49 protein-coding genes and 2 pseudogenes (1 of these 51 running past the window's edge) are annotated in these 57,671 nt (G+C 70.6%); 37 read left to right on the forward strand and 14 right to left on the reverse strand.

All coding sequences use genetic code 11. The annotated features are described in order from the left end of the window. Window positions 1-414: 414 nt before the first annotated feature. The gene (locus tag ACZ4V1_RS16585; protein WP_468335732.1) at window positions 415-1,203 is read left to right on the forward strand and encodes a ferritin-like domain-containing protein; all 789 of its coding nucleotides are present in this window, start codon (window positions 415-417) and stop codon (window positions 1,201-1,203) included. 50 nt (window positions 1,204-1,253) lie between these two features. Here the strand turns inward: ACZ4V1_RS16585 and corA are convergent, their stop codons facing one another. Further along, window positions 1,254-2,249: a magnesium/cobalt transporter CorA gene (gene corA, locus ACZ4V1_RS16590; RefSeq protein WP_468335734.1), complete on the reverse strand. Its 996-nt coding sequence runs from the start codon at window positions 2,247-2,249 to the stop codon at window positions 1,254-1,256. Window positions 2,250-2,310: 61 nt separating this feature from the next. Here corA and ACZ4V1_RS16595 point away from each other — a divergent pair, with 61 nt between their 5' ends. The 4 genes from ACZ4V1_RS16595 (at window position 2,311) to mshC (ending at window position 5,814) form a co-directional block, all read left to right on the forward strand. Next, window positions 2,311-2,997: a histidine phosphatase family protein gene (locus tag ACZ4V1_RS16595; protein WP_468335737.1), complete on the forward strand. Its 687-nt coding sequence runs from the start codon at window positions 2,311-2,313 to the stop codon at window positions 2,995-2,997. A gap of 88 nt (window positions 2,998-3,085) precedes the next feature. Next, entirely contained in the window at window positions 3,086-3,676 is a 591-nt protein-coding gene (locus ACZ4V1_RS16600) for a DUF3090 domain-containing protein (RefSeq protein ID WP_121746046.1), read from the forward strand. Next, on the forward strand, window positions 3,640-4,470 hold the full coding sequence (locus ACZ4V1_RS16605) for an SCO1664 family protein (protein WP_468335741.1): 831 nt from the start codon (window positions 3,640-3,642) through the stop codon (window positions 4,468-4,470). The genes ACZ4V1_RS16600 and ACZ4V1_RS16605 overlap by 37 nt, the downstream gene beginning before the upstream one ends. A 114-nt stretch (window positions 4,471-4,584) precedes the next feature. Next, window positions 4,585-5,814, forward strand: a complete 1,230-nt coding sequence (mshC, locus tag ACZ4V1_RS16610; RefSeq protein WP_468335744.1) for a cysteine--1-D-myo-inosityl 2-amino-2-deoxy-alpha-D-glucopyranoside ligase — start codon at window positions 4,585-4,587, stop codon at window positions 5,812-5,814. Window positions 5,815-5,883: 69 nt separating this feature from the next. Here mshC and ACZ4V1_RS16615 read toward each other — a convergent pair whose 3' ends face one another. The 6 genes from ACZ4V1_RS16615 to ACZ4V1_RS16640 form a co-directional block, all read right to left on the reverse strand. Beyond that, window positions 5,884-6,876 (reverse strand): PAC2 family protein, encoded by a 993-nt coding sequence (locus tag ACZ4V1_RS16615; protein ID WP_468335747.1) that lies wholly within the window; start codon window positions 6,874-6,876, stop codon window positions 5,884-5,886. A 154-nt stretch (window positions 6,877-7,030) separates the two neighbouring features. Then, window positions 7,031-7,702 carry a FadR/GntR family transcriptional regulator gene (locus ACZ4V1_RS16620; RefSeq protein WP_468335750.1) on the reverse strand — a complete coding sequence of 224 codons (672 nt, stop codon included), beginning with the start codon at window positions 7,700-7,702 and terminating at the stop codon, window positions 7,031-7,033. Between the two features lie 147 nt (window positions 7,703-7,849). Further along, complete coding sequence (locus ACZ4V1_RS16625; protein ID WP_468335753.1) at window positions 7,850-9,466, reverse strand: glycerol-3-phosphate dehydrogenase/oxidase; 1,617 nt, start codon at window positions 9,464-9,466, stop codon at window positions 7,850-7,852. Window positions 9,467-9,474: 8 nt separating this feature from the next. Then, the gene (gene glpK, locus ACZ4V1_RS16630) at window positions 9,475-11,013 is read right to left on the reverse strand and encodes a glycerol kinase GlpK (protein WP_468335756.1); all 1,539 of its coding nucleotides are present in this window, start codon (window positions 11,011-11,013) and stop codon (window positions 9,475-9,477) included. A gap of 85 nt (window positions 11,014-11,098) precedes the next feature. After that, window positions 11,099-11,893 carry an MIP/aquaporin family protein gene (locus ACZ4V1_RS16635; protein WP_468335759.1) on the reverse strand — a complete coding sequence of 265 codons (795 nt, stop codon included), beginning with the start codon at window positions 11,891-11,893 and terminating at the stop codon, window positions 11,099-11,101. Between the two features lie 341 nt (window positions 11,894-12,234). Continuing rightward, window positions 12,235-12,999, reverse strand: coding sequence for an IclR family transcriptional regulator (locus ACZ4V1_RS16640; protein WP_468335762.1), 765 nt, complete (start codon window positions 12,997-12,999; stop codon window positions 12,235-12,237). A 495-nt stretch (window positions 13,000-13,494) separates the two neighbouring features. Between ACZ4V1_RS16640 and metH the strand changes: the two genes are divergently transcribed. The 3 genes from metH (at window position 13,495) to ACZ4V1_RS16655 (ending at window position 19,885) form a co-directional block, all read left to right on the forward strand. Continuing rightward, on the forward strand, window positions 13,495-17,007 hold the full coding sequence (gene metH / locus ACZ4V1_RS16645; protein WP_468335765.1) for a methionine synthase: 3,513 nt from the start codon (window positions 13,495-13,497) through the stop codon (window positions 17,005-17,007). Between the two features lie 128 nt (window positions 17,008-17,135). Continuing rightward, window positions 17,136-17,837 carry an HAD family hydrolase gene (locus tag ACZ4V1_RS16650; RefSeq protein WP_468335768.1) on the forward strand — a complete coding sequence of 234 codons (702 nt, stop codon included), beginning with the start codon at window positions 17,136-17,138 and terminating at the stop codon, window positions 17,835-17,837. Between the two features lie 443 nt (window positions 17,838-18,280). Continuing rightward, the gene (locus tag ACZ4V1_RS16655) at window positions 18,281-19,885 is read left to right on the forward strand and encodes an ABC transporter substrate-binding protein (RefSeq protein ID WP_468335771.1); all 1,605 of its coding nucleotides are present in this window, start codon (window positions 18,281-18,283) and stop codon (window positions 19,883-19,885) included. 172 nt (window positions 19,886-20,057) lie between these two features. On the opposite strand, the gene ACZ4V1_RS16660 is transcribed toward ACZ4V1_RS16655, so the two are convergent. Continuing rightward, window positions 20,058-20,729: a response regulator gene (locus tag ACZ4V1_RS16660; protein ID WP_468335774.1), complete on the reverse strand. Its 672-nt coding sequence runs from the start codon at window positions 20,727-20,729 to the stop codon at window positions 20,058-20,060. 14 nt (window positions 20,730-20,743) lie between these two features. Next, window positions 20,744-21,730, reverse strand: coding sequence for a RecB family exonuclease (locus tag ACZ4V1_RS16665; protein ID WP_468335777.1), 987 nt, complete (start codon window positions 21,728-21,730; stop codon window positions 20,744-20,746). Window positions 21,731-21,905: 175 nt separating this feature from the next. Between ACZ4V1_RS16665 and ACZ4V1_RS16670 the strand changes: the two genes are divergently transcribed. From ACZ4V1_RS16670 to ACZ4V1_RS16680, 3 genes are all read left to right on the forward strand, one after another. Next, on the forward strand, window positions 21,906-23,636 hold the full coding sequence (locus tag ACZ4V1_RS16670) for a site-2 protease family protein (RefSeq protein WP_468335780.1): 1,731 nt from the start codon (window positions 21,906-21,908) through the stop codon (window positions 23,634-23,636). Window positions 23,637-23,683: 47 nt separating this feature from the next. After that, entirely contained in the window at window positions 23,684-24,586 is a 903-nt protein-coding gene (locus ACZ4V1_RS16675; RefSeq protein WP_318217852.1) for a tRNA (adenine-N1)-methyltransferase, read from the forward strand. Between the two features lie 252 nt (window positions 24,587-24,838). Next, the gene (locus ACZ4V1_RS16680; RefSeq protein WP_468335783.1) at window positions 24,839-25,417 is read left to right on the forward strand and encodes a hypothetical protein; all 579 of its coding nucleotides are present in this window, start codon (window positions 24,839-24,841) and stop codon (window positions 25,415-25,417) included. 74 nt (window positions 25,418-25,491) lie between these two features. Here the strand turns inward: ACZ4V1_RS16680 and ACZ4V1_RS16685 are convergent, their stop codons facing one another. Next, complete coding sequence (locus tag ACZ4V1_RS16685; RefSeq protein ID WP_121746031.1) at window positions 25,492-25,797, reverse strand: ferredoxin; 306 nt, start codon at window positions 25,795-25,797, stop codon at window positions 25,492-25,494. Window positions 25,798-26,042: 245 nt separating this feature from the next. Between ACZ4V1_RS16685 and arc the strand changes: the two genes are divergently transcribed. The 6 genes and pseudogenes from arc to prcA all read left to right on the forward strand — a co-directional run bounded on the left by arc (window position 26,043) and on the right by prcA (window position 31,841). Next, a complete protein-coding gene (gene arc, locus ACZ4V1_RS16690) occupies window positions 26,043-27,809 on the forward strand; it encodes a proteasome ATPase (RefSeq protein WP_468335787.1) in 1,767 nt (588 codons plus the stop codon). 232 nt (window positions 27,810-28,041) lie between these two features. Further along, complete coding sequence (gene dop, locus ACZ4V1_RS16695) at window positions 28,042-29,553, forward strand: depupylase/deamidase Dop (RefSeq protein ID WP_375915031.1); 1,512 nt, start codon at window positions 28,042-28,044, stop codon at window positions 29,551-29,553. 179 nt (window positions 29,554-29,732) lie between these two features. After that, entirely contained in the window at window positions 29,733-29,951 is a 219-nt protein-coding gene (locus ACZ4V1_RS16700) for a ubiquitin-like protein Pup (protein WP_468335791.1), read from the forward strand. Window positions 29,952-30,100: 149 nt separating this feature from the next. Continuing rightward, window positions 30,101-30,226, forward strand: a pseudogene (locus tag ACZ4V1_RS16705) (endonuclease VII domain-containing protein); the annotation flags it as partial. After that, the gene (gene prcB / locus ACZ4V1_RS16710) at window positions 30,178-31,023 is read left to right on the forward strand and encodes a proteasome subunit beta (RefSeq protein WP_468335794.1); all 846 of its coding nucleotides are present in this window, start codon (window positions 30,178-30,180) and stop codon (window positions 31,021-31,023) included. The pseudogene ACZ4V1_RS16705 and the gene prcB, both read left to right, overlap by 49 nt. 59 nt (window positions 31,024-31,082) lie before the next feature. Then, entirely contained in the window at window positions 31,083-31,841 is a 759-nt protein-coding gene (prcA, locus tag ACZ4V1_RS16715) for a proteasome subunit alpha (RefSeq protein WP_468335797.1), read from the forward strand. Window positions 31,842-31,953: 112 nt separating this feature from the next. Here prcA and ACZ4V1_RS16720 read toward each other — a convergent pair whose 3' ends face one another. Further along, a complete protein-coding gene (locus ACZ4V1_RS16720; RefSeq protein ID WP_468335799.1) occupies window positions 31,954-32,964 on the reverse strand; it encodes a LacI family DNA-binding transcriptional regulator in 1,011 nt (336 codons plus the stop codon). Window positions 32,965-33,071: 107 nt separating this feature from the next. Between ACZ4V1_RS16720 and ACZ4V1_RS16725 the strand changes: the two genes are divergently transcribed. From ACZ4V1_RS16725 to ACZ4V1_RS16800, 16 genes are all read left to right on the forward strand, one after another. Next, window positions 33,072-34,331, forward strand: coding sequence for an MFS transporter (locus ACZ4V1_RS16725; RefSeq protein WP_468335802.1), 1,260 nt, complete (start codon window positions 33,072-33,074; stop codon window positions 34,329-34,331). Window positions 34,332-34,340: 9 nt separating this feature from the next. Further along, window positions 34,341-35,702, forward strand: coding sequence for a Pup--protein ligase (gene pafA, locus ACZ4V1_RS16730; RefSeq protein ID WP_468335804.1), 1,362 nt, complete (start codon window positions 34,341-34,343; stop codon window positions 35,700-35,702). A gap of 145 nt (window positions 35,703-35,847) precedes the next feature. Beyond that, window positions 35,848-36,852, forward strand: a complete 1,005-nt coding sequence (locus ACZ4V1_RS16735; protein WP_468335807.1) for an FKBP-type peptidyl-prolyl cis-trans isomerase — start codon at window positions 35,848-35,850, stop codon at window positions 36,850-36,852. 60 nt (window positions 36,853-36,912) lie between these two features. Beyond that, window positions 36,913-37,284, forward strand: a complete 372-nt coding sequence (locus tag ACZ4V1_RS16740) for an FKBP-type peptidyl-prolyl cis-trans isomerase (protein ID WP_468335810.1) — start codon at window positions 36,913-36,915, stop codon at window positions 37,282-37,284. A gap of 126 nt (window positions 37,285-37,410) precedes the next feature. Beyond that, window positions 37,411-38,364, forward strand: coding sequence for a helix-turn-helix transcriptional regulator (locus tag ACZ4V1_RS16745; RefSeq protein ID WP_468335812.1), 954 nt, complete (start codon window positions 37,411-37,413; stop codon window positions 38,362-38,364). Between the two features lie 18 nt (window positions 38,365-38,382). Further along, window positions 38,383-39,435, forward strand: coding sequence for a helix-turn-helix transcriptional regulator (locus ACZ4V1_RS16750; protein WP_468335815.1), 1,053 nt, complete (start codon window positions 38,383-38,385; stop codon window positions 39,433-39,435). A 56-nt stretch (window positions 39,436-39,491) separates the two neighbouring features. After that, window positions 39,492-39,725: a hypothetical protein gene (locus tag ACZ4V1_RS16755; RefSeq protein WP_373433715.1), complete on the forward strand. Its 234-nt coding sequence runs from the start codon at window positions 39,492-39,494 to the stop codon at window positions 39,723-39,725. A gap of 10 nt (window positions 39,726-39,735) precedes the next feature. Next, window positions 39,736-39,930 carry a hypothetical protein gene (locus ACZ4V1_RS16760; RefSeq protein WP_468335818.1) on the forward strand — a complete coding sequence of 65 codons (195 nt, stop codon included), beginning with the start codon at window positions 39,736-39,738 and terminating at the stop codon, window positions 39,928-39,930. 254 nt (window positions 39,931-40,184) lie between these two features. Further along, window positions 40,185-40,472 carry a Sec-independent protein translocase subunit TatA gene (gene tatA, locus ACZ4V1_RS16765; protein ID WP_055416059.1) on the forward strand — a complete coding sequence of 96 codons (288 nt, stop codon included), beginning with the start codon at window positions 40,185-40,187 and terminating at the stop codon, window positions 40,470-40,472. A gap of 47 nt (window positions 40,473-40,519) precedes the next feature. Further along, window positions 40,520-41,467 (forward strand): twin-arginine translocase subunit TatC, encoded by a 948-nt coding sequence (tatC, locus tag ACZ4V1_RS16770; RefSeq protein WP_468335820.1) that lies wholly within the window; start codon window positions 40,520-40,522, stop codon window positions 41,465-41,467. Between the two features lie 81 nt (window positions 41,468-41,548). After that, the gene (locus ACZ4V1_RS16775; RefSeq protein WP_468335823.1) at window positions 41,549-44,401 is read left to right on the forward strand and encodes a DEAD/DEAH box helicase; all 2,853 of its coding nucleotides are present in this window, start codon (window positions 41,549-41,551) and stop codon (window positions 44,399-44,401) included. A 365-nt stretch (window positions 44,402-44,766) separates the two neighbouring features. Beyond that, a complete protein-coding gene (locus ACZ4V1_RS16780; RefSeq protein WP_468335826.1) occupies window positions 44,767-46,389 on the forward strand; it encodes a sensor histidine kinase in 1,623 nt (540 codons plus the stop codon). 26 nt (window positions 46,390-46,415) lie between these two features. Then, a complete protein-coding gene (locus ACZ4V1_RS16785) occupies window positions 46,416-46,793 on the forward strand; it encodes a roadblock/LC7 domain-containing protein (protein WP_167308645.1) in 378 nt (125 codons plus the stop codon). Next, window positions 46,790-47,206 carry a DUF742 domain-containing protein gene (locus ACZ4V1_RS16790; RefSeq protein WP_468335828.1) on the forward strand — a complete coding sequence of 139 codons (417 nt, stop codon included), beginning with the start codon at window positions 46,790-46,792 and terminating at the stop codon, window positions 47,204-47,206. The genes ACZ4V1_RS16785 and ACZ4V1_RS16790 overlap by 4 nt, the downstream gene beginning before the upstream one ends. Beyond that, complete coding sequence (locus tag ACZ4V1_RS16795) at window positions 47,187-47,807, forward strand: GTP-binding protein (protein WP_468335830.1); 621 nt, start codon at window positions 47,187-47,189, stop codon at window positions 47,805-47,807. Before ACZ4V1_RS16790 ends, ACZ4V1_RS16795 begins: the two co-directional genes overlap by 20 nt. A 67-nt stretch (window positions 47,808-47,874) precedes the next feature. Beyond that, on the forward strand, window positions 47,875-49,365 hold the full coding sequence (locus ACZ4V1_RS16800) for a cytochrome P450 (protein WP_468335833.1): 1,491 nt from the start codon (window positions 47,875-47,877) through the stop codon (window positions 49,363-49,365). Here the strand turns inward: ACZ4V1_RS16800 and ACZ4V1_RS16805 are convergent. Further along, window positions 49,359-50,327, reverse strand: coding sequence for an RluA family pseudouridine synthase (locus ACZ4V1_RS16805; protein ID WP_468335837.1), 969 nt, complete (start codon window positions 50,325-50,327; stop codon window positions 49,359-49,361). The two genes, ACZ4V1_RS16800 and ACZ4V1_RS16805, sit on opposite strands and share 7 nt — an antisense overlap. Before the next feature lie 79 nt (window positions 50,328-50,406). Here ACZ4V1_RS16805 and ACZ4V1_RS16810 point away from each other — a divergent pair. Next, window positions 50,407-50,989: pseudogene (locus ACZ4V1_RS16810) on the forward strand (GNAT family N-acetyltransferase). A gap of 138 nt (window positions 50,990-51,127) precedes the next feature. Here ACZ4V1_RS16810 and ACZ4V1_RS16815 read toward each other — a convergent pair. Beyond that, window positions 51,128-51,973: a siderophore-interacting protein gene (locus tag ACZ4V1_RS16815; RefSeq protein ID WP_468335840.1), complete on the reverse strand. Its 846-nt coding sequence runs from the start codon at window positions 51,971-51,973 to the stop codon at window positions 51,128-51,130. A 184-nt stretch (window positions 51,974-52,157) separates the two neighbouring features. Then, on the reverse strand, window positions 52,158-53,063 hold the full coding sequence (locus tag ACZ4V1_RS16820) for a 5'-3' exonuclease (protein ID WP_468336456.1): 906 nt from the start codon (window positions 53,061-53,063) through the stop codon (window positions 52,158-52,160). Window positions 53,064-53,287: 224 nt separating this feature from the next. Between ACZ4V1_RS16820 and ACZ4V1_RS16825 the strand changes: the two genes are divergently transcribed. From ACZ4V1_RS16825 to ACZ4V1_RS16835, 3 genes are all read left to right on the forward strand, one after another. Further along, the gene (locus tag ACZ4V1_RS16825; protein ID WP_468335843.1) at window positions 53,288-54,379 is read left to right on the forward strand and encodes a quaternary amine ABC transporter ATP-binding protein; all 1,092 of its coding nucleotides are present in this window, start codon (window positions 53,288-53,290) and stop codon (window positions 54,377-54,379) included. Beyond that, window positions 54,372-56,990 carry an ABC transporter permease/substrate binding protein gene (locus ACZ4V1_RS16830; protein WP_468335845.1) on the forward strand — a complete coding sequence of 873 codons (2,619 nt, stop codon included), beginning with the start codon at window positions 54,372-54,374 and terminating at the stop codon, window positions 56,988-56,990. Before ACZ4V1_RS16825 ends, ACZ4V1_RS16830 begins: the two co-directional genes overlap by 8 nt. Before the next feature lie 424 nt (window positions 56,991-57,414). Then, on the forward strand, window positions 57,415-57,671 hold the start of the coding sequence (locus ACZ4V1_RS16835) for a helix-turn-helix domain-containing protein (RefSeq protein ID WP_468335847.1). 313 nt of this gene lie beyond the right edge of the window; only the first 257 of its 570 coding nucleotides appear in the window; the start codon lies at window positions 57,415-57,417; its stop codon lies beyond the right edge, outside the window.

The following is a 57,671-nucleotide window of genomic DNA, read 5'->3' on the forward strand; positions in this document are numbered from 1 at the left end:
ACAACACAGCCCACTCAGCATCCGAAAGCTCATGACGACGCACCACGACAAGCATGATCCCTCATCACTTGAGCACCTTTGAAGACGACTCCTAGGGGCCTGCCTGGCGACTGCCGTCGTCGCCCGCGAGGCAGGCGGGAATCGTCAGGCAGAGCCTGAGCTCAGACAGAGCCTGAGCCGTGAGCGGGTTTCCGCGGCCGTGGTGGGGGCTCGGGGGGTCTTCCCCGCCACGGCCGTCACGGGGAACAACGCGCCCGCGCGCATGTGGTTACGCCTCCGCGTGTCCCCGGCCGTCCCTCTTTCGGCTGAGTTGCCCGCCGCACCTGTTGCCGCACCTCGGTTCCCGCACTTGACTCGGTCTTTGCGGAGTCTGCGGAACCTGCGTGATCTTGCAGAGGCAGAGAGGTGCCACCGATGCTTTCGGCCAAGAGTCTGTTCCAGGAGATCCTCGACAACGACGAGTCGTTCCGTCTCTTCTGCTCCATCGCGGCCAGCGGCGAAGCACAGGGCGGCTGGGAGAACGCCCGCATCGCGGCGCTGGTCCCGGAGAGCGAGCGCGCCCTCGCCCCGAAGATCACCCGGCACGGCGCGGACGAGGACAAGCACGGACGCATCTTCAACGCCCTGCTGAAGAAGCGCGGCCTCGAACCCGTCGGAGTGCCCCCCGAGACCGACTACACCATGCTCTTGGAGCGGCACGGCATCGGCCTCGCCCACGAGAAGCTCAAGGCCGACCAGCCCCTCACGGAGCGGGACGTCATCACCTACCTCGCGCACAGCAGGGTCACCGAGCAGCGCGCGGCCGAGCAGATGGCCATGCTCCTCAAACACTTCGCGGACCACCCGGACCTGGGCCGGGCCGTCCGGATGATCTCGGCCGACGAGGACAACCACCTCGCCTACTCCCACGAGGAACTGCTGCGCTTCGCCGCCGCCGGACACGGCCGGTACATCCAGCGGACGCTGCGCGCGTGCGCGCTCGCCGAGGTCCGCGTCCACCGGGACGTCAGCCTCGCCGTGATGGCCCGCATGGGGCGCGTCCTCGGCTGGCCACGCGCCAAGGCGGCGATGCTCGCGGCGGGCATCCACGCGATGTACGCCTACGAGCGGCTGGCCGGCTGGCGCCGCATGGTGACGCTGCGGACACCCGAACGGCGCGACGCTCTCGGCGGACCCGCCGCCGCGGCCCCCGAGGTCGCCTGACGACGGCGGCGGGCCGCCGCGGTCCGCGAGACCGCCCGGGCCGGGGTCCCCTACAGCCAGCCCCGGCGCTTGAACAGCCGGAACAGCAGCACCTCCAGTGCCGCCATCAGCGCGATCACCGCCGGGTAGCCCCACTCCCAGTGCAGTTCCGGCATGTGGTCGAAGTTCATGCCGTAGATCCCCGCGACCATCGTGGGCACCGCCGCCATGGCCGCCCACGCGGAGATCTTGCGCATGTCGTCGTTCTGGCGGACGCTCGTCTGCGCCAGGTGCGCCGACAGGATGTCCGAGACCAGCCGGTCCAGGCCCTCCACCGACTCGTTCACGCGCGTGAGGTGGTCGCTCACGTCGCGGAAGAACGGCCGCGCTTTGTCGTTCACGAACGGCACCCCGGCTCCGAAGGCCCCGGTCCCGGCCAGCCGGGCCAGCGGCGGCGCCAGCGGACCGGTCGCCCGGCGGAACTCCAGGACCTGCCGCTTGAACGTGTAGATGCGGGACGCGGTGTGCCGGGAGCCCCCGCCGTCCGGTGAGAAGACCTCCGCCTCCAGCTCCTCCAGGTCCGTCTGCAGTTCGAGCGCCACGTCCAGGTAGTGGTCCACGGTGGCGTCCGCGATCGCGTACAGCACGGCGGTGGGGCCCTTGCCGAGCAGTTCGGGCTCGTGCTCCAGGCGCTGCCGTACGGCCTTCAGCGGGGATCCCCCGCCGTGCCGGACGACGACCACGAACGCGTCGCCCAGGAAGATCATGAGCTCACCCGTGGAGACCGCGTCGCTCTCCGGCTCGTACACCACCGGCTTGAGGACGGCGAAGAGCGAGTCCTCGTACACCTCCAGCTTGGGCCGCTGATGGGCCTTGAGGGCGTCCTCGACGGCCAGCGGGTGCAGCCCGAACTCCTCGGTGACCAGGTCGAACTCCTCCTCCGTAGGCTCGTGCAGACCGATCCAGACGAAGCCGCCCGCGGTCCGCGCCTCGCCGAGCGCGTCGGAGAAGTCCTCGGGTCCGGCCGCGCGGCGCCCGTCCCGGTAGATGGCGCAGTCGACGATCACCGAACGCGTTCTCCCTTCGCCCCGGCCCCCGAGCACCGTGCCGTATGCCTACCCTGTCCGCATGCCCACGCTGATCCTGGTCAGGCACGGACGTTCCACCGCCAACACCGAGGGGCTGCTCGCCGGCTGGACGCCAGGCGTCGCCCTCGACGAACGCGGGGCCGCACAGGCCGCCGCGCTGCCCGGGCGCCTCGCCGGCCTGCCGCTCTCCGAGGTCGTCACCAGCCCACTGCAGCGCTGCCAGGAAACGATCCGGCCACTGCTCGACGCCCGGCCCGAACTGCGGGCGCACACCGACGAACGGATCGGGGAGTGCCACTACGGTGACTGGTCCGGCCGCAAACTCGCCGAGCTCAAGGACGAGCCGCTGATGGAGGTGGTGCAGGCGCACCCCTCCGCCGCGGTGTTCCCCGGCGGCGAGTCGATGCGCGCGATGCAGACCCGTGCCGCCGAGGCGGTGCGCGAGTGGAACGCGCGCGTGGAGCGCGACCACGGGGCCGACGCCGTCTACCTCATGTGCTCCCACGGCGACATCGTCAAGTCCCTCGTCGCGGAGGCGCTGGGGCTGCACCTCGACCTCTTCCAGCGGATCTCCGTCGAGCCCTGTTCCGTCACCGCGATCCGCTACACCCGGCTGCGCCCGTTCCTCGTCCGCCTCGGCGACACCGGTGACTTCGCCTCCCTGGCCCCGCACGAGGAGCCCCCCGGTGACCAGGCCCCCGTCGGTGGTGGTGCGGGCGCACCGTGATCGTCGGCCGCAGTAGGGTGAAGCGGTCGCAGCAGTGCCGCCGACTTCCCGCTTTCCCCGCTTCCCCCGACTCCCATGGAGACAGGACGTGTCCCGTCAGGTGTTCCTCTACGACCAACCGGAACGTTTCGTGGCCGGTACGGTCGGACTGCCCGGGCGCCGTACGTTCTTCCTCCAGGCCACCGCCGGCTCCCGGGTGACCAGCGTGGCCCTGGAGAAGACCCAGGTCGCCGCTCTCGCCGAGCGCATGGACGAACTCCTCGACGAGGTCGTACGGCGCAGCGGCGGCAGCACCGTCGTCCCCGCCATGGCTCCCACCGAGCCCGCCGACACCGCTCCTCTGGACACCCCGGTCGAGGAGGAGTTCAGAGTCGGCACCATGGCGCTGGCCTGGGACGGCGAGGATCAGCGCATGATCGTCGAGGCACAGGCCCTCGTGGAGCTGGACGCCGAGTCCGAGGAGGACCTGGCGGAGGCCGAGGAGCGGCTCCTCCAGGACGAGGAGAACGGCCCTCCGATGCTCCGGGTCCGCCTCACCGGCGCGCAGGCCAGGGCCTTCGCCAAGCGCGCCCTCGACGTCGTCAACGCCGGGCGGCCGCCGTGCCCGTTGTGCAGCCTCCCGCTCGACCCGGAAGGACACGTATGTCCGCGCCAGAACGGATACCGCCGCGGAGCGTGACCACCGACGCGGCGGCCGCCGAGTTGCTCGCCCGGGGTGAACTGACCGTGCGCGGACGCATCCGTGACGCCTCCAACGCGGCCCTGTACTGCACGGTGACGCACGAGGGACGCGAGGCGGCCTGCATCTACAAGCCGGTCGCCGGGGAGCGCCCCCTGTGGGACTTCCCCGACGGCGACCTCGCCCGGCGCGAGGTCGCCGCCTACGAGGTCTCCGAGGCGACCGGCTGGGGCCTGGTGCCCCCCACCGTGCTGCGCGACGGGCCGTACGGCGAGGGCATGTGCCAGCTGTGGATCGAGGCGGTGCCGGAGACGGAGCTGCTCGCCCTGGTGGAGGACGAGGAGCCCGGCCCCGGCTGGAAGGCGATCGCCCTCGCCGAGGTCGGCGAGGGCCGCACCGCGCTGCTCGTGCACGCCGACGACGAGCGGCTGCGCAGGCTCGCCGTCCTGGACGCCGTGATCAACAACGCCGACCGCAAGGGCGGCCACCTGCTGCCCTCGGCCGAGGAGCACCTGTACGGCATCGACCACGGGGTGACCTTCCACGTCGAGAACAAGCTGCGCACCCTGCTGTGGGGGTGGGCGGGCGATCCGCTCACCGGGGAGGCCCTGGCGGTGCTCGACGCCCTCAGGGCGGCCCTGAAGGACGGCGGGGCCCTGGCGACCCGGCTCGGCGCGCTCATCACCTCCGCCGAACTCGACGCCACGCGCGCGCGTGTCGACGCCCTGCTGGCCGCCGGGAAGCACCCCGAACCGAGCGGCGACTGGCCGGCCATTCCCTGGCCGCCGGTGTAGGAACCGGCCCGCACCGCCCCACCGCACAACGGCCGGACGGGCGCAAGAGTGCCTTACCGGCCATCCGGCCGGTCCGGTTCGTGTACGGAACACCCGTCCGGTTACGCTCATGACATGCATGCCTGGCCCGCTTCCGAGGTCCCCGCCCTGCCTGGTCAGGGTCGCGACCTGAGGATCCACGACACCGCGACCGGCGGCCTGGTCACCCTCGCCCCCGGTCCCGTCGCCCGTATCTATGTCTGCGGCATCACGCCGTACGACGCCACTCACATGGGGCACGCGGCGACCTACAACGCGTTCGACCTCGTGCAGCGCGTGTGGCTCGACAACAAGCGGCAGGTTCACTACGTCCAGAACGTCACCGACGTCGACGACCCACTGCTGGAGCGGGCCGTGCGCGACGGCGTCGACTGGACCGCCCTCGCCGAGAAGGAGACCGCCCTCTTCCGCGAGGACATGACGGCGCTGCGGATGCTGCCGCCGCGGCAGTACATAGGCGCCGTCGAGGCCATACCCGGCATCGTCCCGCTGGTCGAGCGGCTGCGGGACGGGGGCGCGGCGTACGAGCTCGAGGGCGACACCTACTTCTCCGTCGAGTCCGACCCCCACTTCGGCCAAGTCTCCCACCTCGACGCCGCGGCCATGCGGCTGCTCTCCGCCGAGCGGGGCGGCGACCCGGACCGGCCGGGCAAGAAAAACCCGCTCGACCCGATGCTGTGGATGGCGGCCCGGGAGGGCGAGCCCAGCTGGGACGGCGGCTCGCTCGGCCGCGGGCGGCCCGGCTGGCACATCGAGTGCGTGGCCATCGCCCTCGACCACCTCGGCATGGGCTTCGACGTCCAGGGCGGCGGATCCGACCTCGCCTTCCCGCACCACGAGATGGGCGCCTCGCACGCCCAGGCGCTCACCGGCGAGTTCCCCATGGCCAAGGCGTACGTGCACGCCGGCATGGTCGGTCTCGACGGCGAGAAGATGTCCAAGTCCAAGGGCAACCTGGTCTTCGTCTCGCGGCTGCGCCGCGAGGGCGTCGACCCGGCCGCCATCCGGCTCACGCTGCTCGCCCACCACTACCGCTCCGACTGGGAGTGGACCGACCAGGTGCTGCAGGACGCCCTCGCCCGGCTGGAGCGCTGGCGCGCGGCCGTCTCCCGGCCCGACGGGCCGCCCGCCGAGGCGCTCGTCGAGGAGATCCGCGAGGCACTCGCGAACGACCTGGACTCCCCGGCCGCGCTCGACGCCGTCGACCGCTGGGCCGCGCTCCAGCAGGAGAGCGGCGGCACGGACATCGGCGCCCCCGGCGTCGTCTCCCGCGCGGTCGACGCGCTGCTGGGCGTGGCGCTGTAGACAGGCGCGCGTACGGAAAAGCGGAAACAGGGGCGCTTCCCGGCGGGAAGCGCCCCTGTTTCCGTAGGCTCAGTCCTCCGACGACTCCTCGTCGTCCCCGCTCGTCTTCGGCGGCCTCGGCGGACGGGTACGACCGCTCGGGTTGTCCCGCAGATACGGAGTCCCGGAGGTGCCGTCACCGCCGTCGGCCGTGGCGTGGCCGCCCGGTCCGCCCGGCCCGGAACCGTCCCGGCGCCGCAGATACCGCTCGAACTCGCGGGCGATCGCCTCGCCCGACGCCTCCGGCAGCTCCGCGGTGTCCCGGGCCTCCTCCAGCGACTGGACGTACTCGGCGACCTCGCTGTCCTCGGCGGCCAGCTGGTCCACACCCACCTGCCAGGCACGCGCGTCCTCGGGGAGCTCGCCCAGCGGGATGCGCACGTCGATCAGGTCCTCCAGCCGGTTCAGCAGCGCCAGCGTGGCCTTCGGGTTCGGCGGCTGCGACACGTAGTGCGGCACCGCGGCCCACAGCGACACGGCCGGTACGCCCGCGTGCGTGCACGCCTCCTGGAGGATGCCGACGATGCCCGTGGGGCCCTCGTACTTGGTCTCCTCCAGGTCCATGCGCCGGGCCAGGTCGGCGTCCGACGTGGTCCCGCTGACCGGGACCGGACGGGTGTGGGGGGCGTCGCCCAGCAGGGCACCCAGGACGACCACCAACTCGACACCCAGCTCGTGGGCGAAGCCCAGCAGTTCGTTGCAGAACGAGCGCCAGCGCATGGACGGTTCGATGCCGCGGACGAGGACCAGGTCGCGTGGCTTGTCGCCGCCGACCCGGACCACCGACAGTCTCGTCGTCGGCCATGTGATCTTGCGGACGCCCGCTTCCACGAACACGGTGGGACGGTTGACCTGGAAGTCGTAGTAGTCCTCGGCGTCCAGCGCCGCGAACACCTCGCCCTTCCACTCCCGGTCGAGATGCGCGACCGCGGTGGAGGCGGCGTCGCCGGCGTCGTTCCAGCCCTCGAACGCGGCCACCATGACCGGGTCGACCAGCTCGGGAACCCCCTCGAGCTCGATCACCCAGCGCCTCCTTCCGACGTGCCCTCGCGTACCCCCCCAACCTTACGGCGTGCCGAGGGGCCGCCCGCAGCCCCCTTGCACGGGGGAGTGAACGCATCACTGCCCCGTTCCCGGCGGCCGGACACCCACCGTGCGGGGCGGGATCGACGGCCGGTCAGAGGGTGGAGCGCAGCCATTGCTCCACGGACGCGATGTGCACCGTCGCCCAGGAGCGCGCCGCCTCGGCGTCCCGGTCGCGCAGTGCGCCGAGGATCGCGCGGTGCTCGTGCATGGTGCGGCCGACCGCGTCCTCCTGGGTGATCCCGCGCCAGACGCGGGCCCTGGCGGTGGGCCCGGACAGGCCGTCGAGGAGGGAGCAGAGCACCGAGTTGCCCGAGGCCCCCACGATGCACCGGTGGAACTCCAGATCGCCGGCGACCAGTTCCTCCACCGACGGTTCGCCGCCGAGGGCGTCCAGCCCGCCCTCCAGCGCGTCCAGTTCCCGGTCGGTGATCCGGGAGGCCGCCAGTGCGGTCGCGGCCGGCTCCAGGATGCGGCGCACGGCGAGGAACTCCAGCACCGTGTCGTCGCGGTGGAAGTCGACGACGAAGCCGATGGCCTCCAGCAGCAGTCGCGGATCCAGGCTGCTGACGTAGGTGCCGTCGCCCTGCCGCACGTCCAGGATCCGGATCAGGGACAGGGCGCGTACGGCCTCGCGCAGGGAGTTGCGGGAGAGGCCCAGGCCGGCGGCGAGCTCACTCTCCTTGGGCAGCCGGTCGCCGGGCCGCAGCGCGCCGGAGACGATCATGCCCTTGATCTTCTCGATCGCCTCGTCGGTGACCGCCACGGCCGACCTCCCTGTGCCTCCGGGATGCCGCTCAGACATCCGACGTCTCCGGACATTATGGGGGCCGTCGCAGCCTGCGACGCGCACGCGTGAGGGGGCGGCTCCATCGGCGCGGAGCCGCCCCCTCACCCAGCAGGTGGCCGGGTCCTACTTCTTGTCGAGCAGGTCCTGGACCTTCGCGCGGACGTCGTCCGTGGCCAGGCCGCGGATCGTCAGCGTCGTCCGGCGGCGCAGCACGTCGTCCGGCGTCTCGGCCCACTCGTGGTCCCGCGCCCACACGACCTGCGCCCAGATCTCGGGGGCGTCGGGGTGCACCCGCTCGGCCAGCTCCGGGTTGTCGTTGGCCAGGCGGGCGATGTCGAAGGCCAGCGAGCCGTAGTGCGTGGCCAGGTGCCTGGCCGTGTCCGCCGCCATGCGCGGGCCGGGCGCCGGGCCGTCCACCAGCAGCCGGTGGGCCACCGCGCGCGGGTTGGCCACGCCGGGCAGCGGCAGTTTCTTCGGCAGCGACGCGATCGGCTCGAAGTCGTCGCCCAGCGGGTGGCCCGGCAGCGCCTCCAGCTTCTTCATGACGGTGCGGCCGATGTGGCGGAAGGTGGTCCACTTGCCGCCCGCGACGGACAGCATGCCGCCCCGGCCCTCGGTGACGACCGTCTCGCGCTTGGCCTTCGCGGTGTCGCCGGGGCCGCCCGGCAGTACGCGCAGACCCGCGAAGGAGTACGTGATCAGGTCGCGGTCGAGCTGCTGGTCGCGGATGGAGAAGGCGGCCTCGTCGAGGATCTGGGTTATGTCCTTGTCGTTGACCGCGACGTCCGCCGGGTCGCCCTCGAACTCCTCGTCGGTGGTGCCGAGCAGCAGCATGTCCTCCCAGGGGAGGGCGAAGGTGATCCGGTACTTGTCGATGGGCGTGGCCAGCGCCGCCTTCCAGGGCGCGGTGCGCTTGAGCACCAGGTGCGCGCCCTTGGACAGGCGGATGGAGGGGGCCGCCTTCGGGTCCTCCATCCGGCGCAGGTGGTCGACCCAGGGGCCGGTGGCGTTGAGCACCAGGCGGGCGTTCACGCCGAACTCGTCACCGGTCAGCCCGTCCTTCAGCTCGGCGCCGGTCACCCGGCCCTTGGTGAAGCGCAGGCCGGTGACCTCCGCGTGATTGAGGACGACCGCGCCGGACTCGGCCGCCGCGCGGACCGTCATCAGCGCCATGCGGGCGTCGTTCATCTGGTCGTCGCCGTACACGGCCACGGCCTTGAGGTTGTCGGTGCGCAGTTCCGGCACGTCCTGCGCGGCCTTGGCCGGGGAGAGCAGGTGGCCGACGCCGTCACCGAAGGCGGACAGCGCCGAGTACGCGAAGACGCCGGCGCCCAGCTTCGCCGCGCCGTGCGGCCCGCCCTTGTACACGGGGAGGTAGAAGGTGAGCGGGTTCGCCAGGTGGGGGGCCACCTGGCGGGAGACCGCACGGCGCTCGAAGTGGTTCTCCGCCACCAGCTTCACCGCGCCGGTCTGCAGGTAGCGCAGACCGCCGTGGAGCAGCTTGGAGGAGGCGGAGGAGGTGGCACCGGCGAAGTCGCCGGCGTCGACCACGGCCACCCTGAGACCGGACTGCGCGGCGTGCCAGGCGGTGGAGATGCCCAGGATGCCGCCGCCGATCACGAGAAGGTCGTACGACGCCTTGGAGAGCTGCTCCCGGGTCTCGGCCCGGCTCGGGTTCGAGCCGGAGGCCGGGTGCGTCCCCAGGGCAGGCACGGACTGCAGGGTGGACTGAGTGGTCATTGCGGTTCTTACTCCTCGTCCTCGAGCCAGCCCATGGTCCGCTCGACGGCCTTGAGCCAGCTCTTGTACTCACGGTCGCGGATCTCCGCGTCCATGCGGGGGGTCCACTCGGCGGCCCGCCGCCAGTTGGCGCGCAGGTCGTCGGTGCTGTTCCAGAAGCCGACGGCGAGACCGGCGGCGTAGGCGGCGCCGAGGCAGGTGGTCTCGGCGACCATCGGGCGCACCACGGGGGCGTCCACGAAGTCGGCGAGGGTCTGCATCAGCAGGTTGTTGGAGGTCATGCCGCCGTCGACCTTGAGGGCGGTCAGCTCCACACCGGAGTCCTTCGTCATGGCGTCCGCGATCTCCCGCGTCTGCCAGGCGGTGGCCTCCAGGACGGCGCGCGCGAGGTGCGCCTTGGTGACGTACCGGGTGAGACCGGCGATCACACCGCGGGCGTCGGCGCGCCAGTACGGGGCGAACAGGCCGGAGAAGGCCGGCACGAAGTAGGCGCCGCCGTTGTCCTCGACCGTCAGGGCGAGGGTCTCGATCTCGGCGGCGGTGGAGATCAGGCCCATCTGGTCGCGCATCCACTGCACCAGCGAGCCGGTGACGGCGATCGAGCCCTCCAGGGCGTAGACCGTGTCCTGGTCGCCGATCTTGTAGCCGACCGTGGTCAGCAGGCCCGAGTAGGAGTTGATGAGCTTGTCACCGGTGTTCATCACCATGAAGGTGCCGGTGCCGTAGGTCGACTTGGTCTCGCCCTCGGAGAAGCAGGTCTGGCCGAACAGGGCCGCCTGCTGGTCGCCGAGCGCGGAGGCGACCGGGATGCCGCCGAGCAGGTCGCCCAGCCGGCCGCCGGTGATCTCGCCGTAGACCTCGGCGGAGGAGCGGATCTCGGGGAGCATCTGCGTCGGCACGCCGATGGACTCGGCGATCTTCTCGTCCCACTGCATGGTGTGCAGGTTCATCAGCATGGTGCGGGAGGCGTTGGTGACGTCGGTGACGTGCTTGCCGCCGTTCACCCCGCCGGTCAGGTTCCAGATGACCCAGGTGTCCATGGTGCCGAAGAGCAGGTCGCCCGCCTCGGCGCGCTCGCGCAGGCCGTCGACGTTGTCGAGCAGCCAGCGGGCCTTGGGACCGGCGAAGTAGGAGGCGAGCGGGAGGCCGGTCTCGCGGCGGAAGCGGTCCTGGCCGACGTTGCGGCCGAGCTCCCGGCACAGGGCGTCGGTGCGGGTGTCCTGCCAGACGATGGCGTTGTGGACGGGCTCACCGGTGTTCTTGTCCCAGATCAGCGTGGTCTCGCGCTGGTTGGTGATGCCGATGGCCTTGATGTCGTCGCGGGTGATGCCCGCCTTCTCGACCGCCCCGGCGACGACCTCCTGGACGTTGGTCCAGATCTCGGTGGCGTCGTGTTCGACCCAGCCCGGCTTGGGGAAGATCTGCTCGTGCTCCTTCTGGTCGACGGAGACGATGCGTCCGTCGCGGTCGAAGACGATGCAGCGGGAGGAGGTCGTGCCCTGGTCGATGGCGGCGATGAAGGGGCCTGCGGTGTGAGCGTCGGTCACAGTGTGCTCCTGGGTTTCCGTGGTGTGGTGGCCGGTGCGTACGGCGCGTGTTCTGCGGCTCGATGATGACCGGGCGGAGGCCCGCTCAGGCGAACGCGACGTTGTAGACACCTGCGGCGAGCGCGCCGCCGATCAGCGGACCGGCGATCGGGACCCAGGCGTAGGACCAGTCGGAGCCGCCCTTGTTGGGCAGCGGCAGCAGGGCGTGCACGATGCGCGGGCCGAGGTCACGGGCCGGGTTGATCGCGTAGCCGGTCGGGCCGCCGAGGGACAGACCGATCGAGACGACCACCAGCGCGGTGATCAGGCCGCCCAGGATGTTGAGGCCGTTGCCCTCGTCGTTCAGGCCCTGGGTGAGGACGGCGAGCACCAGCACGAAGGTGCCGATGACCTCGGTGGAGAGGTTCTGCACCGCGTGGCGGATCTCGGGGCCGGTGGAGAAGATGCCCAGCACGGGGCCGGCGCCCTTCTCCTGGGCCTCGACGGCCTTGGCCGCGGTGTCCTGCGCGCCCGGCCCGCCGACGATCTCGCGGTCGGTGAGGTGGGCGAGGAACTGGCCGTAGTAGGCGACCCAGACCAGGGCGGCGCCGATCATGGCGCCGAGCATCTGTCCGGCGATGTAGGTGGGGACGTCGCCCCACTCGCCGTCCTTGATCGCGATGCCGACCGTCACGGCGGGGTTGAGGTGGGCGCCGGAGAGCGGGCCCGAGATGTACACCGCCGTCATGACGGCGAAGCCCCAGCCGAAGGCGATGGCGAGCCAGCCGGCGTTGCGGGCCTTGGAGGCCTTGAGCGTCACGGCGGCGCACACGCCGCCGCCGAGCAGGATGAGTATGGCGGTACCGATGGTCTCGCCGATGAAGATGTCGGAGCTGGACACCCGCGACTCCTTTGTCCTTCGTCCAGGGGAAGCCGAACCCCCGGGTCCCTCCGGGTGTTCCGGCGCCCTCGGTGTGAGAGCGATGGCGGCCCTTGGCGTTGTCACACTCTAACGCGTATTGCCGGTAGGTGTTCGACAATGCCGACCGATGGACGCGAGTCTCGCTTCGGCGTCACGCATGCGTCAAGAGCTCTGTAATCGAAAGCACGATCGTTATTGATCGTCCTGGGTTATCGATCTTCGAGGGCCGCCGCCCGGCCGGGGAAACGCCGAAGGCCGGAACGCGTTCGGCGTCCCGGCCTTCGACTCTCCCGCTCGTACCCGCGCGCCCCGAAGGAGCCCTAGAACCTCCCGGCGCCCAGGTCCCGCGACACCGCGCGGGCGCAGTCCCGCACCGCCGCGACCAGCTCGGGCCGCAGCTCGCCGTCCCGGCCCAGCCGTTCCACGGCCCCGGTGATGCCGACCGCGCCGACCGGCATGCGCCTGCGGTCGTGGATCGGGGCGGCGATGGAGGCGACGCCCTCCCAGGTCTCCTCGACGTCGGCCGCGTAACCCCGCGCGCGCGTGATGTCCAGGATGTGCTCGAACCCGTCCGGCTCGCAGACGGTCCGGTCCGTGTACGCCTTGCGGTCGGCCTCCAGGGCCTCGCTGTGAGCGACCGGGTCGTAGGCCGCCAGCACCTTGCCCAGTGCCGTGGAGTGGAGCGGCTGCATGGCCCCGATCTCCAGGACCTGCCGGCTGTCGTCGGGCCGGAAGACGTGGTGCACGATCAGAACGCCCTGCTGGTGCAGGACGCCCAGATGGACGCTCTCGCCGCTGGAGCGCGCCAGGTCGTCCGTCCACACCAGGGCGCGTGCCCGCAGCTCGTGCACGTCGAGATACGTCGTGCCCAGGCGCAGCAGCTCGGCGCCCAGCTGGTAACGCCCGGAGGCGTCGTCCTGCTCGACGAAGCCCTCCTGCTGGAGGGTGCGCAGGATGCCGTGCGCGGTGCCTTTGGCCAGACCCAGCGACGAGGCGATGTCCGACAGGCCGAGCCGCCGCTCGCCGCCCGCTAGCAGGCGCAGCATCGCGGCCGCCCGTTCGAGCGACTGGATGTTCCGTGCCATCGACGTACTGCCTCCGTCCCCTTCGACTGCCGACCTCGGCGTCGCTGACGTCGTTCGGCAATGCCGAACACTACCGGTCCATGCCGACCTCCCGCCAATAGTCGGCGGGCAACTGTTGCACTCCGGCCACGCTCCGATGACCGAACCGGCGCCCCACGGCCCGCCCACCGGCTGACCGGTCGGCCGCCTACCAGCCGCCGACCAGCCGCCGACCAGCCGCCGATCGGCCGCCCGAAGGCCGGCCCCGTCACCTCTCCGGGCCCGATCCGGCCCGATCCGGGGCCGATCCGGCCCGATCCGGGGCCGATCCGGGACCGAGACGTCACCCCTTCGGCGGGCATCCGGCACCGCCATACTCGTCCGCCTCGTGGACGCCCCGAACATCAGCCCCCGGTCCCGGCTACCCTGGCGGCGTGCGTTCTCCCCCGGACGTCCCCTGCGGACGGCACCGGGCAGCGCAAAGCCGACAGCCGTCGCATCCTAGGGAGCCCTTTCATGGCCTCGTCGCCATCCACCCCGTCCGCCGACACCCGGACCCGCGTGTCCGCCCTGCGCGAGGCACTGGCCACCCGAGTGGTGGTCGCCGACGGTGCGATGGGCACCATGTTGCAGGCGCAGAATCCGACGCTGGACGACTTCCAGCAGTTGGAGGGCTGCAACGAGGTTCTGAATCTGACCCGGCCCGACATCGTGCGGTCGGTGCACGAGGAGTATTTCGCGGTCGGAGTGGACTGCGTGGAGACCAACACGTTCGGCGCGAACCATTCGGCGCTGGGTGAGTACGACATTCCCGAGCGCGTGTACGAGCTGTCCGAGGCGGGCGCGCGGGTGGCCCGTGAGGTGGCCGACGAGTTTGCGGTGCGGGACGGGCGGCAGCGCTGGGTACTGGGGTCGATGGGTCCCGGCACGAAGCTGCCCACCCTGGGCCATGCCCCGTACACCCTGCTGCGGGACGCCTATCAGCGCAATGCGGAGGGCCTGGTCGCGGGCGGTGCGGACGCGCTGCTGGTGGAGACGACGCAGGATCTGCTGCAGACGAAGGCGTCGGTGCTCGGTGCCCGGCGGGCTCTGGACGCGCTGGGCCTCGACCTGCCGGTGATCTGTTCGGTGACGGTGGAGACGACCGGGACGATGCTGCTGGGCTCGGAGATCGGTGCGGCGCTGACCGCGCTGGAGCCGCTGGGTATCGACATGATCGGCTTGAACTGCGCGACGGGTCCGGCGGAGATGAGTGAGCACCTGCGCTACCTGGCCCGCCATTCCCGTGTGCCGCTGTCCTGTATGCCCAACGCGGGTCTGCCGGTGCTGGGCAGGGACGGGGCGCACTATCCGCTGACGGCGCCGGAGCTGGCGGACGCGCAGGAGACGTTCGTGCGTGAGTACGGGCTGTCCCTGGTGGGCGGCTGCTGCGGTACGACGCCGGAGCATCTGCGTCAGGTGGTGGAGCGGGTGAGCGGCACCGCCCCGGCCGAGCGCCACCCGCGGCCGGAGCCGGGTGCGGCTTCCCTCTACCAGAGTGTGCCGTTCCGGCAGGACACCTCCTACCTGGCGATCGGTGAGCGGACGAACGCCAACGGGTCGAAGAAGTTCCGTGAGGCGATGCTGGAGGGCCGCTGGGACGACTGCGTGGAGATTGCCCGGGACCAGATCCGCGAGGGCGCGCACATGCTGGACCTGTGCGTGGACTACGTGGGCCGGGACGGCGTCGCCGACATGGAGGAGCTGGCGGGGCGGTTCGCGACGGCCTCGACGCTGCCGGTCGTGCTGGACTCCACCGAGGTGGAGGTGTTGCGGGCGGGGCTGGAGAAGCTGGGTGGCCGGGCGGTCATCAACTCGGTGAACTACGAGGACGGTGCCGGTCCGGAGTCCCGCTTCGCGAAGGTCACGCGGCTGGCCCGGGAGCATGGGGCGGCGCTGATCGCGCTGACCATCGACGAGGTGGGTCAGGCCCGTACCGCGGAGAAGAAGGTCGAGATCGCCGAGCGGCTGATCGACGATCTGACGGGGAACTGGGGTATCCACGAGTCGGACATCCTCGTGGACTGTCTGACGTTCACGATCTGCACGGGTCAGGAGGAGTCCCGCAAGGACGGGATCGCCACCATCGAGGGCATCCGTGAGCTGAAGCGGCGTCATCCGCAGGTGCAGACCACGCTTGGTCTGTCGAACATCTCCTTCGGCCTCAACCCGGCCGCCCGGATCCTGCTCAACTCGGTGTTCCTGGACGAGTGTGTGAAGGCGGGTCTGGACTCGGCGATCGTGCACGCCTCGAAGATCCTGCCGATCGCGCGGTTCGACGAGGAGCAGGTGACCACCGCTCTGGACCTGATCTACGACCGGCGGCGTGAGGGCTACGACCCGCTGCAGAAGCTGATGCAGCTGTTCGAGGGGGCGACCGCGAAGTCGCTGCGGGCGTCCAAGGCCGAGGAACTGGCCGCCCTCCCGCTGGACGAGCGGCTCAAGCGGCGGATCATCGACGGCGAGAAGAACGGTCTCGAGGCCGACCTGGAGGAGGCCCTGAGGGAGCGTCCGGCTCTGGACATCGTCAACGAGACGTTGCTGGACGGTATGAAGGTGGTCGGTGAGCTGTTCGGCTCGGGCCAGATGCAGTTGCCGTTCGTCCTCCAGTCCGCCGAGGTGATGAAGAGTGCGGTGGCGCATCTGGAGCCGCACATGGAGAAGACGGATGACGAGGGCAAGGGCACGATCGTGCTGGCCACCGTCCGCGGCGACGTCCACGACATCGGCAAGAACCTCGTCGACATCATCCTGTCCAACAACGGCTACACGGTCGTCAACCTCGGTATCAAGCAGCCGGTCTCCGCGATCCTGGAGGCCGCCGACGAGCACAAGGCCGACGTGATCGGCATGTCCGGGCTCCTGGTCAAGTCCACCGTGATCATGAAGGAGAACCTGGAGGAGCTCAACCAGCGCAAGCTGGCCGCCGACTACCCCGTCATCCTCGGCGGCGCGGCCCTCACCCGCGCCTACGTCGAGCAGGACCTCCACGAGATCTACGACGGCGAGGTCCGCTACGCCCGCGACGCCTTCGAGGGCCTGCGCCTGATGGACGCCCTCATCGGCATCAAACGCGGTGTGCCCGGCGCGAAACTGCCCGAACTGCGCCGGCGGCGGGTCCGCCCCGCCACGGTGGAGGCCGAGGAGCGGCCGCAGGAGGGGCATGTCCGCTCCGACGTCGCCACCGACAACCCGGTGCCCGAGCCGCCCTTCCGCGGCACGCGTGTCGTCAAGGGCATCCAGCTCAAGGAGTACGCGTCCTGGCTGGACGAGGGCGCCCTGTTCAAGGGCCAGTGGGGCCTGAAGCAGGCCCGCACCGGTGAGGGACCCTCGTACGAGGAACTCGTCGAGACCGAGGGCCGCCCCCGGCTGCGCGGACTGCTGGACCGGCTCCAGAGGGACAACCTGCTGGAAGCGGCCGTGGTGTACGGCTACTTCCCCTGCGTCTCCAAGGACGACGACCTGATCGTCCTCGACGAGGCCGGCAACGAGCGCACCCGGTTCACGTTCCCGCGCCAGCGACGCGGCCGGCGCCTGTGCCTGGCCGACTTCTTCCGCCCGGAGGAGTCCGGGCAGACCGACGTCGTCGGCTTCCAGGTCGTCACCGTCGGCTCCCGGATCGGCGAGGAGACGGCCCGGATGTTCCAGGCCGACGCCTACCGCGACTACCTCGAACTGCACGGCCTGTCCGTACAGCTCGCCGAGGCCCTCGCCGAGTACTGGCACGCCCGCGTCCGCTCCGAACTCGGCTTCGCCGCAGAGGACCCGGCCGAGATGGAGGACATGTTCGCCCTGAAGTACCGGGGCGCCCGCTTCTCCCTCGGCTACGGCGCCTGCCCGGACCTGGAGGACCGCGCGAAGATCGCCGCCCTCCTCGAGCCGGAGCGCATCGGGGTGCACCTGTCGGAGGAGTTCCAGCTCCACCCCGAGCAGTCCACCGACGCCATCGTGATCCACCACCCGGAGGCGAAGTACTTCAACGCCCGCTGAGGCGTCGGGATCCGCTCCACACGCCACATCAGGCGTTCTCGTCCCGCACGACGTACACTGGTCGGTCCACCGCAGGCCGGTTCCCTTCGTGGGAACCGGCCTGATCGTCCCTTCAAGGAGGTACGTGGATGACCAGTACGGTCCCCGCGCTCGGAACCCGTACGGCCGAAGGCTCCGCCCTGCAAGCCGTGCTCCTCGACATGGACGGCACCCTGGTGGACACCGAGGGCTTCTGGTGGGACGTCGAGGTCGAGGTCTTCGCCTCCCTCGGCCACACTCTGGACGACTCCTGGCGCCACGTGGTCGTCGGCGGCCCCATGAGCCGCAGCGCGGGCTTCCTGATCGAGGCGACCGGGGCCGCCATCTCGCTCGCCGAACTCAGCGTGCTGCTCAACGACGGCTTCGAGAAGCGCATCGGCCGCACCCTGCCCCTCATGCCGGGAGCCGCCCGGCTGCTCGCGGAACTCTCCGCGCACGAGATCCCCACGGCCCTGGTCTCCGCCTCGCACCGGCGCATCATCGACCGCGTGCTGACTTCCCTGGGGCCCCAGCACTTCGGCCTCACCGTCGCCGGCGACGAGGTGCCGCGCACCAAGCCCCACCCGGACCCGTACCTGGCCGCCGCGGCCGGTCTCGGTGTGGATCCGGCCCGGTGCGCCGTCGTGGAGGACACGGCGACCGGGGTCGCCGCCGCAGAGGCCGCAGGCTGCCACGTCGTGGCCGTTCCCTCGGTCGCTCCCATCACTCCGGCCGCCCGGCGCACGGTGGTCGAGTCACTGGAGAAGGTCGACCTGTCATTTCTGCGCGGTCTGATGACCCGAATGCGCTAGCCGTTCACCCAGCGTGCGGCGGCGTTAGCGCGGCAATTCCGGGAAGGGCGGCGTGTGGCGGCGATGGACGCGCGACGGGGAAATTCCGCCGCTCCGGATGGCTGAATTCCGGCACTCATCGACAGAAGCCGGCGTGTGACGTTCGCCACGCTGCCAGGGGTCGACAGGGAACCATGGATGTGCTGCCTGGCGCCTGGCGAACGTTGTCGAGGCGCCCTTGTGTCCTGATTGGTGAAACCCTGCACTAATCCTTCCCCTGTCGGGTTTTCGGTGTGTCCACACCCGGTTTCGCTCCGTGATGAGTCCTCAACTCCGGTGGCTGCGAGCCCCCGAGCGGGCGCGGACTAATCTCGTCGCGAGAACATCGGCCACTACCCCCGTGATCCGCCGCGACACCCCTGCATGCCGGATACACGGACCGACAGCTCTGGAGAAACTCGAGCATGAACCGCAAGACTTTGGTGCTGCCGGCCGTCGTCGGTCTGCTCGCGCCGGTGCTCGCCGCCTGCGGCGGGTCCGACAGCGGCAGCGGCGGCGGGGACGCGATCGTCGTCGGCACCACGGACCGGTTCACCGCCTCGGAGGAGGCGCCCGCGCCCCTGGACCCGGCGTTCGCCTACGATGTCGGCCTCTGGAACATCCTGCGTCAGACCACGCAGACCTTGATGATCCAGCCCCGAGGCGACGGTGAACCCGTGCCCGAGGCCGCCGAGGAGTGCGGGTTCACCGACACCGGCAACGAGCGCTACGCGTGCACCCTGCGCGACGGCCTGAAGTTCGCCAACGGCGATCCCGTCACCGCCGAGGACGTTAAGTTCTCGATCGAACGTGCCCTGTCCATCAAGGCCGACAGCCAGGTGTTCGGCCTGCTGTCGACCGTCGACACCATCGAGACGCAGGGCGACCGCGAGGTCATCTTCCACCTCAAGACCGCCGACGCCACCTTCCCGTACAAGCTGTCGACCCCGGTCGCCGGCATCGTCAACCCGGACGACTACGAGAAGGACAAGCTGCGCGAGGGCTTCGAACTGGACGGCTCCGGCCCGTACACCATGAAGGCCGAGGTCGAGAACGACGAGATGACCAAGGCCGTGTTCACCAAGAACCCCAACTACAAGGGGAGCCTCAAGGTGAACAACGACAAGGTCGAGATGGTGTCGTTCGAGGACGCCGATGCCATGGGTGCCGCGCTCGACAAGGGCGACATCGACGTGATGACCCGTTCGATGACGCCGGACCAGATCAGGAAGCTCTCCAACGCCACGGACGGCGACGTCGACCTGATCGAGGTGGCCGGCCTCGAGATCCGCTACCTGGGCTTCAACACCGACGCCGCGACGGTGAAGGACAAGGCCGTCCGCCAGGCGATGGCCCAGCTCATCAACCGCAGCGAACTCGTCTCCGAGGTCTACGGCTCCCAGGCCGAGCCGCTGTACTCGATGGTTCCGGCCAGCATCACCGGTCACTCCAACTCGTTCTTCAACAAGTACGGCGACCCGAGCGTGGACAAGGCCAAGGGGATGCTGGAGGACGCGGGCATCAAGACGCCGGTGAAGCTGACGATGCACTACACCACGGACCACTACGGTGCCGCGACCAAGCAGGAGTTCGAGCAGCTGCAGAAGCAGCTGAACGGCAGCGGCCTCTTCGACATCGACATCAAGGGCACCCCCTGGGACAAGTTCCGCCCGGCGGAGCTGGAGGGCGAGTACGACGTCTTCGGGATGGGCTGGTTCCCCGACTTCCCGGACGCGGACAGCTTCATCGCGCCGTTCCTCGACAAGGACAACACCCTGAACTCGCCGTACGCGAACCCGGAGATCAGGAACACCCTGATTCCCGAGTCCCGTCGTGAGGCCGACCGGCTCTCCGCCGTGGACAGCCTCACCGAGATCCAGGACATCACCGCCGCCGACGTCCCGGTGATCCCGCTGTGGCAGGGCAAGCAGTACGTCGCCGCCCGCGACGACGTCACGGGCACGGCCTACGTCCTCAACTCCTCCTCGACGCTCCAGCTGTGGGAGCTGGGCCGGGGCGTGAGCGGCTGACGCGCCAGCGGACACAACACGAAGGGCGCCCTCTTCTCGTCGGAAGAGGGCGCCCTTCGGGGTTCGTACGTCTCGTCGGCCGCTCGTGGGCCGCTCGTGGGCCACAGGGGACGGACGGCCCGTACAACTTCGAGGCGGCGCGTAACGTCGAGAGACGGCGCGTGCGAGCGGCCTACTGCGCGCCGGGGCGGACCAGACCGCTCTCGTACGCGTACACCGCGGCCTGCACTCTGTCACGCAGCCCCAGCTTGGTCAGCACATGACCCACGTGCGTCTTCACGGTGGTCTCGCTGACGAAGAGGTCGGCGGCGATCTCCGCGTTGGACAGGCCGCGGGCCACCAGCTTCAGCACCTCCACCTCACGCTCGGTCAGCGTGTGCAGGGTGTCGGGTACCGGCTCGTCACCGGAGGGCAGATGCGTGGCGTACTTGTCGAGCAGCCGCCGGGTGATGCTCGGCGCGAGCATCGCCTCGCCGTTCGCCACCACGCGGATCGCCTGCACCAGCTCGTTGGCCGGGGCGTCCTTCAGCAGGAAGCCGCTGGCGCCCGCCTTCAACGCCTCCACCACGTAATCGTCGAGGTCGAAGGTGGTCAGTACCAGCACCTTCGCCGGACCGTCCCGCTCGGGCCCGGTGATCTGCCGGGTCGCCTCCACACCGTCCATCCGCGGCATGCGGATGTCCATCAGCACCACATCGGGCTGCAGGGCCCGCACTTGGTCGAGAGCCTGGAGGCCGTCTCCGGCCTCGCCGACGACCGCGAGGTCCTGCTCGGCCTCCAGAATCATCCGGAAGCCGGTGCGCAGCAGCGGCTGGTCGTCGACCAGTAGGACGCGGATGGCCACGTAAGTCTCCTTCGCTAGTCCGGTCCCATTCTGCCCTGCTCGCCGCCGCCGGAGTCGGCCGCCCTCACCGGCAGCGGATAGGGCGGGGGAGTACCGCCGAACTCCGGGCAGTGCGCCTGGTGGTCGCACCACCCGCACAGCTTGGTGGGACGCGGCCGCCAGTCACCCGTCTCGGTCGCCTGCCGGATGGCCTCCCACAGCGCCAGCAGTTTGCGCTCGACCCGCTCCAGGTCGGCCGGGACCGGGTCGTAGGTGAGCACGTCACCACTGCCGAGATAGACGAGCTGGAGGCGCCGTGGGACGACCTTCTTCAGCCGCCACACCACCAGTGCGTAGAACTTCATCTGGAACAGCGCGCCCTCGGCGTACTGCGGCCGGGGCGCCTTGCCCGTCTTGTAGTCGACGATCCGCACCTCGCCGGTGGGTGCCACGTCGACCCGGTCGATGATGCCGCGCAGCCGCAGCCCGGAATCCAGCTCGGCCTCGACGAACAGCTCCCGCTCGGCGGGCTCCAGCCGGCTCGGGTCCTCCAGGGTGAACCACCGCTCGACGAGCTGCTCCGCCTCGCCGAGCCACCGCGCCAGCCGCTCGCCCTCCGCGTCGTCGGCGAACAGCTCGGCCACCTCCGGCCTGCTCTCCCGCAGCCGGTCCCACTGGCCCGGGACCAGTGCCTTCGCCCGCGGCGCCGTGCGCTCGGCCGCCGGGGCGTCGAAGAGCCGCTCGAGCACCGCGTGCACCAGGGTGCCCCTCGTCGCCGCTTCGCTCGGCTTCTCGGGCAGGCGGTCGATGACCCGGAACCGGTACAGCAGCGGACACTGCATGAAGTCGCCGGCCCGGGAGGGCGAGAGCGAGGCCGGCGCTATGGCCACGGGCACGGGTGCGGGTGCGGTGGCGACGACGGCCGCCGGGTCCACCGTCGCGTCTGCGTGGTCCGCCGGCGTCGCCGCCGGTCGGGCGGGTCCGCCGACGTCCTCCGCGACATCCTCGATGCTCGTCTCCATGCCCACAGACCTTACGGCCCGACACCGACAGCGACCCAGCCCGCCGCCCATGACCCGTGCGGCGGAAGGGAAGCACAGGGGTGCCGGGGCGGAACGGGACGCGACGGACGCATACCATCGAGACGAGACCCTTCCGCCCGGCAGGCGCGGGAGACGCTTCGAACGAGGGGACACCGTGGACGTGAGCGGCGGGAGCGGGCAGCCGCGGTCCGGCAACGACGAGTCGGCCGAGCCCCAGGCAGGACCCACGGCCCCGGCCGCCGAGTCCGCACGGCCGGACCCCGCGGACTCCGGCCTGACCGAGGAGCGTCCCGCGGACCGGCCCCGGACCACGGAACAGGGCCCCGCGGACCGGCCCCGGACGGCGACCGCCCCCGCCGCGGGCCACCCGCCGGCCCCCGGTCCCGAGACGCCCGGTCCCGAGACGCCGAGTCGCCCGACGCCGGATCCCGGGGCGCTTCGCAAGAACGCCCAGGGCGCCACCGCACGGAACGAGACCGGACGGAACGCCCCGGAGGACGCCACCCCGGACCCGGACCGAGACCCGGACCCAGCCCCGGACCCGACCCCGCAGACCCCGCCCCGCGAGGCCGGCCGCGCCGACTCCCCGCCGGGCCCGAAGCCCGGCCCCTCGGCCGGCGCCGGCCCGTCCTCCGGCGGTGACCGCCCCGCTCAGATGCCCGCGGAGCCCGGTCACGGTGGCCGCCAGGCCCCCGCCGGCGCCGGGCCCGGTCCCGGCCGGCCCCCGCAGCGGAAGCCGGAGCCCGGGGGCGGGCTGCTGATGGGCAGGCCCTTCGGTGTGCCGGTGTACGTCGCGCCCAGCTGGTTCCTGGTCGCCGCCCTGATCACCTGGGTGTTCGGCGGTCAGCTCGACCGGGTCCTGCCCGAGCTGGGCGCCGCCCGCTACCTGGTCTCCCTCTTCTTCGCGGTCGCCTTCTACGCCTCCGTCCTCGTCCACGAGCTGGCCCACACCGTCGCCGCCCTCCGCTTCAAGCTCCCGGTCCGCCGCATCCAGCTCCAGTTCTTCGGCGGCGTCTCCGAGATCGAGAAGGAGGCCGAGACCCCCGGCCGCGAGTTCGTGCTGGCCTTCGTCGGACCGCTGCTCTCCCTGGTCCTCGCCGGCGTTTTCTACGCGGCCCTGCTGCCCGTCGATCCCGACGGGGTCCCCGGCGTCCTGCTGGCCGGCCTGATGATCTCCAACCTCCTCGTGGCCGCCTTCAACCTGCTGCCCGGCCTCCCCCTCGACGGCGGCCGGATGCTCCGCGCCGTCGTCTGGAAGATCACCGGCAAGCCGATGCGCGGCACCATCGCCGCCGCCTGGGTCGGCCGGGCCCTCGCCATCGCCGTGCTGATCGGCCTGCCGCTGCTCACCCAGTCCCTCGGCTCCGACGCCGCGAACGACGTCGGCATGGACACCGTCCTGGACGCCCTGCTCGCCGCGATCCTCGCCGCGATCATCTGGACCGGCGCCGGGAACAGCCTGCGCATGGCCCGCCTGCGCGAACACCTCCCGGAGCTGCGGGCCCGCGCCCTCACCCGGCGCGCCGTCCCCGTCCCGGCCGACACCCCGCTCTCCGAGGCCCTGCGCCGTGCCAACGCCTCCGGCGCCCGTGCCCTCGTCGTCGTCGAGGGTGACGGCAGCCCCGTCTCGCTGGTCCGGGAGGCCGCCATCGTCGGCGTACCCGAGCACCGCCGTCCCTGGGTGGCGGTCAGCACCCTCGCCCAGGACCTCACCGAAGGCATGCGCCTGTCGGCCGAGCTGTCGGGCGAGGAACTCCTCGACGCGCTGCGCGCCAACCCGGCGAGCGAGTACCTGGTGGTCGAGGAGACCGGCGAGATCTACGGCGTCCTCTCCGCGGCCGACGTCGAGCGGGCCTTCGTCAAGGCCATGGCCCGCCCCTCCTGACCACCGGCGTGGTCGGCGGCCCCGCCGGGGACCGGTAGGCTGGTCACATGTCCGAACCGACCGGTGCCGCCCGCAGGCGCGGGCCCTTCAAGGTCGGGGACCAGGTTCAGCTGACCGACCCCAAGGGCCGCCACTACACGTTCACGCTCGAGGCCGGGAAGAACTTCCACACCCACAAGGGTTCCTTCCCCCACGACGAACTGATCGGTGCTCCCGAGGGCAGCGTTGTCCGCACCACCGGGAACGTCGCCTACCTCGCGCTGCGCCCCCTGCTCCCCGACTACGTCCTGTCCATGCCCCGCGGGGCAGCCGTCGTCTACCCGAAGGACGCGGGGCAGATCCTCGCCTTCGCCGACATCTTCCCCGGCGCGCGCGTCGTGGAGGCCGGTGTGGGCTCCGGCTCCCTCAGCAGCTTCCTGCTGCGCGCCATCGGCGACCAGGGCATGCTGCACTCCTACGAGCGCCGCGAGGACTTCGCCGAGATCGCCCAGCAGAACGTGGAACGCTACTTCGGCGGCCCGCACCCCGCCTGGCAGCTCACCGTGGGCGACCTCCAGGACAACCTCTCCGACGCCGACGTCGACCGCGTCATCCTCGACATGCTCGCCCCCTGGGAGTGCCTGGAGGCCGTCTCCAAGGCACTCGTGCCCGGTGGCATCCTGTGCTGCTACGTCGCGACCACCACCCAGCTCGCGCGGACCGTCGAGTCCATCCGCGAGATCGGCTGCTTCAACGAGCCGACCTCATGGGAGACGATGATCCGCAACTGGCACGTCGAGGGCCTGGCGGTCCGCCCGGACCACCGGATGATCGGCCACACCGGCTTCCTGCTCACCGCCCGCCGTCTCGCGGACGGAGTCGAGCCGCCCATGCGCCGCCGCCGCCCCGCCAAGGGCGCCTACGGCGAGGACTACGACGGACCCAACGCCGGCGGAGGCTCCGGCCGCTGAGGCGGCCCCGTGCCGCGATCAACGTACAGGCGCCGTGGTGGAGTTCCCGAGACCGTTCGGAACTCCACCACGGCGCCTTCGTGTTGACCCGGCGCGCGGCCCCACCCGGCCCGCGGCCCGCTCCGGCGACGAGGCGCGGCGCGGAACGGCGCAGTCCGGCCGGGTACCCACCCCGCCGTTCCCCCGCACTGTGACGTGTGGCACGATGCTGGCCACCCCCCGCCGGCACAGCCCTCACAGGAGACACTCCTCGTGCAGCACCCCGCCGTTCCGGATCTCTCGCACACGCATACCCGTCCGATCCACTGGGTCGCCACCGCAACGGCCCTCGCCGCGGTGGTGGCCCTGTCCTCGGTCCTGCAGCCCGATGCCGCGACGGCGGCGCAGACCCCCGCCCCCGAAACGAAGAACGCCCCGGCGCACGGCACCCCGCCCGATCCGGCGGCCGTCGCCTTCCCCCTGGAGTGCGGCCCGGTCGAGGCGGTGGTGCAGAAGAAGGCCTCCGGCGACCTCGACGGCGACGGGCGGCCCGAGACGGTGGCCGTCGTGCACTGCGACGCGCCCATGGGCACCCCGCCCGACGGCGTGTACGTCATCACCCCGGGCGCCGACGGCGGCAAGCCCCGCGTCGTGGCCACCCTCGTGAACCCGAGGGAGCGCCGGACGGTCACCGACTTCGCGGTGCGCGGCGGCGCCGTCCGCGCCACGCTTCTCGGCTACTCGACGGCCGACGTGCCCAGTTGCTGCCCCGACGTCACGGACGACGTGAAGTGGCAGTGGGAGAACGGCGCGTTCGTCCGCGACACGCCGTCCCAGGCACGGACCGTCTGACCGCCGGCCCTGTGGCAGATGGTGTGACACATCAGACAGCGGTCACGGAGCGTGCGGATTGAGTCACAGTTCGGTCACTGTGCGTCCGGACCGTAGACCTCGGCCCTGTCCGAAACGCGACGTACGTGGATGCACTCGCCCGGACACTCCTTCGCGGAGTCGACCACGTCCGTGAGAAGCGGCAACGGCACCGGCGTTGTCGCTCCCGCGGCCTGGAGGAGCTCGTCGTCCGCGCCCTTGACGTAGGCCAGACCGTCGATGTCCAGCTCGAACACCTCCGGCGCGTACTGGGCGCAGATGCCGTCACCGGTACACAGGTCCTGATCGATCCAGACCTCCAGTGCCTCGCCGTCGACTCCGGCCTCCTGCTGCACGGTCATCTCTCCTGCCGTTTCCTGCGCCGAGCCGTTCGGGAATCCGGCCAGCTCTGACGGGTGTTGAACGCTTCGACCCTACCTCCGGCTGGGTTCCACTCACGTTCCGTGGGTATTCCCCTGGCGTGAGGGAGAGCGCAAGGGTGAAGATCGGACACACCCCGACAGTCTTTGTGATCTAGGGGTTTCAATCGACACCCACCCAGGTAGGGTCTGGAAGCGTCCAGCTCCCCTTGGAGGAGGTGAGGACCGTGGCAGCCCACGACGACGACATGAACCGCGGCATCCGCCCGGGACGCGGGTCCGAGGACCCGGCCGGGCAGGTGGCCTACCTTGAGCAGGAGATCGCCGTCCTGCGACGCAAGCTCGCCGAATCTCCGCGGCACACGAGAATTCTCGAAGAGCGGATTGTCGAGCTGCAGACCAACCTGGCCGGCGTGTCCGCCCAGAACGAGCGACTCGCCGGAACGCTCCGCGAGGCCCGCGACCAGATTGTGGCCCTCAAGGAGGAGGTCGACCGGCTGGCCCAGCCTCCGGCCGGCTTCGGAGTCTTCCTGCAGGCGAACGAGGACGGTACCGCCGACATCTTCACCGGCGGCCGCAAACTCCGGGTGAACGTCAGCCCGAGCGTCGAGCTCGAAGAGCTCCGGCGCGGCCAGGAAGTGATGCTCAACGAAGCGCTCAACGTGGTCGAGGCCATGGAGTACGAGAGCGTCGGCGACATCGTCACCCTCAAGGAGATCCTGGAGGATGGCGAGCGAGCCCTGGTGCTCGGGCACACCGACGAGGAGCGGGTGGTACGGCTCGCGGAGCCGCTGCGCGGCATCAACATCCGCCCCGGCGACGCGCTCCTGCTCGAACCCCGCTCCGGCTATGTCTACGAGGTCGTTCCCAAGAGCGAGGTCGAGGAACTCGTCCTCGAAGAGGTACCCGACATCGGGTACGAGCAGATCGGCGGCCTCGGCGGACAGATCGAGGCCATCCGCGACGCGGTCGAGCTCCCCTATCTCTATCCTGACCTGTTCCGGGAGCACGAGCTGCGTCCGCCCAAGGGCGTCCTGCTCTACGGGCCCCCCGGATGCGGCAAGACGCTCATCGCCAAGGCGGTCGCCAACTCGCTGGCCAAGAAGGTCGCCGAGGTGACCGGCCAGGCCGCCGGCAAGAGCTTCTTCCTCAACATCAAGGGTCCCGAGCTGCTCAACAAGTACGTCGGTGAGACCGAGCGGCAGATCCGCCTGGTCTTCCAGCGGGCCCGGGAGAAGGCCAGCGAGGGCACCCCCGTCATCGTCTTCTTCGACGAGATGGAATCCCTCTTCCGCACCCGTGGCTCCGGCGTCAGCTCGGACGTGGAGAACACCATCGTCCCGCAGCTGCTCGCCGAGATCGACGGCGTGGAGGGCCTGCAGAACGTGGTCGTGATCGGCGCCTCCAACCGTGAGGACATGATCGACCCCGCCATCCTGCGGCCCGGCCGGCTCGACGTGAAGATCAAGATCGAGCGTCCGGACGCCGAGGCGGCCAAGGACATCTTCGGCAAGTACCTCACCGAGCGCCTCCCGCTCCACGTGGACGACCTCACGGAGCACGAGAAGGACAGGGCCGCCACCGTCCAGAGCATGATCCAGACCGCGGTGGAACAGATGTACGCCGAATCCGAGGAGAATCGCTTCCTGGAGGTCACCTACGCCAATGGCGACAAGGAAGTCCTCTACTTCAAGGACTTCAATTCCGGTGCCATGATCGAGAACATCGTGGGCCGCGCCAAGAAAATGGCGATCAAGGACTTCCTGGAAGCGAACCAGAAGGGCCTTCGCGTCTCCCACCTCCTCCAGGCCTGCGTGGACGAGTTCAAGGAGAACGAGGACCTGCCCAACACCACCAACCCGGACGACTGGGCCCGGATCTCCGGAAAGAAGGGCGAGCGGATCGTTTACATCCGTACGCTCGTCACCGGAAAGCAGGGCGCGGACACCGGACGCTCCATCGACACGGTGGCGAACACCGGTCAGTACCTGTAAAAGGCGGGGCGGCTGCGGGTGCCCTCAGCGGGTACCCGCAGCCGACTGTTTTCCGGAGCCCCGACTGGAGCAAGGCAATGCCGCAAATGATCTCCCCACCAGCGCAAAGGCGTTCTAGGCTCTTCCATACCGCCGAGTCGCGCAGTGCGGGGACGGGCACCGCACACGCATCGGAGCGCCAGCGGTACTTGAGCGGCGCCCACGACGGACGCCGCCGGGCAAGGAGGGCCGCATGACCGTACGGCGAGTAATGGGCATCGAGACGGAGTACGGGATCTCCGTCCCCGGCCACCCGAACGCCAATGCCATGCTCACCTCGTCCCAGATCGTCAACGCCTACGCGGCGGCGATGCACCGGGCCCGCCGGGCCCGCTGGGACTTCGAGGAGGAGAACCCGCTGCGGGACGCGCGAGGCTTCGACCTCGCCCGTGAGGCCGCCGACTCCAGCCAGCTCACCGACGAGGACATCGGCCTGGCCAACGTGATCCTCACCAACGGGGCACGGCTCTACGTCGACCACGCCCACCCCGAGTACAGCGCCCCGGAGGTCACCAACCCGCGGGATGCCGTGCTGTGGGACAAGGCCGGCGAGCGGATCATGGCCGAGGCCGCCGAGCGGGCCGCCCAGCTGCCCGGGGCACAGCCGATCCACCTCTACAAGAACAACACCGACAACAAGGGCGCCTCCTACGGCACGCACGAGAACTACCTGATGAAGCGGGAGACCGCCTTCTCGGACATCGTGCGCCACCTGACGCCCTTCTTCGTCTCCCGCCAGGTCTTCACCGGCGCCGGCCGCGTCGGCATCGGCCAGGACGGGCACGAGCACGGGTTCCAGCTCAGTCAGCGCGCCGACTACTTCGAGGTCGAGGTCGGCCTGGAGACGACGCTGAAGCGGCCCATCATCAACACCCGCGACGAACCGCACGCGGACGCCGAGAAGTACCGGCGACTGCACGTGATCATCGGTGACGCGAACCTGTCCGAGATCTCGACCTATCTGAAGCTGGGTACGACGGCTCTGGTGCTGTCGATGATCGAGGACGGCTTCATCGCCGTCGACCTGGCCGTGGACCAGCCCGTGCGCACCCTCCACCAGGTCTCGCACGACCCGTCGCTGAAGCGGCTGGTCACCCTGCGCAGCGGCCGGACACTGACCGCGGTGCAGCTCCAGATGGAGTACTACGAGCTGGCCCGCAAGTACGTCGAGGAACGGTACGGCGCCGACGTCGACGACCAGACCAAGGATGTCCTGGGCCGCTGGGAGGACACCCTCAACCGGCTCGAGAACGACCCGATGAGCCTGGCCGGCGAGCTGGACTGGGTCGCCAAGCGGGAGCTCATGGAGGGCTACCGCCGCCGGGACGACCTGGACTGGGACGCGGCCCGGCTGCACCTCGTGGACCTGCAGTACGCCGACGTACGGCCCGACAAGGGCCTGTACAACCGTCTGGTGGACCGCGGCCGCGTCAAGCGGCTGCTGGACGAGACGGAGGTCGAGCGGGCCCGTACGAAGCCGCCGGAGGACACCCGCGCGTACTTCCGCGGGCGCTGCCTGGAGCAGTACGCGGACGACGTCGCGGCGGCCTCCTGGGACTCGGTGATCTTCGACCTGCCGGGCCGGGACTCGCTCCAGCGGGTGCCAACCCTGGAACCGCTTCGCGGAACGCGTAATCACGTCAAGGAGCTCCTGGACCGCTGCCGCACCGCGGAAGACCTGGTCAAGGTCCTGTCGGGCGGGTGACGGCGCCGAGCGGGTACACGGAAGGAGACCGCCGGACAAGGTGGAAAGCCGCCGGGTCCGGGAACCATCGAGGTGGCCCTCGTACGTTGTGGAAACTGCGGGGCCGATGTCGGACCCGGCTTGTAGGGTCTGATCTTGACCGAGCAACTGTGTCGGGCGAACCGAGCGGGGTGAGGGTTATGGCGACCAAGGACACCGGCGGCGGGCAGCAGAAGGCCACGCGTTCCACCGAGGAGGTCGAGGAGGAGGCGCAGGACGCACAGGCTTCCGAGGACCTCAAGGAGCGCCAGGAGAAGCTCAACGACGACGTGGACTCCGTCCTGGACGAGATCGACGACGTGCTCGAGGAGAACGCGGAGGACTTCGTGCGGTCCTTCGTGCAGAAGGGTGGCCAGTAGGCCGGCTGACGGCCTGCTTCTCCTTCGCTTCGAAGGCCCGAGGGCCGCATGAGGGGCGGACGAGCAGAACGTGAGGCGTCGCGCGCGGTGCGGTGACAACCGTGCCGCGCGCGGCACGAGACGGGGGCCGGGGTGTTCGTTCCGTGGTTCCCGCCGAGTATGTGGATCACTGCCCACAGCCGGGTAGGGTCCGTGGCATAGCTGTCGCATACGTGGAAGGAATCGCGTGGAAGCCAACACTCGTAGCACCGGGCGTCTGCCAGCTGCCTTCCTGACGCCCGGGTCCTCTTCGTTCATGGACTTCCTCGGTGAGCACCAGCCGGAGATGCTCCCGGGCAACCGGCAGCTGCCGCCGGTGCAGGGCGTCATCGAGGCACCGCACGGCACCACGATCGTGGCGGTCACGTTCCCCGGCGGTGTCGTGCTCGCCGGTGACCGGCGGGCCACCATGGGCAACATGATCGCCCAGCGGGACATCGAGAAGGTCTTCCCGGCCGACGAGTACTCGGCGGTGGGCATCGCCGGCACGGCGGGGCTGGCCGTGGAGATGGTGAAGCTGTTCCAGCTGGAGCTGGAGCACTTCGAGAAGGTCGAGGGCGCCCAGCTGTCCCTGGAGGGCAAGGCGAACCGCCTGTCCACGATGATCCGGTCCAACCTGGGCATGGCGATGCAGGGGCTGGCCGTGGTGCCGCTGTTCGCCGGGTACGACGTGGACCGGGGCAGGGGCCGCATCTTCACGTACGACGTGACGGGCGGGCGCTCCGAGGAGCAGAACTTCGCGACCACCGGGTCGGGGTCGATCTTCGCCCGAGGCGCGATGAAGAAGCTCTTCCGCGAGGACCTGACCGAGGAGCAGGCCACCACGCTCGTGGTCCAGGCGCTGTACGACGCGGCAGACGACGACTCGGCGACCGGTGGTCCCGATGTCGCCCGCCGGATCTACCCGATCATCACTGTGATCACCGAGGACGGCTTCCGCCGGCTGAGCGAGGACGAGGGCTCGGAGCTCGCCCGCGCGGTGCTGGAGCGGCGGCTCGAACATCCCGACGGTCCGCGGGCCGCGCTGCTGTAGCGGGTGTGTCCGTGTTGTCAGGTGGCCCAGTGACTTCTCCAGAAAGGGATGGATAACCGGTGTCGACGCCGTTCTATGTCTCACCCCAGCAGGCCATGGCCGACCGGGCGGAGTACGCCCGCAAGGGCATCGCCCGTGGCCGCAGCCTGGTCGTGCTGCAGTACGCCGACGGCATCGTGTTCGTCGGCGAGAACCCGTCCCGCGCGCTGCACAAGTTCAGCGAGATCTACGACCGGATCGGCTTCGCGGCCGCCGGCAAGTACAACGAGTACGAGAACCTGCGGATCGGCGGGGTGCGCTACGCGGACCTGCGCGGCTACACATACGACCGGGACGATGTGACGGCCCGCGGTCTGGCCAACGTGTACGCCCAGACGCTGGGCACGATCTTCTCCAGCCAGGCCGAGAAGCCCTACGAGGTGGAGTTGGTCGTCGCCGAGGTCGGCGACAGCGCCGACGGTGACCAGATCTACCGGCTGCCCCACGACGGCTCGATCGTGGACGAGCACGGCTCGGTCGCGGTCGGAGGCAACGCCGAGCAGATCAGCGGGTACCTGGACCAGCGGCACCGGGACGGCATGACGCTGGCCGAGGCGCTGAAGCTGGCGGTGCAGGCGCTGTCCCGCGACACGAACGGCAGCGAGCGGGAGATCCCGGCGGAGCGGCTGGAGGTCGCGGTGCTGGACCGTACGCGTCCGCAGAAGCGGAAGTTCAAGCGGATCGTGGGTGCGCGGTTGTCGCGACTGCTGGATTCGGGTCCGAGCGAGGTGTCCCCGGAGGACGGGGACGGCGACGGGGACGCGAGCGAGGACGAGTAGCAGCGGTCGGCGGTCGCGGGGTGCCTGAGGCGGCATCCCGCGAGCGCCGGCCGGGCGGGCCGACGCCGGCCCCGCCCTGCCCTGCCCTGCCCTGCCGAAGGCACTGCCCGAATCACCGCGGCGGTGCCGTGGACCCCCGTACCACCAGGTTCACGGGGATGTCCCCCTCCTCGGGGGACCGGCCCTCGAGCACGGCCAGCAGGGCCCGCATACCCCGCTCACCGAAGAGCTCCGCGTCGAGCCGGACGGTCGTCAGCTCGGGGTCGATGGCCGTGGCCAGGCCGAGGTCGTCCAGGCCGGTGATCGAGAGGTCGTCGGGGACGCGGAGACCGGCCCGCCGGGCCGCCTTGTACGCACCGGCCGCGAGTTTGTCGTCGTCGCAGACCAGTGCCGTGGGCCGCGGCCCGGAAGCGCCGAGCGCGGCCTCCGTGGCGGTCTGGGCGCCCTCGATGGAGATGGGGGCGTGGACGGTGCGGAGGCCGGTGCCGGGGGCGTCAGCGAGCCGTGTGGCCAGTTCCCTGGCGCGCACCTCGAACGTCCAGGACGGGACGTCCGCCGCGAGGTGGAGGAAGCGGCGGTGGCCCAGGGACAGGAGGTGCTCCGCGACCTGGCGGATGCCGTCGGCGATGTCCAGGTTGACCGTCGCGGCGCCCAGGCTGCCCTCGGGGTCGCTGTCCAGCATGACCAGGGGAAGCTGGTCGCCCCGGATCGCGCTGAGGGCGTCGGCCGCCATGGAGGACGCGATGACGCCGTCCAGGGCGGCCTGGGCGGAGGCGAAGGGGTCCCGGGCCGGGCCGATGCCCTCGGGGGACGGGTAGAGGACCACTCCGAAGCCGTGCTCGGCGGCGACCCGCGCGGCGCCCGTGTACACCTCCGCGAAGAACTCCGTGGTCAGCGCGGGGACGACCAGCAGCACCGTGCGCGTGCGGCCCAGGCGGAGGTTGCGGGCGGCCAGGTTCGGGCGGTAGCCCAGTTCGTGCGCGGCCTCCCGGACCCGCTGGGCCGTGGGCTCCGACACGCGGCCGCGCCACTTGTCGCCGAGGACCAGGGACACCGCTGCCTGGGAGACGCCGGCGGCCTGGGCGACGTCCCGGCTCGTGGGGCGGGTGCTGCCTCGTGCCACCGTTCGCCTGCGCTTTCGTCTGGACTCGTGAACAGGCGACATGGTACGTATGGCCACGGTAGTTATACGTAAAACGTCATCGGTCGGTTTCAGCGAAGAGGTGGGTCGTGGTCGCCGGGTACCTGGACATTCTTCGGGCGCGGCATGCCGTCCGGCTGCTCGTCGGCACGCTCGTGGGGCGGCTGCCCAACGCCACCGCGGCGATCGCGATCGTGCTGTTCGTGCGGGCCGAGGGCGGCTCGTACAGCCTCGCGGGAGCGCTGGCCGCCGTGTACGGGGTCGCCAACGCCGTGGGGCAGCCGGTGCTCGGGCGGCTCGTGGACCTGCACGGGCAGCCGCGTGTGCAGCTGCCGGCCGCCGTCGTGTCGGGGCTGGCCATGGGCGTGTTCGCCATCGCCGGGACCGGGACGGTCGCGCTCGCGTACGCGGCCGTGGGGGCCGCCGGGCTGTTCACGCCGCCGCTGGAGGGCGGGCTGCGGGCGTTGTGGCCCAGCGTGCTCCGCAAGGAGGACCAGGTGCACACGGCGTACGCCATGGACGCCATCGCGCAGGAGGTCATGTTCACCGTCGGGCCGCTGCTCGTGACGGTGTGCGTGTCGCTGTGGTCGCCGCCGGCCGCCCTGCTCGTGCTGAACGCGGTGGGTGTGCTGGGCGCTCTGTCCGTGGTGGTGTCGCCCCCCTCGCGCGCGTGGCGGTCGGCGCCGCGCGAGGCGCACTGGCTCGGCGCGCTGCGGTCGTCCGGGCTGCTGGCGCTGCTGGGCGCCTTCCTGTTCATCGGGATGGCGCTCGGATCCATCACCGTCGCCTCCGTGCCGTACGCCGACGAGCACGGCGGTGACGCCGTCTACGGCTGGCTGATGGCGGCCCTGGGGCTCGGTGCGCTCGTCGGCGGAGCCGTCTACGGGGCCCGGCAGTGGGCCGGCGATCCGGCACGGCGACTGCGGGTTCTGGTGGCCCTGCTGGCGGTGTGTTACCTGCCGCTGACGCTGATGCCGGGAGCGGTCGCCATGGTGCTGCTCGCGGTGGTCGCGGGTGTCTTCCTGGCGCCGTGCATCGCCTGCGCGTTCGTCCTCGTCGACCTGCACGCGCCGCGCGGCACGGTGACGGAGGCCTTCTCGTGGCTCGTGACCACGTTCACCGTGGGTGCCTCGATGGGTACGGGCCTGACGGGGCCCGTCGTGGAGCACGGCGGGGCCCTGTGGGGATTCGCCGTGCCCGGGGCGGCCGGGGCCGTCTCCCTGCTCGTACTGGTGTGCACGGGCCGGGTCCTCGCAGCTCCCGCCAGGGCAGCGGTGGTTGCGGCTTCATCGGAAAATGATCCAAACCGTGCCGTCGAACCCCGTTTCAGTTCGGGTCATCAGGCGTAATGTTCAGTCATGGACCGCCGCATTTTCGGGCTGGAGAACGAGTACGGCGTCACGTGCACGTTCAGGGGACAGCGCCGCCTGTCGCCTGACGAGGTGGCGCGGTACCTCTTCCGCCGTGTCGTGTCATGGGGCCGCAGCAGCAATGTCTTTCTGCGCAACGGGGCCCGCCTCTACCTCGACGTTGGCTCACATCCGGAATACGCCACACCCGAATGTGACAACGTGATCGAACTCGTCACCCACGACAAGGCGGGCGAGCGCATTCTCGAAGGACTCCTGGTGGACGCCGAACGACGCCTGCACGAGGAGGGAATCGCGGGCGACGTCTACCTCTTCAAGAACAACACCGACTCCGCCGGCAACTCCTACGGCTGCCACGAGAATTACCTCGTGGCCCGGCACGGGGAGTTCTCGCGGCTCGCGGACATCCTCATTCCGTTCCTGGTGACCAGGCAGTTGCTCTGCGGCGCCGGAAAGGTGCTGCAGACACCGCGCGGCGCCGTGTACTGCGTCAGCCAGCGGGCCGAGCACATCTGGGAGGGCGTCTCCTCGGCGACCACCCGCTCCCGTCCCATCATCAACACCCGCGACGAGCCGCACGCCGACGCCGAGCGTTACCGGCGCCTGCACGTCATCGTGGGCGACTCGAACATGTCCGAGACGACCATGCTGCTCAAGGTCGGTGCCACCGACCTGGTGCTGCGCATGATCGAGGCCGGCACGGTGATGCGAGACCTCACCCTGGAGAACCCGATCCGGGCGATCCGCGAGGTCAGCCACGACATCACCGGGCGGCGGAAGGTGCGCCTGGCCAGCGGCCGGGAGGCGTCCGCGCTGGAGGTGCAGCGGGAGTACTACGAGAAGGCCGTGGACTTCTGCGAGCGCCGAGGCATCCGCACCGGCACGGTCGAGCGCGTGCTGGAGCTGTGGGGCCGCACACTGGACGCGATCGAGGAGGAGGACCTCGACCGCATCGACACCGAGATCGACTGGGTCATGAAGTACAAGCTCCTGGAGCGGTACCGGGCCAAGCACAACATGACCATGTCGCACCCGCGGGTCGCGCAGATAGACCTCGCCTACCACGACATCCACCGCCGTCGTGGCCTGTACTACCTGCTCGAGAAGAAGGGCCAGGCGGCCCGGGTCGCGAACGACCTGAAGATCTTCGAGGGCAAGTCCGTGCCGCCGCAGACCACTCGGGCCCGGCTGCGCGGCGACTTCATCCGACGGGCCCAGGAACAGCGCCGGGACTTCACCGTCGACTGGGTGCATCTCAAGCTCAACGACCAGGCGCAGCGCACCGTGTTGTGCAAGGACCCGTTCCGTTCGGTGGACGACCGGGTGGAGAAGCTGATCGCCGGAATGTGAGCCGGACGAGGTGGGACGCGCGTTCACGCACGTAAGGGCGGAACGCCACACGGGCACCGTACGTTAGCCGTACGGTGCCCTTCTCGCGTCGTAGAGTTGCGCGCACTCCCACAGGACCGACCGATACCGATACGAGGCCCCCACCGTGCGCCGACGCTCACTCCTCATCGCCGTCCCCGCCGGACTGGTCACGCTCGCCGCATGCGGTGACGACGACGAGTCCGGATCGAGCAGCGTCGGCGAAAGCGCGACGCCCGAGGCGTCGGACACGTCGGCACCGCCGCCGCCGAAGATCGTCGACGGTCCGTTGCCGGCGATCACCGCGGGGACGAAGTTCGACGAGAAGCCGACCGTCGCCAAGGGCAGCGGCGAGCCGTCCAAGGACCTCGCGGTCAAGACGGTCATCGCCGGTGGCGGCAAGGCCATCGCCGAGAACGACTTCGTGTCGGCAAACTACCTGGGCCAGGTCTGGGAGAGCGCGAAGGTCTTCGACAACTCCTACGACCGCAAGACCCCCCTGGTCATCCAGCTCGCCCAGGGCAGCATCATCGACGGCTGGCGGTACGCGCTCACGGGCAAGAAGACCGGCAGCCGCGTCCAGTTCTCCGTGCCGCCCACCTGGGGGTACGGGGAGCAGGGCAACGAGCAGGCGGGCATCAAGGGCTCCGACACGCTGGTGTTCGTGGTCGACGTGCAGGACACCTTCAACGCCAAGAGCTCCGCCAAGGGCAGGGAAGTCCCCCAGGACGACGCCGCCCTGCCCAAGGTCGGCACCAACACCGACGGCAAGGCGCCCTCCATCGAGGTGCCGAAGTCCGACGCGCCGAAGAAGCTCGCGGCCGAGTACGTCCTCGAGGGCGACGGCGCCGAGGTCGGCGCCCAGGACAGCGTGCTCGTGCAGTACAAGGGCGTGGTGTGGGACGGCGGCAAGGAGTTCGACTCGACGTACGGCAGGAAGCAGCTGACGTCGTTCTCGCTCCAGCAGGTCGTCAAGGGCTGGTCGCAGGGCCTGACCGGCAAGAAGGTCGGCAGCCGCGTCCTCATCGTCATCCCGCCGGACCTGGGGTACGGCGACAGCCCGCCGGAGGGCAGCGGCATCGAGAAGGACTCCACACTGGTCTTCTCCGTGGACATCCTCGCGAAGATGTGACGCGCCGGAGATGTAAGACTTGGGCCGTTGCCTTTCCGTAGACAAGCAGGAGCTGAACACGTGAGCATCGACAAGCCCGAGGTCGACTTCCCGGGTGGCGAGCCCCCGGCGGACCTCGAGATCAAGGACATCTGGGAGGGCGACGGCCCGGTTGCGCAGGCCGGTCAGACCGTGACCGTCCACTACGTGGGCGTGGCGTTCAGCACGGGCGAGGAGTTCGACGCCAGCTGGAACCGCGGTACGCCGTTCCGTTTCCCGCTCGGTGGCGGTCGCGTCATCGCGGGCTGGGACCGGGGCGTGCAGGGCATGAAGGTCGGCGGCCGACGTCAGCTGACCGTCCCGGCCCACCTCGCCTACGGCAACCAGAGCCCGACCCCGGCGATCAAGCCCGGCGAGACGCTGATCTTCGTGGTCGATCTGCTCGGAGTCTGATCGAAGTCCGATCGGAGCCGGTCACCTGGGGTCCATGCCTGTCCGGGCATGGGCCCTCGGCTTTTGCCGGGCCACCGCGGGGCGGTACGGTCATCCGTCGTAAGCACCATAGGGAGAAGGGCGTCGATGGCCATTGCCAAGGCCGAGCGGCTGATGAACCTGGCGCTGTGTCTGCTCGGGACGCGGCGGCCACTCAGCAAGCGTGAGCTGAGAGAGTCCATCGAGGCCTATCTCGAGGCGGGCTCCGACGACTCCTTCAACCGCATGTTCGAGCGGGACAAGGACGACCTGCGGGAACTCGGGCTGGTCATCGAGACCGTCGAGAGCCTCGACGGCGAGGTCGGCTACCTGGCCCGCCGCGACAGCAACCGGCTGCCGCCCATCACCCTGGACGCCGAAGAGGCGGCCGCGCTCGGACTCGCCGCCAAGGTGTGGCAGCAGGCCCGGCTGGCCGGTGCCGCGAGCGGCGCGCTGCAGAAGCTGCGCGCGGCCGGGCTGCCCGAGGACGTCGACCCGTATGAGGCGCACAGCGCGCTGGAGCCGCGGATCCCGGTGCACGAGGCCGCGTTCGAGCCGCTGATGCTGGCCTGCCGCGACCGCCGGCCGGTCGTCTTCGACTACCGCAAGGCCAACGCCGCGCAGCCCGAGCCCCGGCACGTCGAGCCGTGGGCGCTGGAGTGCTGGCGCGGCCACTGGTACCTGGCCGGTTTCGACCGCGACCGCGGTGCCGAGCGGGTCTTCCGGCTGTCCCGGATCACCGGCAGGGTGCGTTCGCGCGGCGCGCGGTTCACCGCCCCCGTGCCCGATGTCGTCACCGTTCGTGAGACGGTCGCGAGCTGGGCGGGGGAGACCGCCGACCGTTCCGCGCTGATCCGGCTGCGCACGGGCGCCGGCTACCCCCTTCGGGCGAAGGCCACCGCCGTACGGGAACTCGGTGACGGCTGGGACGAGTTGGAGATTCCGTACGGGCACGGCCTGGACGCCTGGCTGGTGGAGTTCGGGCCGGACGTGGTGGTGCTGGAGCCGGCGGAGTTGCGTGCGGACGTGGTGGACCGGCTGCGTGCCGTGGCCAAGGGCTGAGGGGGAGCGGACAACACAGTGGCAGGCAAACCGGTCAGGCCCGTGAACGCCATCGACCAGACCCGACGGATGCTGTCCCTGGTGACGTATCTGCGGGAGCGCCCCGGTGCCCGGGTCGAGGACGTCGCGCGCGCCTTCGGCATCACCGAGGACGAGCTGGTCTCCGACCTCGACGTGCTGCCCATGTGCGGCACCAGCTTCCGCGGTGGCGACCTGCTCGACATCGACACCGACGGCGAGCGCATCTGGTGGCACAATCCCGCCGCTCTCGGCGCGGACGCCGCCGAGCCGCTGCGGCTCGCCGCCGACGAGGCCACCGCGCTGCTCGTCGCCGCCCGGGCCGTGGCGACCCTGCCCGGTCTGCGCGAGAGCGACCGGCAGGCGCTGCTGAGGGCGACCGCCAAGGTGGAGACCTCGGCCGGCGAGGCCGCGGGTGCCAGCTCGCGCCTGTCCGTCACCTTCGAGTCCGAGGGCGGCGTCTTCGCCGACGTCGACCGGGCGATCTCGGAGCGCCGCCGGCTGTGGATCCGCTACTACTCGCCTGCCCGCGACGAGGTCACCGAGCGCGAGATCGACCCCATCCGGCTGGTCAGCGTCGGTCACACGTACGTGGAGGCGTGGTGCCGCCGCTCCGAGGCCCGGCGCACCTTCCGGCTCGACCGGGTCGCCGAGATCCGCATCCTGGACGAGCCGTCCGCACCGCCCGAGGTGGAGCTGCGGGACCTGTCGGAGGGCCTGGTGCAGCCCGCCGCCGAGGATCCCGAGGTCGTGGTGGAGGTCGGCCCCGGCGGACGCTGGGTCGCCGAGTACTACCCGCACGACAGCGCGGACGAGCTTCCGGACGGCGGACTGCGTATCACCCTGCGCACCCCCGACCCCGCGTCCCTGCGGCGGCTGGGCCTGCGGCTCGGGCGCGACGGCCGCATCGTCTCCCCGCCCGAACTCGCCGACAGCGCCCGGCGGGCAGCCCGCGAGGCGCTGGCGGCGTACGACGGCGTCGAGGCGGCCGGGGCGCAGGGCGGGCCGGGCGAGGGACAGCGCGGGCACGACAGGCGGGAGCGAGGGCTGTGAGCGAGTCCGAGGGGCCAGCTGCGGCGGGTGTGACGGCGGCGTCCGCGTTCGCCGGGATGCGGCGCGTGTCCCCGGTCGTGTTCAAGGCCGGCTGCCCCGACTGCCGGGGCCGCTTCGAGCTCGCCGCGAGCGCCCTGCGCCTGGCCATCGGCGCCACGAGCCGGACCACGTTCTACTCGTTCACCTGCCCCGAGTGCGGGTCCGCCGTCCGCAAGCCGGCGGGGGAGCGGGTCGTGGAACTGCTCACCGGCGGCGGGGTCAGGACCCTGCGGCTGCACTCCACCGTCTAGGCTCGGCGTCATGTTCTGGCCGATGTTCGCGGTTGCCGTGGGTTTTCTGGGTCTCGCCGTGCTCGCGGTGTTCGCCGTCAAGGTGTTCGTGGAGGCGCAGCGCCTGGGCCGGCAGGTGACGGACTCGGCCGACCGGATCAGCCGTGCGGCGGAGGAGCTGGAGCGGGCGACCGAGAGCGCCGCCCGCGCCGCGGACGCGCTGTGAGCCGCGTTTCGGGGCGGACACGCTGTGAGCCGCGTTTCGAGGCGCTTCACCCTGTCACCACACAGGCACCGGAAGGTACGCTGCTGGTCGCGTCCCGGAAAACGAGGCCCGGTCGCGGACGGGAGTACGCACAGGGATTGCCTCACGTTTACCCCTGAGCGTTACGATCGCTGCACAACACGGTCGGTCGGACGTTTGTCCGACTGGTCGGACAGCACCCCCACCCAGCCGCCTCGGTGAGAAGGTAAAGACTTATGTTCGGAAGGCTCGGAGCTCCCGAGATCATTCTCATCCTCGTCGTCATCATCCTGCTGTTCGGCGCGAAGAAGCTTCCGGACATGGCGCGTTCGCTCGGCAAGTCGGCACGCATCCTCAAGAGCGAGGCCAAGGCGATGAAGAGCGAGAGCAAGTCCGACGACTCCGCCCCCGCCGACCCGCCGAACCCCGAGCAGGCCGCGGCGCAGCGCACCATCCAGGCGGCCCCCGGCGATGTGACCAGTTCCCGCCCGGTCACCGAGCCGACGGACACGACCAAGCGCTGACGCAGGGCCGGTGACCTCCGGCCCGCCGCACGAGATGGGAACGTGGGTTGCTGAAGCCTGCCCGCAGCAAGGAGAAGGATCCGGAGGGGCGGATGCCCCTCGCGGAGCACCTTCGTGAGCTCCGCAACCGGCTCGCGAAGGCGCTGTTGGCCATCGTCGCCGTCACCGTCGTCGCCGCCTTCTTCTACAACGACATCATCAACTTCTTCACCGACCCGGTCCTCGACTCGGTCGGCTGCCCGAAGTCGTTCGAGGAGCTGGCCAAGCTGCCCGAGGACGAGCGGTGCGCCCAGATCACCATCAACGGTCTGCTGGGCCCCTTCACCCTGGCGCTGAAGGTGTCCCTGATGGCCGGTGTCGTGCTCGCCTCACCGATCTGGCTCTACCAGCTGTGGGCCTTCGTCGCCCCCGGGCTGCACAAGAACGAGAAGAAGTACGCCTACGCCTTCGTGGCCACGGGCGCCCCGCTCTTCCTCTTCGGTGCCTACTTCGCCTACGTGGTCCTGCCCACCACCGCGAAGGTGCTGATCGAGTTCACGCCGTTCGGCGTCGACAACCTGCTTCCGCTGGACGACCTGCTCGACCTCGTCACGCGCATGGTCGTCGTCTTCGGCCTCTCCTTCGAGCTGCCGCTGCTGCTGGTGATGCTCAACTTCACCGGGGCGCTGACCGGCAAGCGGATGCTCGGCTGGTGGCGCGGCATGATCATGGGCATCACGCTGTTCGCGGCCATCGCCACGCCGAGCACGGACCCGCTGACCATGATGTGGCTGGCCGGACCGATCTGGGTCCTGTACTTCGTCGCGGTCGCCATCTCCCTGCTGAACGACCGCCGCAGGGCCCGCCGCGACGCCCTGATGCCCGACGACGACGAGGCGTCCGAGCTGGACCTCACACCCGAGGACATCGGCGAGATCGAGCCCGTGACCACCGCCCGCGCCCTGCCCGAGCAGGCCACGAAGGACCGGGTCAACGGCTACGACGACGTGACCTGAGGCACACCGGGGCGGTGACGGCACGCGTCGCCGCCGCCCCGCGCAAGCCCTCACGGACTCCCCACGGGACCGATCCCGATAATGATCGTCCTGTTGTCAGTGCGGCCCGGTACGCTCGAAAGCACGATGACAGAGGATCTCTCTCCGGCCGAGCAGTACGCGGCAGCCCGTCGGCGCGCTGCCGAGCAGGCCACCGCGCTCGCCTCCTTCCGCGAGATGTACGACTTCGGCCTCGACCCCTTCCAGATCGAGGCCTGTCAGGCACTCGAGGCGGGCAAGGGCGTGCTGGTGGCCGCGCCTACCGGCTCCGGCAAGACGATCGTCGGCGAGTTCGCCGTCCACCTCGCCCTCCAGCAGGGCAAGAAGTGCTTCTACACGACACCCATCAAGGCGCTGTCGAACCAGAAGTACGCAGACCTGTGCCGCCGCTACGGCGCGGACAAGGTGGGCCTGCTCACCGGCGACAACAGCGTGAACTCCGACGCCCCGGTGGTCGTGATGACCACCGAGGTCCTGCGGAACATGCTGTACGCCGGCTCGCAGACCCTCCTCGGCCTCGGATACGTGGTCATGGACGAGGTGCACTACCTCTCCGACCGCTTCCGCGGCGCCGTGTGGGAGGAGGTGATCATCCACCTCCCCGAATCCGTGACCCTGGTGTCACTGTCGGCCACCGTGTCGAACGCGGAGGAGTTCGGCGACTGGCTCGACACCGTCCGCGGCGACACCCAGGTGATCGTCTCCGAACACCGGCCGGTGCCGCTGTTCCAGCACGTGCTGGCCGGACGTCGGATGTACGACCTGTTCGAGGAGGGCGAGGGCCGCAAGAAGGCCGTCAACCCGGACCTCACGCGCATGGCGCGCCTGGAGGCGAGCCGCCCGTCCTACCAGGACCGCAGGCGCGGTCGGGCCATGAAGGAGGCCGACCGGGAGCGCGAGCGCAGACAGCGCTCCCGTATGTGGACGCCGAGCAGGCCGGAGGTCATCGAGCGGCTCGACGCCGAGGGCCTGCTGCCCGCGATCACCTTCATCTTCAGCCGCGCCGCCTGCGAGGCAGCCGTCCAGCAGTGCCTCTACGCCGGGCTGCGGCTCAACGACGAGGACGCGCGGGAGAGGGTCCGCTCCCTGGTCGAGGAGCGCACCTCCTCCATCCCGACCGAGGATCTGCACGTCCTCGGCTACTACGAGTGGCTGGAAGGCCTGGAGCGGGGCATCGCCGCCCACCACGCGGGCATGCTGCCGACCTTCAAGGAGGTCGTCGAGGAGCTGTTCGTCCGGGGACTGGTCAAGGCCGTCTTCGCCACCGAGACCCTCGCCCTCGGCATCAACATGCCCGCCCGCTCCGTGGTGCTCGAGAAGCTCGTCAAGTGGAACGGCGAGCAGCACGCCGACATCACCCCCGGCGAGTACACCCAGCTCACCGGCCGGGCCGGCCGACGCGGCATCGACGTCGAGGGTCACGCGGTCGTGCTGTGGCAGCGCGCCATGAACCCCGAGCACCTCGCGGGACTGGCCGGCACGCGCACGTACCCGCTGCGCTCCAGCTTCAAGCCGTCGTACAACATGGCGGTCAACCTGGTCGAGCAGTTCGGCCGGCACCGCTCCCGGGAGCTGCTGGAGACCTCCTTCGCGCAGTTCCAGGCGGACAAGTCCGTCGTCGGCATCTCCCGGCAGGTCCAGCGCAACGAGGAGGGGCTCGAGGGCTACAAGTCCTCCATGACCTGCCACCTCGGCGACTTCGAGGAGTACGCGCGGCTGCGCCGCGAGCTGAAGGACCGGGAGACGGAGCTGGCCCGGCAGGGTGCCAACCAGCGGCGTGCCGAGGCCGCCGTGGCCCTGGAGAAACTCAAGCCGGGCGACGTCATCCACGTGCCGACGGGCAAGTACGCGGGCCTCGCCCTGGTGCTGGATCCGGGCCTGCCGGCCGGCCGCTCCAACGGTCACCGCGGCTTCGAGCACCACGACGGGCCCCGCCCGCTCGTCCTGACCGCCGAACGGCAGGTCAAGCGGCTGGCGTCGATGGACTTCCCGGTGCCGGTCGAGGCGCTGGAGCGGATGCGCATCCCGAAGTCCTTCAACCCGCGCTCGCCGCAGTCCCGCCGCGACCTCGCCTCCGCGCTGCGCACCAAGGCCGGGCACATCCCGCCGGAGCGGGCCCGCAAGAAGCGCTCCCAGGCCGCCGACGACCGGGAGATCGCCCGCCTGCGCAAGGACATCCGCGCCCACCCCTGCCACGGCTGCGACGACCGCGAGGACCACGCCCGCTGGGCCGAGCGCTATCACCGGCTGCTGCGGGACACCTCGCAGCTGGAGCGCCGGATCGAGGGCCGGACGAACACCATCGCCCGCACCTTCGACCGGATCGTCGCGCTGCTGACGGAGATGGACTACCTGCGTGGTGACGAGGTCACCGAGCACGGCAAGCGCCTCGCCCGGCTCTACGGCGAACTGGACCTGCTCGCCAGCGAGTGCCTGCGCGAGGGCGTCTGGGAGGGGCTCTCCCCGGCCGAACTCGCCGCCTGCGTCTCGGCGCTGGTCTACGAGTCCCGGGCCGCCGACGACGCGATGGCGCCGAAGCTGCCCTCGGGCAAGGCCAAGGCCGCGCTCGGTGAGACGGTCCGCATCTGGGGCCGCCTCGACGCCCTGGAGGAGGACTTCCGGATCAGCCAGACCGAGGGCGTCGGCCAGCGCGAACCCGACCTCGGCTTCGCCTGGGCCGCGTACATGTGGGCGTCCGGCAAGGGCCTCGACGAGGTGCTGCGCGAGGTCGAGATGCCCGCCGGGGACTTCGTGCGCTGGTGCAAGCAGGTCATCGACGTCCTCGGCCAGATCTCGGCCGCCGCGCCCACCGGGGGCTCGACGGTTCCGAAGAACGCGCGCAAGGCGGTCGACGAACTGCTGCGCGGGGTGGTCGCCTACTCGTCCGTGGGCTAGGTGCCCCGCTTCTCGGAGGCCCGGCGGCATCCCGCCGGGCCTCCGAGCGTTCCGGAGTGCATCCGGCGCCTCTTTCCCTCATTGCGGTGAGTGACTTCCGCACATCGATTTTTGATTACTCAATGTGTTCGAATGACTCCCGAACGTGCAAATGGGCCCGAGACTACTCCAGTCCCGATGCCCGTTTCAGGTGCTTGCCGAATATGACACGGCGATGATCCCCTCGGACTAAGCTCGCCCGCAGCGCACCGAGTTGAGGTGGAATCGCGCGCTTGTTCCCAATGCGCCGAAGATCCCCACAACTCCCAGAGATACCCCGCTGCAAGCTCCCCCATCCCAGCCGATTCGTTTTTCAGAGGGCCTACATGGTGAGTGTTGATTCCCCTCCAGATCGCCGTGAACTTCCCTACGCGCGAACGCTGTTGCTGCCGGCCATAGTGATGGCCGCGGCCACCGGGGCCGCCGTCGCCCTGGTGACGGAACCGGCCCGGCTCGCCGTCGGCCTGTGCGGTGCCGTTGCCACCCTGCTGGTGATCACCGCGGCGGCCGAAGCCGCACGCCGCGGCCGTGCGCTGCGGCTCGAGCGTGCCGAGCACGCCCGTCACAGCGCGTATCTGGAACGCCGGGCCGCGAGCCACCACGAGGAGATGGTCCGTCTCGGCGGCGAAGTCCTCCCCAACATCCTGGACTTCATGCGCCGGGGGAGTACGCCCGAAGAGGTGATGCGCCGTCTCGCCGAGGTCGACCCCTCCTACGTCGGACTCGGCGAGCCGCAGCGCAAGATGATCCGGATGATCTGCGACATCGTCGACCATCAGGACTCCATGCGCGAATCCGCCGAGCGCTCCTTCGTCGACATCGCCCGCCGCGTCCAGGCGATCGTCCACCAGCAGAACAAGGAACTCCGCGAGATGGAGGAGGACCACGGGCGCAACCCCGAGGTCTTCGACGACCTCCTGCGCATCGACCACGGCACCGCCCTGATCGGCCGCCTCGCCGACTCCGTCTCCGTCATCGGCGGCGGCCGGCCGGGACGCCAGTGGCCCAAGCCCGTGGCGCTCTACAGCGTGCTGCGCGGCGCCATGTCCCGGATCCTGGAGTACCGGCGGATCAACCTCGCCTCGATCGCCAAGGTCAACATCAAGGGCACCGCGGTCGAGCCGGTCATCCACGCGGCGGCGGAGCTCCTCGACAACGCCACCCGGTACTCCCCGCCCGGGGCCAAGGTGCACGTCACCGCGACCGAGGTGCAGAGCGGTGTCTGCATCGAGATCGAGGACGCCGGCGTCAGCCTCAGCGAGGAGTCCCGCGCCCGCATCGAGGGACTGCTGGAGGACGCCAAGCGCGGCACCGACCTGCAGGACCTCGCCCATCACCCGCGCCTGGGCCTGTCCGTGGTGGGCCGGCTGTGCACGCAGTACGGCATGGACGTGTCGCTGCGGGCCTCCGCGTACGGCGGAGTCCGGGCCATCCTCATCGTGCCCAGCAAGATGATGACCACCGAGCCCGGAGTCGGACTCGCCCACGGCATCGGCGCGACGTCGATCCCCCACCCGGGCCCGGACGCCCTTCCCGGCCCCAAGCGCGCTCCCAAGAAGCGCCGTCCCACCAGCCCCCGTATCCCGGACACGGCCTTGCTGGAGGACGACGTTCCCGAGGTGACCGAGTGGACGGCGGGCGGCCTCCCGCAGCGCCGCAGCCGGGTCAAGATGCCGCTCAGCCAGCGCCTGGCAGAACAGGCGGTGTGGGAGCGGGAGGACGCCGAGCGCGAGGCCCGCGAGGCCGCCGAGCGCGCCCGCAACGGCTTCCCGGTCGCCGCGGACCCGGACCCCGGGCCGGAGCAGGACCAGGGGCTCCCGCCGGGGCACTTCATCGGGGCCTTCTGGGAGGGCCTCAAGCAGCATCCGGGCATCACCCAGGCCCACCAGCAGTCCAGCAGCAACGAGCCGGCCCACGCTCCGGCAGACGACGAGGGGAACCTCAAGTGATCGAGCAGCAAGGCAAGTTCGACTGGATGCTCCGGGATCTCTACGACGGCGTCCCGGGCATCGAGATGATCGTGGTGCTCTCCGCCGACGGCCTGCGCATCGCCCGCTACTCCGGTGACCCCGACGCCGCCGACCGGGTCGCCGCCGCCTGCGCGGGCCTGCAGAGCCTGGCGAGTGCCGTCAGCCAGGAGATCCCGACCAGCGACGGCGACATGAAGATGGTCCTCATCGAGATGAACGGCGGCTACTTCTACCTGATGGCCGCCGGCCCCAACGCCTACCTCGCCGTGCTCTCCGACGTCCGCTGCGAGCCGGGCCGGATGGGCCTCAGCATGGCCGACCTGGTCGCCCGGATCGGACCCCACCTCACCAGTCCCGCCCGGCGCAATGGGCAGACCGTATGACTCCTCCCCAACGCCAGAGGCGATCTCCCGGGCCGGATCCGTCCGCCGAGTCCTCCTCAGCCGGACCGCCCCGCAAGGACGACGGCACCCCCAACCCCGAGCGGCTGTTCGTCATCGGCGGGGAGGGGAGCGGTGAGCGCGCCGACATCGACCTGGTCACCCTGATCGTGGCCCGCGCCGACCCGCCGGTGTCCGCCACACCGGAACAGGCGGCCCTGCTGCGGCTGTGCGCCGCACCCCTGTCCGTAGCCGAGCTGTCGGCCTACCTGAGCCTGCCGTTCAGTGTGGTGACCGTGCTGCTCACCGACCTGCTGGCGTTGGAACTGGTGCAGGCCCGCGCCCCGATCGTCCGCCAGAAGGTCGCCGACCGAAACCTCCTCGAAGCGGTGATGCATGGACTTCAAAAGCTCTGACACGATCCCGGGCCCGCGGACCGAGGACCGGCTGCCGCACACGGCCGAGGCCGCCGTGAAGATCGTCATCGTGGGCGGCTTCGGGGTCGGCAAGACCACCATGGTCGGCTCGGTGAGCGAGATCAGACCGCTGACCACCGAGGAGACGATGACCCAGGCCGGTATCGGGGTCGACGACAACTTCGGTTCCGCCTCCAAGACGGCCACCACGGTGGCCATGGACTTCGGCCGCATCAGCATCACCGACGAACTGGTGCTGTACCTCTTCGGCACCCCCGGCCAGGAGCGCTTCTGGTTCCTGTGGAACGGCCTGTTCGAGGGCGCCCTCGGCGCGGTGGTACTCGTCGACACCCGCCGCCTCGACGTCAGCTTCGACGTCATGGGGCGCCTGGAGGAGCGCGGGGTGCCCTTCGTGGTCGCCGTCAACACCTTCCCCGACGCGCCCCGCTACCCCGTCGCGGAACTGCGGGGCGCGCTCGACCTGGCCGAGGAGATTCCCATCCTCGACTGCGACGTGCGGCGCCGGGCCTCCAGCCGGGACGTCCTGCTGACACTGACGCGTTTCCTGCACTCCATCGCCATGAAGGGCGCGCTCACCTGACCCGGCGCGGCCGACCGGCCCCTCGAACCCACACTCCCGACCCACACTTCTGTTGCGGAGCGACACTGTGACGCCTGAACGCCACTCCCTGACCGGAACGGGCGACCCCCTGCTCGAACCGCCGCCCGGCTGCCCCGCCCACGGCCTCGGGCCAGGCGGCCTGCACCGGCTGCACGAGGCGGACGACCTGGAAGAGCTGTACGAGAAGCTGCGCGAGCAGCACGGGCCGGTGGCGCCGGCGCTGCTCCACGACGACGTACCGATGTGGGTGGTCCTCGGGCACGCCGAGAACCTGCACATGGTGAGCACGCCCGCCCAGTTCTGCCGCGACAGCCGTATCTGGACCCCGCTCAACGAGGGCATGGTCAAGCCAGACCACCCGCTCATGCCGCACATCGCCTGGCAGCCCATCTGCTCCCACGCCGAGGGCGAGGAGCACAAGCGGCTGCGCGGCGCGGTCACCAGCGCCATGTCCGGCATCGACTACCGGGAACTGCGCCGCCACATCAAGCGGTACACCCAGCGCCACGTCAACCGGTTCTGCGAGGAGGGCCGCGCCGACCTCGTCAGCCAGTTCGCCGAGCACCTGCCGATGGGCGTGATGTGCCATCTCCTCGGCATGCCGGACGAGTACAGCGACCGGATGGTGGAGGCCGCCCGCGACACCCTCAAGGGCACCGAGACGGCGATCGCCAGCCACGCCTACGTCATGGACGCCCTGGACCGCCTCACCACCGCCCGCCGGGCCGAGCCCGCGGACGACATCGCCGGGCGGCTGGTCACCCACCCGGCCGGGCTCACCGACGACGAGGTCAGGGAGCACCTGCGGGTGGTCCTCCTGGCCGCCTACGAGGCGACCGTCAACCTCATCAGCAACGTGCTGCGCGTGGTGCTCACCGACCCAGGCTTCCGGGCCCAGCTCAGCGGCGGCCAGATGACGGTGCCCGAGGCGGTCGAGCAGTCCCTGTGGGACGAGCCGCCGTTCAGTACCGTCTTCGCCTACTTCGCCAAGCAGGAGACCGAACTGGGCGGTCAGCGCATCCGAGCGGGCGACGGGCTGCTGCTCGGCATCGCGCCGGGCAACGTCGACCCGCGCATCCGGCCCGACCTGGCCGCGAGCATGCAGGGCAACCGCGCACACCTGGCCTTCGGCGGCGGCCCGCACGAGTGCCCCGGCCAGGACATCGGGCGTGCCATCGCCGACGCCGGGATCGACGCGCTCCTGATGCGGCTGCCGGACGTCCAGCTCGCCTGCGACGAGGACGAGCTGCGGTGGCGGTCGTCGATCGCGTCCCGGCACCTGGTGGAGCTGCCGGTGCACTTCGAGCCCAAGGCGCAGCAGGACATCAGGCAGCAGCCGAGCCACGCCCCGGCCCCGGCGCAGCGCACCGCCTGGCACGTCGGCATCCCGCGACCGGAGAGCCGGCCCGAACCGCAGGTTCCCTCCTACCCGCCGGAGCCCGTGTCGGTGACGGCCGCGCGGCCCCAGCCGGTGCCGGAGCAGCCGCGTCCCCGAGGCGCCTGGCGGCGCTTCCTGACCTGGTGGCGCGGCTACTGAGGGCCGGCGGCCCAGTCCTCGTACGCCGTCCAGGCACCGAGTGACCGTCCGCTGCGGAAGCGGTGCTCCCGCCCCGTGACCGGATCGGTGAACCCCAGCTCCCGCGCCAGCAGTTGCAGCGGGCGCCGGAAATCACCGGCCGGCACGGGGGCGGTCACCTCGGGGTAGAGGGGGTCGCCGAGGATCGGCACCCCGAGCGCGGTCATGTGCACGCGCAGCTGGTGGGTCTGGCCGGTGCCGGGCACCAGCCGGTACCGGCCCAGCCCGAGGCCGGCGCCCGGCCGGTGCCCGATCAGCTCGACGCGGCTCACGGCGTTCGGCTCGCCCTCGACCTCCTGGGCGGCCAGCACCCCGCGTTCCTTGAGGATCCGGCTGCGTACGGTCCTGGGAAGGGCGAGCGCGGGGTCGTACGGGGCCACGGCCTCGTACTCCTTGCGGACCAGCCGGTCGCGGAACAGGCCCTGGTACGCGCCGCGCTCCTCGGGGCGCACCGTGAACAGGACCAGTCCGGCGGTGAGCCGGTCCAGGCGGTGTGCGGCACCGAGCGCCGGGATGCCCAGCTCGCGCCGGAGCCGGGCGAGCGCCGTCTCGGTGACGTGGCCGCCGCGCGGGGTGGTGGCCAGGAAGTGCGGTTTGTCGGCGACGACGATGTGCTCGTCGCGGTACACGACCTCCACCGGGAAGGGCACCGGTACCTCGGCGGGCAGGTCGCGGTGGAACCACACGAACATCCCGGGCTCGTACGGCGCGTCCCCCGGCACCGCCCGCCCGTCCGCCCCCACGAACCGTCCCGCGTCGAACATCCCGTCGACGACGCCGGCCCCCGCGCCGGACAGCCGCTCCGCCAGGTGTTCGCGCACCGTGGACCAAGGCCCCCCGGCCGCGGGCAGCCGCACCCGCACCGCGTCGATGCCGTCGCGCTGCGGGAGGGGCGAGGGCGGGGGAGGGGTACGGCGTCTCATCGCCTGCCAGCGTACGAGGCGGTGGCCGGCGCCGGAAACCGCCTGGCCGCCGGCCGGCCGCGTTGGCAGGATGCGGCCCATGCCCTATCTGACACGCCCGGTCCTTCCCGCGGGCTCCCTCTCCCGTACCCCGCAGCCCACGGTCGCCACCGGTGACGGGTTGGTACTGCGCCCGTGGCGCACCGAGGACGCGCCCGCGGTGCACGCGGCCTTCCAGGACCCGGTGATGCACCGGTGGCACATCCGCGCCGCCGACTCCGAGGAGGAGGTGCGCGGCTGGATCACCGAGTGGCAGCAGGGCTGGGCCCGCGAGCGGAACGTCCAGTGGGCCGTCGCCGACGCGGCCGACGACCGGCTCCTCGGCCGGGTCGCCCTCCGTGAGGTCCAGCTCGGCGACGGGGGGGGCCGAGGTCGCCTACTGGACCACGGCCGCGGCCCGCGGCCGCGGCGTCGCCGCCCGCGCCACGAACACACTCGCCCGCTGGGCCCTGGACGAGATCGGCTTCCAGCGCCTGGAACTCACCCACGCCGTCGCCAACGAGGCCTCCTGCCGGGTCGCCCTCAAGACGCGCTTCGCCCTGGAGGGCACCAAGCGCAGCGCCCTGGTGCACTCCGACGGCTGGCACGACATGCACCTGCACGCACGCGTACGCGGCGACTGAGGCGCGGCCCGGACAAGCCGACGCGAGCGGCACGTGGCCGGCGTCCGGTGGCCCGCCACGGTGCCGCGTGCGTACGTGGGGGCCCGGGCCGGCGTGGGCCCCGGCGCCGCGCAGGCGGGGACTCGCGGCCCCGTGCGGCTACGCGGCCGGGGCGGCGCCCTCCTGCTCGGCCTCGATGCGTGCGTTCCAGTCCCGCTTCGAGGCCTGCCAGCCGTCCTCGTTGTGTCCGAGGCGCCAGTACCCGGAGATGGAGAGGCTCTCTCGGGGGATCTCGCGCTCCACCCGGAGGAACCTGCGCAGTTCCTTCACGCAGGCCGCCTCGCCGTGTACGAAGGCGTGCACCCGGCCGTCGGGGAAGTCCAGGCCCCGCACGGCCTCGACCAGGGCCTGGCCCACCGGACGGTCGCCGCGGTGCAGCCAGACGACGTCCACGTCGGAGTCGATCTTCTGTTCCTCCTGGGGACCGTGGACCTCGATGAAGGCGAAGGCGCGGGTGCCGTCGGGCAGCGCCTCCAGGGACCGGGCGATCGCGGGCAGCGCGCTCTCGTCGCCGGCGAGCAGGTGCCAGTCGGCGGTGGGGTCGGGGGCGTAGGCGCCGCCGGGGCCCACGAAGCGAACGGTCTCGCCCGGCCGGACACGCTTCGCCCAGGGGCCGGCCAGGCCCTCGTCCCCGTGGATCACGAAGTCCAGGGTCAGCTCGCGGAGTTCGGGCTCCCAGTGGCGCACCGTGTACGTCCGGGTCACCGGCCACTGGCCGCGGGGGAACTCCTCGCGGATCCGCTCCATGTCGAAGGGCTCCGGATAGGTCACCCCCTCGGCGGGGAACAGCAGCTTCACATAGTGGTCGGTGCAGGTGTCGGCCGGCAGCCCGGCGAGTTCCTCGCCGCCGAGCACCACGCGCTGCATGTGCGGGGTCAGCCGCTCGGTGCGGACGACCTGCGCGGTGTGCGGCTTAGGCGGCTTTCGTCCCGGACTGTCTGCCATGACGGCCTCCCTGCTCCCTACGTGAGGGTTCCCTGACTTAGGTATACCTAAGTTAGCATCCCCGCCCCACTTGCCGCGTCGTGGAGGAAGGATCCATGGCGCGACCGCGCGCAGAGTACGACTTCCCCTCGCGGGGGCTCCGATTCAACGCGCGGCCGTCGCCCCCCCCGGCGGGCCGCACGGCTCAGGCCGTGAGCGTCGTGAGCAGCCGCCGCAGTGATCCGCCCAGGCCCCAGCGGTCCGCCAGCGCGTCCAGCGCCGCGGCGTCGTGCGGGGCGCGGGGCAGTGCGGTGCCGACGTCCGGCAGCGGGACGTCGTCGGCGACCCGGACGACCTTCGGAGCGACCGCGAGGTACGGCCGGGCCTCGGTCAGCCGCTTGCGCTGCGAGGGTGTGAGCTTCGCCCTCGGGTCGTCGACGGCCGCCTGGATCCCGGCCAGGTCCCCGAACTCGGCGAGCAGCTTGGCCGCCGTCTTCTCGCCGATGCCCGCCACACCCGGCAGGCCGTCGCTCGGGTCGCCCCGCAGCAGTGCCAGATCGGCGTATCCGCGGCCGTCGACGCCGTACTTCTCGCGCAGTGCGGCCTCGTCGGTGAGGGCCAGGGTGCCGACGCCCTTGAGCGGATACAGCACGCGCACGCCCCGGGCGTCGTCGACCAGCTGGTACAGGTCCCGGTCGCCGGTGACGATGTCGACCGGGCCCGTCGCCCGCGCGGTGTAGGTGCCGATGACGTCGTCGGCCTCGTACCCCGGCACGCCGACGCGGGCGATGCCGAGCGCGTCGAGGACGGCCTCGATGACCGGCACCTGCGGGGAGAGGGTGTCGGGCACCTCCTCGGTGTCCGGACCTTCCGGGGTCTCCTCGGCGACGCGGTGCGCCTTGTAGGTGGGGATCAGCTCCACCCGCCAGTGCGGGCGCCAGTCGGCGTCCATGCAGGCGACCAGGTGGTCGGGCCGGTGGTCCCTGACCAGCCGGTCGATGAAGTCGAGGAGCCCGCGCACGGCGTTCACGGGCGTGCCGTCGGGCGCCTTCACGGAGTCCGGCACGCCGAAGTAGGCGCGGAAGTAGAGGGAGGCGGTGTCGAGAAGCATCAGTCGTCCGGTCACGCCTCGCATCATGCCGCAGCTCATGTGGCGAGGAGATGGAGGATGTGTGAACTGGGTCACTCATGTGTTTGGGTCGGGGTGATCAGGGCAGGCGCGCACCCGGGCCGAAGCTGGTTGATGCGTTCAACTGTTAGCGAGTCTTCGTATCAGCGATGTCGTATCAGCGAGTCTTCACGCCCGCTTCCCTGTCCCCGATGCAAGAGGTAAGCGTGTCAGCCAGGCTAGAGGCCGAAAACCTGTACAAGGTCTTCGGCAAGAAACCGGACCAGGCAGTCGAACGACTGCGCCAGGGGGCCGACCGGGAGGAACTGCGCGCCGGCGGCACCACGGCCGCCGTCATCGACGCCTCCTTCACCGTGGAACCCGGCGAGATCTTCGTGGTCATGGGCCTGTCCGGGTCCGGCAAGTCCACGCTCCTGCGTATGCTCAACGGTCTGTCGGAGCCGACCGCCGGGCGCGTCCGCTTCGGCGGACAGGACCTGACCGAACTCAGCGACCGCGGACTGCGCGAGGTCCGCTCCAAGCAGATCAGCATGGTCTTCCAGCACTTCGCGCTCTTCCCGCACCGCAGCGTCCGTGACAACGCTGCCTACGGTCTTGAAGTGCAGGGCGTGCCCCGCGCCGAGCGCGAACGCCGCGCCGACGAGGCGCTCGCCCTGTGCGGCCTGGCCGGCTGGGAGAAGTCCTGGCCCGACGAGCTGTCCGGCGGTATGCAGCAGCGTGTCGGCCTCGCCCGCGCGCTCGCCACGGACGCCGACCTGCTGCTGATGGACGAGTCCTTCAGCGCCCTCGACCCGCTGATCCGCCGCGACATGCAGGACCAGCTGCTCGACCTGCAGAAGACCCTGAAGAAGACCATCGTCTTCATCACCCACGACCTGAACGAGGCCATGCGCCTGGGCGACCGCATCGCCATGATGCGCGACGGCCGGATCGTGCAGATAGGCACCGCGCAGGACATCCTGATGGACCCCGCCAACGAATACGTCGCCTCCTTCACCAAGGACGTCGACCGTTCCCGCGTGCTCACCGCCGGCTCCGTCATGGAGACGGAGCTGCGTGGCGACGAGGCCGACTGCGGCTGCGAGACCGCCACGCCCGCCACGCCGTTCGCGGAACTGTGCGCGATCAGCGCCCGCGTGTCCCACTCGGTGGCGGTGCTCGACGCCGACCGCCGGCTGGTCGGCGTCGTCCCGGCCCGGCGGCTCGTCGGCTTCCTCGGCGACGACGAGGACACCGTCCCCGGCGTCTGCGACACCCCGCGGGACAAGGGCGGCGAGAAGGTGATGTCCCGTGCCTAGGATTCCTCTCGGTGACTGGGTCAACAGCACCGTCGACTGGCTGCTCGACAACGTCTCCTGGCTCTTCACCTTCCTGAAGAGCCTCTTCACCGGCGCCTACGACGGCATCAACGCCGTCCTCCAGGCCCCCGAGCCGCTGCTGCTGGCCGGCATCTTCGCCGTGGTGGCCTTCTGGCTGCGCGGCACGGTCGCCGGTGTCCTCTCCTTCGTCGGGTTCGCCTTCATCGACTCCATGGGTCTGTGGGAGAACGCGATGGTGACCCTGGCGCTGCTGCTGGTCGCCACGATCATCGCCCTGGTGGTCTCGGTGCCGGTGGGCATCTGGGCGGCCCGCTCCGACCGGGTGAGCGCCGTCGTCCGGCCGGTCCTGGACTTCATGCAGACGCTGCCCGCGATGATCTACCTCATCCCGGCGATCCTGTTCTTCGGAACCGGCTCCGCCCCGGGCATCGTGGCCACCCTGATCTTCGCGCTCGCCCCGGGCGTGCGCATGACCGAGCTCGGCATCCGCCAGGTCGACAAGGAACTGGTCGAGGCCGCCGAGGCCTTCGGCACCACCCCCCGCAACACGCTGCTGCGGGTCCAGCTCCCGCTAGCACTGCCCACGGTGATGGCGGGCGTCAACCAGGTCATCATGCTCGGCCTGTCCATGGCCGCGATCGCCGGCATGGTCGGCACCGGCGGCCTGGGCGGCGACGTCATGGAGTCCATCGGCCAGCTCAACGTCGGTCTCGGCGCCGAGGCCGGTGTCGCCATCGTGATCCTCGCGATCTACCTGGACCGCATGACCAGCGCGCTGGGCACGCACGTCTCGCCGCTGGGCCGCCGCGCCGCCGCCAAGGCCCGCGCCGCGAAGGGACTGAAGATCTGGTCCTACCGGCCGCAGCCCCAGGTCGCCGTGATCGGCATCGTGATCCTCGGCCTGGTGGCCGGCGGCATGGGCATCTTCGGCGGCAAGGCCGACGACTCCCAGACGGTCGCCGGTGGCAAGAACGTCGGCGAGGGCAAGAAGGTCTCCATCGGCTACATCCCCTGGGACGAGGGCGTCGCCTCGACGTTCCTGTGGAAGGAGATCCTCGAACAGCGCGGCTTCGAGGTCGAGGCCAAGCAGTTCGAGGCCGGCCCGCTGTACACGGCGCTCGCGCAGGGCAACATCGACTTCCAGACCGACTCCTGGCTGCCGACCACCCACGAGCAGTACTGGAAGAAGTACGGCAAGCAGCTCGAGGACCTCGGTTCCTGGTACGACGAGACGTCGCTCGAGCTGACCGTCCCGGCGTACATGAAGGACATCGACTCCCTCGCGGACCTCAAGGGCAAGGCCGGTCTCTTCGACGGCAAGATCACCGGCATCGAGCCCAGCGCCGGTGAGACGCACCTGCTCAAGACCAAGATCCTCAAGGAGTACGGTCTCGACAAGGAGTACAAGGTCGTCGACAGCTCCACGCCGGCGATGCTGGCCGAGCTGAAGCGGGCCTACAGCAAGCAGGAGCCGATCGTCGTCCCGCTCTGGTCCCCGCACTGGGCGTACAACGACTACGACCTGAAGAAGCTGAAGGACCCGAAGGGCGCCTGGGGCAAGGGCGACGCCGTGCACACGCTGTCGCGCAAGGGCTTCTCGGACGACAACCCGGTCGTCACCAAGTGGCTCAAGGACTTCTCGATGACCGAGAAGCAGCTCACCAGCCTCGAGGCCGAGATCAACAAGGCCGGCAAGGGCAACCAGCAGGACGCCGTCCGCACCTGGCTCAAGTCGAACCCCGGCGTGGTCGACAAGCTCGCCCCGGTCCAGGGCGGCTCCGGCACCACCCCGGCCGAGGCCGAGCGCCCGCTGGACATCGCCTGGTTCCCCTGGGACGAGGACATCGCCGTCACCTACCTGTGGAAGAACGTCCTGGAGCGGCGCGGCTACGAGCTGAACCTGAAGCAGATGGAGGTCGGCCCCGTCTACAGCGGCCTCGCCACCGGGGACCTCGACCTCAACTTCGACGCCTGGTTGCCGTACGCCCAGAAGAACTACTGGGACAAGCACAAGAACGACCTCACCGACCTGGGCACCTGGTACGAGCCGACCTCCCTGGAGATCGCCGTCCCCTCGTACGTGAAGGACGTCAAGTCCCTCGCGGACCTCAAGGGCAAGGCCGACCTCTTCGACGGGAAGATCATCGGCATCGAGCCGGGCACCGGTGAGATGCAGCTGCTCAAGAACGAGGTCATGCCGGGTTACGGCCTGGAGGACGAGTACAAGGTCGTCGACGGCTCCACGCCGGCGATGCTGGCCGAGCTCAAGCGCGCCCTCGCCAAGAAGGAGCCGGTCGCGGTCACTCTCTGGTCGCCGCACTGGGCGTACAGCGAGTACGAGCTGACCAAGCTGAAGGACCCCAAGAAGGCCTTCGGCGAGGGCAACACGATCCGCACCATCTCCAGCAAGGCGTTCCCCGAGCAGTACCCGAAGCTCACCGAGTGGATCAAGGACTTCCACATGACCGAGGACGAGCTCGGCACCCTGGAGGCCGAGATCAAGAACCGCGGTCAGGGCCAGGAGGAGGAAGCCGTGGCCGCCTGGCTGAAGGAGCACCCGGACATGGTCGAGCGGATGACCCCGCAGTAGCGCGAAGACCGGCACGGACGCCCCGTGCCGACCACCCCGAGGGGTGGACCCGACGGCGTCTCCCGACGGAGCGCGGTCCGGGTCCGCCCCTCCGGTCGTCTCATGCCGGGACACGGTAAGGATTCGGCCAACCACGGAGCGCCAACCCCCTGCCTGAACTGGCTCCACCGAGGCGCGAGGGGCTGGCGGGAACATGGAGGGCCGCCCGCGCCTTGAACCGGTAAGGCGTCCGGCGCGGTGGACGGGAGGCCCGTGGGATGGCGAGAACTGTGAGGTCGCGGCCACCGCGGCATGACGTCGATGTGACGGCCGCATGAAACGGTTTGCCGAACATGCGTAGGGTGCAGAGAACTCATCAGGAGAACGGTGCCCCGTTCGGGGCACGGCGACCGGACGACGACGGGTGAAGGAGGGAGCCGGAGCGATGGGCGACCACAAAGATCAGCACCTCCGGGTGGGCGCGGCCGTACGGCGCCGGCGCCGGGCCCTCGAGCTCACCCTCGCCGTGGTGTCCGAGCGCAGCGGCCTGTCCGTGCCCTTCCTGAGCCAGATCGAGAACGACCGGGCGCGGCCCAGCCAGAGTTCCCTGGAGAAGGTGGCCGACGCCCTGCGCACCACAGCCGTGGAGCTGCTCGCCGCCGCCGACCCCGCGTGCAGCGTGGACGTGGTCCGCGCCGAGGA

The sequence above is a fragment of the Streptomyces sp. NPDC028991 genome, from assembly GCF_055564775.1.

Excerpts from the sequence above, each read along its gene's own strand:
- ACZ4V1_RS16585 (WP_468335732.1), top strand. The coding sequence starts at position 415 with ATGCTTTCGGCCAAGAGTCTGTTCCAGGAGATCCTCGACAACGACGAG.
- ACZ4V1_RS16595 (WP_468335737.1), top strand. The coding sequence starts at position 2,311 with ATGCCCACGCTGATCCTGGTCAGGCACGGACGTTCCACCGCCAACACC.
- ACZ4V1_RS16605 (WP_468335741.1), top strand. The coding sequence starts at position 3,640 with ATGTCCGCGCCAGAACGGATACCGCCGCGGAGCGTGACCACCGACGCG.
- mshC (WP_468335744.1), top strand. The coding sequence starts at position 4,585 with ATGCATGCCTGGCCCGCTTCCGAGGTCCCCGCCCTGCCTGGTCAGGGT.
- ACZ4V1_RS16625 (WP_468335753.1), bottom strand. The coding sequence starts at position 9,466 with ATGACCACTCAGTCCACCCTGCAGTCCGTGCCTGCCCTGGGGACGCAC.
- ACZ4V1_RS16640 (WP_468335762.1), bottom strand. The coding sequence starts at position 12,999 with ATGGCACGGAACATCCAGTCGCTCGAACGGGCGGCCGCGATGCTGCGC.
- metH (WP_468335765.1), top strand. The coding sequence starts at position 13,495 with ATGGCCTCGTCGCCATCCACCCCGTCCGCCGACACCCGGACCCGCGTG.
- ACZ4V1_RS16650 (WP_468335768.1), top strand. The coding sequence starts at position 17,136 with ATGACCAGTACGGTCCCCGCGCTCGGAACCCGTACGGCCGAAGGCTCC.
- ACZ4V1_RS16655 (WP_468335771.1), top strand. The coding sequence starts at position 18,281 with ATGAACCGCAAGACTTTGGTGCTGCCGGCCGTCGTCGGTCTGCTCGCG.
- ACZ4V1_RS16665 (WP_468335777.1), bottom strand. The coding sequence starts at position 21,730 with ATGGAGACGAGCATCGAGGATGTCGCGGAGGACGTCGGCGGACCCGCC.
- ACZ4V1_RS16675 (WP_318217852.1), top strand. The coding sequence starts at position 23,684 with ATGTCCGAACCGACCGGTGCCGCCCGCAGGCGCGGGCCCTTCAAGGTC.
- ACZ4V1_RS16685 (WP_121746031.1), bottom strand. The coding sequence starts at position 25,797 with ATGACCGTGCAGCAGGAGGCCGGAGTCGACGGCGAGGCACTGGAGGTC.
- dop (WP_375915031.1), top strand. The coding sequence starts at position 28,042 with ATGACCGTACGGCGAGTAATGGGCATCGAGACGGAGTACGGGATCTCC.
- ACZ4V1_RS16700 (WP_468335791.1), top strand. The coding sequence starts at position 29,733 with ATGGCGACCAAGGACACCGGCGGCGGGCAGCAGAAGGCCACGCGTTCC.
- pafA (WP_468335804.1), top strand. The coding sequence starts at position 34,341 with ATGGACCGCCGCATTTTCGGGCTGGAGAACGAGTACGGCGTCACGTGC.
- ACZ4V1_RS16745 (WP_468335812.1), top strand. The coding sequence starts at position 37,411 with ATGGCCATTGCCAAGGCCGAGCGGCTGATGAACCTGGCGCTGTGTCTG.
- ACZ4V1_RS16755 (WP_373433715.1), top strand. The coding sequence starts at position 39,492 with ATGCGGCGCGTGTCCCCGGTCGTGTTCAAGGCCGGCTGCCCCGACTGC.
- ACZ4V1_RS16760 (WP_468335818.1), top strand. The coding sequence starts at position 39,736 with ATGTTCTGGCCGATGTTCGCGGTTGCCGTGGGTTTTCTGGGTCTCGCC.
- tatA (WP_055416059.1), top strand. The coding sequence starts at position 40,185 with ATGTTCGGAAGGCTCGGAGCTCCCGAGATCATTCTCATCCTCGTCGTC.
- ACZ4V1_RS16775 (WP_468335823.1), top strand. The coding sequence starts at position 41,549 with ATGATCGTCCTGTTGTCAGTGCGGCCCGGTACGCTCGAAAGCACGATG.
- ACZ4V1_RS16780 (WP_468335826.1), top strand. The coding sequence starts at position 44,767 with ATGGTGAGTGTTGATTCCCCTCCAGATCGCCGTGAACTTCCCTACGCG.
- ACZ4V1_RS16785 (WP_167308645.1), top strand. The coding sequence starts at position 46,416 with ATGCTCCGGGATCTCTACGACGGCGTCCCGGGCATCGAGATGATCGTG.
- ACZ4V1_RS16790 (WP_468335828.1), top strand. The coding sequence starts at position 46,790 with ATGACTCCTCCCCAACGCCAGAGGCGATCTCCCGGGCCGGATCCGTCC.
- ACZ4V1_RS16795 (WP_468335830.1), top strand. The coding sequence starts at position 47,187 with ATGGACTTCAAAAGCTCTGACACGATCCCGGGCCCGCGGACCGAGGAC.
- ACZ4V1_RS16805 (WP_468335837.1), bottom strand. The coding sequence starts at position 50,327 with ATGAGACGCCGTACCCCTCCCCCGCCCTCGCCCCTCCCGCAGCGCGAC.
- ACZ4V1_RS16815 (WP_468335840.1), bottom strand. The coding sequence starts at position 51,973 with ATGGCAGACAGTCCGGGACGAAAGCCGCCTAAGCCGCACACCGCGCAG.
- ACZ4V1_RS16820 (WP_468336456.1), bottom strand. The coding sequence starts at position 53,063 with ATGCTTCTCGACACCGCCTCCCTCTACTTCCGCGCCTACTTCGGCGTG.